This is a genomic window from Silvania confinis, from assembly GCF_025564085.1.
GTDB classification, from domain to species: Bacteria; Pseudomonadota; Gammaproteobacteria; order Enterobacterales; family Enterobacteriaceae; genus Enterobacter; species Enterobacter confinis.
Window position 1 is genome coordinate 114,704 of record NZ_JAMGZJ010000075.1, and the last position, 55,674, is coordinate 170,377.

60 protein-coding genes, 1 tRNA gene and 1 pseudogene (2 of these 62 only partly in view) are annotated in these 55,674 nt (G+C 55.2%); 38 read left to right on the forward strand and 24 right to left on the reverse strand.

Annotation, left to right across the window (positions count from 1 at the left end; all coding sequences use genetic code 11):
* From ytfR to M8013_RS11585, 4 genes are all read left to right on the forward strand, one after another.
* Nucleotides 1–221, forward strand: partial view of a galactofuranose ABC transporter, ATP-binding protein YtfR gene (ytfR, locus tag M8013_RS11570; protein ID WP_271267951.1) — the final stretch only. 1,282 nt of this gene lie to the left of the window's left edge; 221 of the gene's 1,503 nt are visible here — the last part of the coding sequence; the start codon falls outside the window, past its left edge; the stop codon is at nt 219–221.
* A 13-nt stretch (nt 222–234) separates the two neighbouring features.
* The gene (gene ytfT / locus M8013_RS11575) at nt 235–1,257 is read left to right on the forward strand and encodes a galactofuranose ABC transporter, ATP-binding protein YtfT (RefSeq protein WP_272501621.1); all 1,023 of its coding nucleotides are present in this window, start codon (nt 235–237) and stop codon (nt 1,255–1,257) included.
* Nucleotides 1,244–2,242, forward strand: coding sequence for a galactofuranose ABC transporter, permease protein YjfF (gene yjfF, locus M8013_RS11580; protein WP_271267953.1), 999 nt, complete (start codon nt 1,244–1,246; stop codon nt 2,240–2,242). Before ytfT ends, yjfF begins: the two co-directional genes overlap by 14 nt.
* Before the next feature lie 96 nt (nt 2,243–2,338).
* Nucleotides 2,339–3,907: a methyl-accepting chemotaxis protein gene (locus tag M8013_RS11585; RefSeq protein WP_271267954.1), complete on the forward strand. Its 1,569-nt coding sequence runs from the start codon at nt 2,339–2,341 to the stop codon at nt 3,905–3,907.
* Here M8013_RS11585 and M8013_RS11590 read toward each other — a convergent pair.
* Together M8013_RS11590 and fbp are read right to left on the reverse strand one after the other, a co-directional pair.
* Nucleotides 3,882–4,235 carry a LysR family transcriptional regulator gene (locus M8013_RS11590; RefSeq protein WP_271267955.1) on the reverse strand — a complete coding sequence of 118 codons (354 nt, stop codon included), beginning with the start codon at nt 4,233–4,235 and terminating at the stop codon, nt 3,882–3,884. The two genes, M8013_RS11585 and M8013_RS11590, sit on opposite strands and share 26 nt — an antisense overlap.
* A gap of 176 nt (nt 4,236–4,411) precedes the next feature.
* Entirely contained in the window at nt 4,412–5,410 is a 999-nt protein-coding gene (fbp, locus tag M8013_RS11595; protein ID WP_271267956.1) for a class 1 fructose-bisphosphatase, read from the reverse strand.
* A gap of 179 nt (nt 5,411–5,589) precedes the next feature.
* Here fbp and mpl point away from each other — a divergent pair, with 179 nt between their 5' ends.
* Nucleotides 5,590–6,963, forward strand: coding sequence for a UDP-N-acetylmuramate:L-alanyl-gamma-D-glutamyl-meso-diaminopimelate ligase (gene mpl, locus M8013_RS11600; RefSeq protein WP_271267957.1), 1,374 nt, complete (start codon nt 5,590–5,592; stop codon nt 6,961–6,963).
* Between the two features lie 98 nt (nt 6,964–7,061).
* On the opposite strand, the gene yjgA is transcribed toward mpl, so the two are convergent.
* Complete coding sequence (yjgA, locus tag M8013_RS11605) at nt 7,062–7,613, reverse strand: ribosome biogenesis factor YjgA (RefSeq protein WP_271267958.1); 552 nt, start codon at nt 7,611–7,613, stop codon at nt 7,062–7,064.
* Between the two features lie 94 nt (nt 7,614–7,707).
* Here yjgA and pmbA point away from each other — a divergent pair, with 94 nt between their 5' ends.
* From pmbA to M8013_RS11670, 13 genes are all read left to right on the forward strand, one after another.
* The gene (gene pmbA, locus M8013_RS11610) at nt 7,708–9,060 is read left to right on the forward strand and encodes a metalloprotease PmbA (RefSeq protein ID WP_271267959.1); all 1,353 of its coding nucleotides are present in this window, start codon (nt 7,708–7,710) and stop codon (nt 9,058–9,060) included.
* Between the two features lie 54 nt (nt 9,061–9,114).
* A complete protein-coding gene (gene cybC / locus M8013_RS11615; protein WP_271267960.1) occupies nt 9,115–9,501 on the forward strand; it encodes a cytochrome b562 in 387 nt (128 codons plus the stop codon).
* A 311-nt stretch (nt 9,502–9,812) separates the two neighbouring features.
* Entirely contained in the window at nt 9,813–10,151 is a 339-nt protein-coding gene (locus tag M8013_RS11620) for a PRD domain-containing protein (protein WP_271267961.1), read from the forward strand.
* A gap of 10 nt (nt 10,152–10,161) precedes the next feature.
* Nucleotides 10,162–10,524 (forward strand): SFCGS family glycine-rich protein, encoded by a 363-nt coding sequence (locus M8013_RS11625; RefSeq protein WP_271267962.1) that lies wholly within the window; start codon nt 10,162–10,164, stop codon nt 10,522–10,524.
* A 2-nt stretch (nt 10,525–10,526) separates the two neighbouring features.
* Nucleotides 10,527–10,826 (forward strand): DUF4312 family protein, encoded by a 300-nt coding sequence (locus M8013_RS11630; RefSeq protein ID WP_271267963.1) that lies wholly within the window; start codon nt 10,527–10,529, stop codon nt 10,824–10,826.
* 21 nt (nt 10,827–10,847) lie between these two features.
* A complete protein-coding gene (locus M8013_RS11635) occupies nt 10,848–11,624 on the forward strand; it encodes a DUF4311 domain-containing protein (protein WP_271267964.1) in 777 nt (258 codons plus the stop codon).
* Nucleotides 11,625–11,637: 13 nt separating this feature from the next.
* Entirely contained in the window at nt 11,638–12,279 is a 642-nt protein-coding gene (locus tag M8013_RS11640) for a DUF4310 family protein (RefSeq protein WP_271267965.1), read from the forward strand.
* A 42-nt stretch (nt 12,280–12,321) separates the two neighbouring features.
* Complete coding sequence (locus M8013_RS11645; RefSeq protein ID WP_271267966.1) at nt 12,322–13,455, forward strand: amidohydrolase/deacetylase family metallohydrolase; 1,134 nt, start codon at nt 12,322–12,324, stop codon at nt 13,453–13,455.
* Entirely contained in the window at nt 13,439–14,557 is a 1,119-nt protein-coding gene (locus M8013_RS11650; protein WP_271267967.1) for a DgaE family pyridoxal phosphate-dependent ammonia lyase, read from the forward strand. Before M8013_RS11645 ends, M8013_RS11650 begins: the two co-directional genes overlap by 17 nt.
* Nucleotides 14,554–15,294 (forward strand): 2-dehydro-3-deoxy-phosphogluconate aldolase, encoded by a 741-nt coding sequence (gene dagF, locus M8013_RS11655; protein ID WP_271267968.1) that lies wholly within the window; start codon nt 14,554–14,556, stop codon nt 15,292–15,294. Before M8013_RS11650 ends, dagF begins: the two co-directional genes overlap by 4 nt.
* 39 nt (nt 15,295–15,333) lie before the next feature.
* A complete protein-coding gene (locus M8013_RS11660; RefSeq protein ID WP_271267969.1) occupies nt 15,334–17,244 on the forward strand; it encodes a BglG family transcription antiterminator in 1,911 nt (636 codons plus the stop codon).
* Between the two features lie 77 nt (nt 17,245–17,321).
* Nucleotides 17,322–17,564: a type II toxin-antitoxin system RelB/DinJ family antitoxin gene (locus tag M8013_RS11665; protein WP_271267970.1), complete on the forward strand. Its 243-nt coding sequence runs from the start codon at nt 17,322–17,324 to the stop codon at nt 17,562–17,564.
* Entirely contained in the window at nt 17,554–17,838 is a 285-nt protein-coding gene (locus M8013_RS11670) for a type II toxin-antitoxin system RelE family toxin (RefSeq protein WP_271267971.1), read from the forward strand. The genes M8013_RS11665 and M8013_RS11670 overlap by 11 nt, the downstream gene beginning before the upstream one ends.
* Before the next feature lie 3 nt (nt 17,839–17,841).
* Here M8013_RS11670 and nrdG read toward each other — a convergent pair whose 3' ends face one another.
* The 5 genes from nrdG to treR form a co-directional block, all read right to left on the reverse strand.
* The gene (gene nrdG / locus M8013_RS11675) at nt 17,842–18,306 is read right to left on the reverse strand and encodes an anaerobic ribonucleoside-triphosphate reductase-activating protein (protein ID WP_271267972.1); all 465 of its coding nucleotides are present in this window, start codon (nt 18,304–18,306) and stop codon (nt 17,842–17,844) included.
* 323 nt (nt 18,307–18,629) lie between these two features.
* Nucleotides 18,630–20,768 (reverse strand): anaerobic ribonucleoside-triphosphate reductase, encoded by a 2,139-nt coding sequence (nrdD, locus tag M8013_RS11680; protein ID WP_271267973.1) that lies wholly within the window; start codon nt 20,766–20,768, stop codon nt 18,630–18,632.
* Between the two features lie 370 nt (nt 20,769–21,138).
* Nucleotides 21,139–22,794, reverse strand: a complete 1,656-nt coding sequence (gene treC, locus M8013_RS11685; protein ID WP_271267974.1) for an alpha,alpha-phosphotrehalase — start codon at nt 22,792–22,794, stop codon at nt 21,139–21,141.
* A 49-nt stretch (nt 22,795–22,843) separates the two neighbouring features.
* Entirely contained in the window at nt 22,844–24,262 is a 1,419-nt protein-coding gene (treB, locus tag M8013_RS11690; protein WP_271268098.1) for a PTS trehalose transporter subunit IIBC, read from the reverse strand.
* A gap of 126 nt (nt 24,263–24,388) precedes the next feature.
* Nucleotides 24,389–25,336, reverse strand: coding sequence for a trehalose operon repressor TreR (gene treR, locus M8013_RS11695; protein WP_271267975.1), 948 nt, complete (start codon nt 25,334–25,336; stop codon nt 24,389–24,391).
* Nucleotides 25,337–25,723: 387 nt separating this feature from the next.
* On the opposite strand from treR, the gene mgtA reads away from it, so the two are divergent.
* Together mgtA and M8013_RS11705 are read left to right on the forward strand one after the other, a co-directional pair.
* On the forward strand, nt 25,724–28,429 hold the full coding sequence (gene mgtA / locus M8013_RS11700; protein WP_271267976.1) for a magnesium-translocating P-type ATPase: 2,706 nt from the start codon (nt 25,724–25,726) through the stop codon (nt 28,427–28,429).
* Between the two features lie 168 nt (nt 28,430–28,597).
* Complete coding sequence (locus M8013_RS11705; RefSeq protein WP_271267977.1) at nt 28,598–30,982, forward strand: beta-N-acetylhexosaminidase; 2,385 nt, start codon at nt 28,598–28,600, stop codon at nt 30,980–30,982.
* Nucleotides 30,983–31,030: 48 nt separating this feature from the next.
* On the opposite strand, the gene gbpA is transcribed toward M8013_RS11705, so the two are convergent.
* The 5 genes from gbpA to M8013_RS11730 all read right to left on the reverse strand — a co-directional run bounded on the left by gbpA (nt 31,031) and on the right by M8013_RS11730 (nt 34,799).
* Complete coding sequence (gene gbpA, locus M8013_RS11710; protein WP_271267978.1) at nt 31,031–32,485, reverse strand: N-acetylglucosamine-binding protein GbpA; 1,455 nt, start codon at nt 32,483–32,485, stop codon at nt 31,031–31,033.
* A 184-nt stretch (nt 32,486–32,669) separates the two neighbouring features.
* Nucleotides 32,670–33,056, reverse strand: a complete 387-nt coding sequence (gene ridA / locus M8013_RS11715) for a 2-iminobutanoate/2-iminopropanoate deaminase (protein ID WP_271267979.1) — start codon at nt 33,054–33,056, stop codon at nt 32,670–32,672.
* A 197-nt stretch (nt 33,057–33,253) separates the two neighbouring features.
* Nucleotides 33,254–33,715 carry an aspartate carbamoyltransferase regulatory subunit gene (gene pyrI / locus M8013_RS11720; protein ID WP_271267980.1) on the reverse strand — a complete coding sequence of 154 codons (462 nt, stop codon included), beginning with the start codon at nt 33,713–33,715 and terminating at the stop codon, nt 33,254–33,256.
* Between the two features lie 12 nt (nt 33,716–33,727).
* Nucleotides 33,728–34,660, reverse strand: coding sequence for an aspartate carbamoyltransferase (pyrB, locus tag M8013_RS11725; protein WP_271267981.1), 933 nt, complete (start codon nt 34,658–34,660; stop codon nt 33,728–33,730).
* A gap of 34 nt (nt 34,661–34,694) precedes the next feature.
* A complete protein-coding gene (locus tag M8013_RS11730; protein ID WP_271267982.1) occupies nt 34,695–34,799 on the reverse strand; it encodes a pyrBI operon leader peptide in 105 nt (34 codons plus the stop codon).
* Between the two features lie 203 nt (nt 34,800–35,002).
* On the opposite strand from M8013_RS11730, the gene M8013_RS11735 reads away from it, so the two are divergent.
* On the forward strand, nt 35,003–35,458 hold the full coding sequence (locus M8013_RS11735; protein WP_271267983.1) for a YhcH/YjgK/YiaL family protein: 456 nt from the start codon (nt 35,003–35,005) through the stop codon (nt 35,456–35,458).
* Nucleotides 35,459–35,528: 70 nt separating this feature from the next.
* Here M8013_RS11735 and argF read toward each other — a convergent pair whose 3' ends face one another.
* Together argF and argL are read right to left on the reverse strand one after the other, a co-directional pair.
* On the reverse strand, nt 35,529–36,533 hold the full coding sequence (gene argF, locus M8013_RS11740) for an ornithine carbamoyltransferase (protein ID WP_271267984.1): 1,005 nt from the start codon (nt 36,531–36,533) through the stop codon (nt 35,529–35,531).
* Nucleotides 36,503–36,808: a putative translational regulatory protein ArgL gene (argL, locus tag M8013_RS23610; protein ID WP_418939534.1), complete on the reverse strand. Its 306-nt coding sequence runs from the start codon at nt 36,806–36,808 to the stop codon at nt 36,503–36,505. The genes argF and argL overlap by 31 nt, the downstream gene beginning before the upstream one ends.
* On the opposite strand from argL, the gene rraB reads away from it, so the two are divergent.
* From rraB to M8013_RS11785, 9 genes and pseudogenes are all read left to right on the forward strand, one after another.
* Nucleotides 36,698–37,126 carry a ribonuclease E inhibitor RraB gene (gene rraB, locus M8013_RS11745; RefSeq protein ID WP_271267985.1) on the forward strand — a complete coding sequence of 143 codons (429 nt, stop codon included), beginning with the start codon at nt 36,698–36,700 and terminating at the stop codon, nt 37,124–37,126. The genes argL and rraB overlap by 111 nt on opposite strands.
* Before the next feature lie 45 nt (nt 37,127–37,171).
* Nucleotides 37,172–37,930, forward strand: coding sequence for a tRNA isopentenyl-2-thiomethyl-A-37 hydroxylase MiaE (gene miaE / locus M8013_RS11750; protein ID WP_271268099.1), 759 nt, complete (start codon nt 37,172–37,174; stop codon nt 37,928–37,930).
* 22 nt (nt 37,931–37,952) lie between these two features.
* Entirely contained in the window at nt 37,953–38,663 is a 711-nt protein-coding gene (locus tag M8013_RS11755; RefSeq protein WP_271267986.1) for a topoisomerase II, read from the forward strand.
* Between the two features lie 105 nt (nt 38,664–38,768).
* A tRNA-Leu gene (locus M8013_RS11760) sits at nt 38,769–38,853 on the forward strand.
* 230 nt (nt 38,854–39,083) lie between these two features.
* A pseudogene (locus M8013_RS11765) lies at nt 39,084–39,398 on the forward strand (Arm DNA-binding domain-containing protein); the annotation flags it as partial.
* 60 nt (nt 39,399–39,458) lie between these two features.
* Nucleotides 39,459–39,677 (forward strand): ogr/Delta-like zinc finger family protein, encoded by a 219-nt coding sequence (locus M8013_RS11770; protein ID WP_271267987.1) that lies wholly within the window; start codon nt 39,459–39,461, stop codon nt 39,675–39,677.
* Nucleotides 39,678–39,705: 28 nt separating this feature from the next.
* Entirely contained in the window at nt 39,706–40,269 is a 564-nt protein-coding gene (locus M8013_RS11775; protein WP_271267988.1) for a phage polarity suppression protein, read from the forward strand.
* A 342-nt stretch (nt 40,270–40,611) separates the two neighbouring features.
* The gene (locus M8013_RS11780) at nt 40,612–41,523 is read left to right on the forward strand and encodes a serine/threonine protein kinase (protein ID WP_271267989.1); all 912 of its coding nucleotides are present in this window, start codon (nt 40,612–40,614) and stop codon (nt 41,521–41,523) included.
* 3 nt (nt 41,524–41,526) lie between these two features.
* Nucleotides 41,527–42,708 (forward strand): hypothetical protein, encoded by a 1,182-nt coding sequence (locus M8013_RS11785; RefSeq protein WP_271267990.1) that lies wholly within the window; start codon nt 41,527–41,529, stop codon nt 42,706–42,708.
* Here the strand turns inward: M8013_RS11785 and M8013_RS11790 are convergent.
* Complete coding sequence (locus M8013_RS11790; RefSeq protein WP_271267991.1) at nt 42,697–43,410, reverse strand: hypothetical protein; 714 nt, start codon at nt 43,408–43,410, stop codon at nt 42,697–42,699. The genes M8013_RS11785 and M8013_RS11790 overlap by 12 nt on opposite strands.
* Before the next feature lie 96 nt (nt 43,411–43,506).
* Here M8013_RS11790 and M8013_RS11795 point away from each other — a divergent pair, with 96 nt between their 5' ends.
* A complete protein-coding gene (locus tag M8013_RS11795) occupies nt 43,507–44,265 on the forward strand; it encodes a metallophosphoesterase (protein ID WP_271267992.1) in 759 nt (252 codons plus the stop codon).
* Nucleotides 44,266–44,373: 108 nt separating this feature from the next.
* On the opposite strand, the gene M8013_RS11800 is transcribed toward M8013_RS11795, so the two are convergent.
* Nucleotides 44,374–45,246: a phosphorothioated DNA-binding restriction endonuclease gene (locus M8013_RS11800; RefSeq protein ID WP_271267993.1), complete on the reverse strand. Its 873-nt coding sequence runs from the start codon at nt 45,244–45,246 to the stop codon at nt 44,374–44,376.
* Nucleotides 45,247–45,369: 123 nt separating this feature from the next.
* Nucleotides 45,370–45,702, reverse strand: coding sequence for an endoribonuclease SymE (gene symE / locus M8013_RS11805; RefSeq protein ID WP_271267994.1), 333 nt, complete (start codon nt 45,700–45,702; stop codon nt 45,370–45,372).
* 253 nt (nt 45,703–45,955) lie between these two features.
* On the opposite strand from symE, the gene M8013_RS11810 reads away from it, so the two are divergent.
* Nucleotides 45,956–46,288 carry a DUF1493 family protein gene (locus tag M8013_RS11810; RefSeq protein WP_271267995.1) on the forward strand — a complete coding sequence of 111 codons (333 nt, stop codon included), beginning with the start codon at nt 45,956–45,958 and terminating at the stop codon, nt 46,286–46,288.
* An 89-nt stretch (nt 46,289–46,377) separates the two neighbouring features.
* Here the strand turns inward: M8013_RS11810 and M8013_RS11815 are convergent, their stop codons facing one another.
* Nucleotides 46,378–46,755 carry a hypothetical protein gene (locus M8013_RS11815; RefSeq protein WP_271267996.1) on the reverse strand — a complete coding sequence of 126 codons (378 nt, stop codon included), beginning with the start codon at nt 46,753–46,755 and terminating at the stop codon, nt 46,378–46,380.
* Nucleotides 46,756–46,888: 133 nt separating this feature from the next.
* On the opposite strand from M8013_RS11815, the gene M8013_RS11820 reads away from it, so the two are divergent.
* Nucleotides 46,889–47,395 carry a hypothetical protein gene (locus M8013_RS11820; RefSeq protein ID WP_271267997.1) on the forward strand — a complete coding sequence of 169 codons (507 nt, stop codon included), beginning with the start codon at nt 46,889–46,891 and terminating at the stop codon, nt 47,393–47,395.
* Nucleotides 47,396–47,405: 10 nt separating this feature from the next.
* On the opposite strand, the gene M8013_RS11825 is transcribed toward M8013_RS11820, so the two are convergent.
* From M8013_RS11825 to gabT, 4 genes are all read right to left on the reverse strand, one after another.
* Complete coding sequence (locus tag M8013_RS11825; RefSeq protein ID WP_271267998.1) at nt 47,406–47,879, reverse strand: redoxin domain-containing protein; 474 nt, start codon at nt 47,877–47,879, stop codon at nt 47,406–47,408.
* Between the two features lie 46 nt (nt 47,880–47,925).
* Nucleotides 47,926–48,051, reverse strand: coding sequence for a hypothetical protein (locus M8013_RS11830; RefSeq protein ID WP_271267999.1), 126 nt, complete (start codon nt 48,049–48,051; stop codon nt 47,926–47,928).
* Nucleotides 48,044–48,817, reverse strand: coding sequence for a type IV toxin-antitoxin system AbiEi family antitoxin (locus M8013_RS11835; protein WP_271268000.1), 774 nt, complete (start codon nt 48,815–48,817; stop codon nt 48,044–48,046). The genes M8013_RS11830 and M8013_RS11835 overlap by 8 nt, the downstream gene beginning before the upstream one ends.
* A 200-nt stretch (nt 48,818–49,017) precedes the next feature.
* Entirely contained in the window at nt 49,018–50,301 is a 1,284-nt protein-coding gene (gabT, locus tag M8013_RS11840) for a 4-aminobutyrate--2-oxoglutarate transaminase (RefSeq protein WP_271268001.1), read from the reverse strand.
* A gap of 332 nt (nt 50,302–50,633) precedes the next feature.
* Here gabT and M8013_RS11845 point away from each other — a divergent pair, with 332 nt between their 5' ends.
* A complete protein-coding gene (locus M8013_RS11845; RefSeq protein WP_271268002.1) occupies nt 50,634–50,846 on the forward strand; it encodes a hypothetical protein in 213 nt (70 codons plus the stop codon).
* An 11-nt stretch (nt 50,847–50,857) separates the two neighbouring features.
* The gene (locus tag M8013_RS11850) at nt 50,858–51,253 is read left to right on the forward strand and encodes a hypothetical protein (RefSeq protein ID WP_271268003.1); all 396 of its coding nucleotides are present in this window, start codon (nt 50,858–50,860) and stop codon (nt 51,251–51,253) included.
* 56 nt (nt 51,254–51,309) lie between these two features.
* Here M8013_RS11850 and M8013_RS11855 read toward each other — a convergent pair whose 3' ends face one another.
* Nucleotides 51,310–52,317, reverse strand: coding sequence for a LacI family DNA-binding transcriptional regulator (locus tag M8013_RS11855; protein ID WP_271268004.1), 1,008 nt, complete (start codon nt 52,315–52,317; stop codon nt 51,310–51,312).
* 185 nt (nt 52,318–52,502) lie between these two features.
* Here M8013_RS11855 and M8013_RS11860 point away from each other — a divergent pair, with 185 nt between their 5' ends.
* From M8013_RS11860 to M8013_RS11870, 3 genes are all read left to right on the forward strand, one after another.
* The gene (locus M8013_RS11860) at nt 52,503–53,591 is read left to right on the forward strand and encodes a cellulase family glycosylhydrolase (RefSeq protein ID WP_271268005.1); all 1,089 of its coding nucleotides are present in this window, start codon (nt 52,503–52,505) and stop codon (nt 53,589–53,591) included.
* Nucleotides 53,592–53,641: 50 nt separating this feature from the next.
* A complete protein-coding gene (locus M8013_RS11865) occupies nt 53,642–55,033 on the forward strand; it encodes an MFS transporter (RefSeq protein WP_271268100.1) in 1,392 nt (463 codons plus the stop codon).
* Between the two features lie 199 nt (nt 55,034–55,232).
* Nucleotides 55,233–55,674: the start of an MFS transporter gene (locus M8013_RS11870; protein ID WP_418939535.1), read on the forward strand. Its footprint extends 881 nt past the window's final position; the window shows 442 of its 1,323 coding nt (coding positions 1–442); its start codon is at nt 55,233–55,235; its stop codon lies beyond the right edge, outside the window.

Here is a 55,674-nt window from a genome sequence, read left to right on the forward strand (position 1 = left end):
AGCCGACGCGCGGCATCGACGTCGGTGCCCACGCGGAAATTATCCGTCTGATCGAGACCCTGTGCGCCGACGGTCTGGCGCTGCTGGTGATCTCGTCGGAGCTGGAAGAGCTGGTGGGTTATGCCGACCGGGTGATCATCATGCGCGACCGGCAGCAGGTGGCAGAGATCCCGCTGGAAGCCCTGTCCGTTCCGGCCATCATGAATGCCATTGCGGCTTAAGGAGAGCACCGTGATGCCCCGTTCCGTTTCTCAAACCGGCGAGCCGAAGCGCCGCTTCAAATGGCCCACCGGGATGCCGCAAATTATTGCGCTGCTGCTGGTGCTGCTGGTCGATAGCCTCGTTTCGCCGCATTTTTATCAGATAATCCTCCAGGACGGCCGCCTGTTCGGCAGTCCGATTGATATTTTAAACCGCGCCGCGCCGGTGGCGCTGCTGGCGATTGGCATGACGCTGGTGATCGCCACCGGCGGGATCGACCTGTCGGTGGGGGCGGTGATGGCCATTGCGGGAGCGACGGCCGCGTCGATGACCGTGGCCGGACACAGCCTGCCGGTGGTACTGCTGGTGACGCTGGGTACCGGGGTGCTGGCCGGGCTGTGGAACGGCATTCTGGTCGCCATCCTCAAGATCCAGCCGTTCGTCGCCACCCTGATTTTGATGGTGGCCGGGCGCGGGGTCGCACAGCTGATTACCTCCGGGCAGATCGTGACCTTTAACGCCCCGAACCTGGCGTGGATTGGCAGCGGCTCGCTGTTTTTCTTCCCGACGCCGGTGATCATCGTGGTGTTGACCCTGATTGCCTTCTGGCTCTTCACCCGCAAAACCGCCCTCGGGATGTTCATTGAAGCGGTGGGGATCAACATTCGTGCGGCGAAAAACGCCGGGGTCAGTACCCGCCTGATGGTAATGCTGACCTATGTGTTAAGCGGAGTATGCGCCGCGATTGCCGGGATTATCGTCGCGGCGGATATTCGCGGGGCCGATGCCAATAACGCCGGGCTGTGGCTGGAGCTGGATGCCATTCTGGCGGTCGTAATCGGCGGCGGCTCGCTGATGGGCGGGCGCTTTAACCTGCTGCTGTCGGTGATTGGCGCGCTGATTATCCAGGGGATGAATACCGGGATCCTGCTGTCCGGGTTCCCGCCAGAACTCAACCAGGTGGTGAAAGCGGTGGTGGTGCTCTGCGTGCTGATCGTGCAGTCGCCGCGCTTTATCAGTCTGATTAAGGGGATGCGTGGTCATGATAAAACGTAATTTACCGCTGATGATAACCCTGGGCGTGTTCGTGCTGGGCTATCTCTACTGTCTGACGCAGTTCCCCGGCTTTGCCTCGACGCGCGTCATCTGCAACATCCTGACCGATAACGCCTTCCTCGGGATCATCGCCGTCGGCATGACTTTTGTGATCCTCTCCGGCGGGATCGACCTCTCCGTCGGGTCAGTGATCGCCTTTACCGGCGTGTTCCTCGGGAAAGCGATTGGCTTCTGGGGGATCTCTCCGCTGCTGGCCTTCCCGCTGGTGCTGGCGATGGGCTGCGCCTTTGGTGCCTTTATGGGGCTGCTGATCGACGCGCTGAAAATTCCGGCCTTTATTATCACCCTCGCCGGGATGTTCTTCCTGCGCGGCCTCAGCTATCTGGTGTCGGAAGAGTCGATCCCGATTAACCATCCAATCTACGAGACCCTCTCAAGTCTGGCGTGGAAAATCCCCGGCGGCGGTCGTCTGAGTATTCTTGGCCTGATTATGCTGGGCGTAGTGGTGATTGGGATGTTCCTCGCGCACCGTACCCGCTTTGGCAACGAAGTGTATGCGATGGGCGGCAGCGCGACCTCCGCCAACCTGATGGGCATCTCCACCCGCAGCACCACTATCCGCATCTATATGCTCTCCACCGGGCTGGCGACGCTGGCGGGGATCATCTTCTCCATTTATACCCAGGCGGGCTACGCGCTGGCCGGGGTGGGGGTAGAGCTGGATGCGATTGCCTCGGTGGTGATTGGCGGTACGCTGCTGAGCGGCGGCGTCGGAACAGTGCTCGGAACCCTGTTCGGGGTGGCGATCCAGGGGCTGATTCAGACCTACATTAACTTCGACGGCACGCTCAGCTCATGGTGGACCAAGATTGCGATTGGCATTCTGCTGTTCATCTTTATTGCCCTGCAGCGTGGTTTGACGGTGCTCTGGGAGAACCGCCAGAGCTCGCCTGTTACACGCGTGAGCACAACCAGCACAAAGTAGTAACATACTGAATTTGCTAAAGGTCTAATTATTTTCCGGTAGCGGCCGATAATCTTTAATTCTGTCCAGATTTATCTCGCTACCGGAAATTACATCATGCTGAAAACGCTATCGATTCGTACCGGCTTGCTTTCGTTACTGGCCGTTATGACCTTCCTGCTGCTGCTCGTCAGCGGTATCGGTATTTATGCCCTTACCCAAAGCTCCTCCTCACTGGAGCGTATTAACCACCTACAGGGTGAACAACTGGTGCAGCTCAGTTCGGGCTACACCCTGATCCTGCGCGCGCGCAATGAAGCGGGTCAGGCCGTCCGCATGATGGAGGTCGGCCTGCTGGATGACGCGTCGAAATCGGTGAAAAACATCAATAACGAAATCGCGCTGGCGCAAAAAACGCTGCAGGGCGTTTTCGCCAGCGGCGTGAGCAACCCCGAAGGCGAGCAGTTGCTGAAGCAGGTGGCGACAAGCCTGGCGGCCTACAACGAAAAAGGGATAGTGCCGATGCAGAAGGCGCTGAACGAGCAGAGCGCCGATGCCTATTACGACCTGCTGGAGAACAGCCTGGTACCGGTAGCGCGTCAGTTCGATAACGACATGCAGGCTTTCCAGGCCTGGAGCGAAAGCCGTGGCAAAGCCGAAGTGGCGGCAGTGCAGGCGAGTAAACGTCAGGTGATGCTGCTGATTATCGTTGCCGCGCTGCTGACTGCCGGGATTATCGTGCTGGCCTGGCTGGCGCTGCGTCATATGCTGCTCAAGCCTCTTTCCGCTTCGATTGCCCAGCTGGAGCATGTTGCCGCAGGCGATTTGACCCACACCATGGATCCGCCTGCAAGCCAGGAGTTTAACCGCCTGAATGCGGCCATCGAAGCGATGCGCCAGTCGCTGATGGGCTCGGTACTGCGGGTACGCGATGCCAGCTCGCAAATCGACATCGGCAGCCGGGAGCTGACCGCAGGCAACATGCACCTGGCCCAGCGCACGGAATCGAACGCCACCTCGCTGGAGGAGACCGCGGCCAGCATGGAACAGCTCACCGCCACCGTGAAACAGAACGCCGACAACGCCGAGCAGGCGCACCTGCTGGCGAAGACCGTCTCTGATACCGCCGATCGCGGCAGCGAAATGGTGTGCTACGTGATTGAGAAGATGCGCGATATCTCCGGCAGCTCCAGCCGTATCGCCGATATCCTCAGCGTGATCGACGGGATTGCCTTCCAGACCAATATTCTGGCGCTAAACGCCTCGGTGGAAGCCGCTCGCGCGGGTGAGCAGGGACGTGGGTTCGCGGTCGTGGCCGGTGAAGTACGTAATCTTGCCAGCCGCAGCGCCGATGCCGCCAAAGAGATCCGCACCCTGATTAGCGACTCGCAGTCGCACGTCAGCGAGGGCAGCGAGCTGGCGCAGCAGGCGGGTGAAACCATGGATGAGATTGCTACCGAAGTGCTGCGGATGACGAAGCTGATGCGGGAAATTGCCAACGCGTCGCAGGAGCAGAGTCACGGGATTGCGCAGGTAAATATTGCCGTCAATCAGATGGATGAAACGGCGCAGCAAAACGCCGCGCTGGTGCAGCAATCTTCGGCCGCGACGCGCTCGCTGGAAGATCAATCGCGCGAGCTTATCGAGGCGATGTCGTCTTTCAAACTGTCGATGCAGCAGGCGTAGTCTCAGCATATTCCGGCGCCGCAGGCGTCGGAAGGCTTTGCCCATCTACCGGGGTGCTGGCGATATGATCGTGGATCATGCCCAGCAGCTTTTCCATCTCGCCGGTCAACTGCAGTGCATGCGGCGTGGGATCCAGAAACAGTCCCTTTCGCGTGAACAGCGGCTCGTTAAACAGCATACCAAAGCGTTTTAGCGCCAGGCTAACGGCTGGTCTGGACATATTCAGACGTAAAGAGGCTTTGGCCATACTCCCGCACCTGACGACTTCAATAAAGACCGGAATAAGATTGAGATCGATACCCGTGGAGGATCGAGAGAGGTTTTTCATATCTGCTGATTCCCAACTATGAACACTATTTGAACGCCGCCATGATGACGGATTGGACAGGTGGGTTACAGCAGCATTTTTATATAGCGTTATACCGACAACAGTATAAATAAGCGCAGATTATGCCGGTAAAAAAGTAAAAAGGGGCCATAAGGCCCCTGATATAAATCTAAAAATTACGCGTCCGGGAATTCGCGGATCAGACGTTCAACATCATCAACCATATGATCGTTGCCGACGAAGAACGAACGACGCTGGTGCAGGCTTTCCGGCATGATATCCATAATCCGCTCTTTACCGTCGCTGGCTTTACCGCCGGCCTGTTCCGCGAGGAAGGCCATCGGGTTGCACTCGTACAGCAGGCGCAGTTTACCTTCCGGGTGGCTGGCGGTGCTTGGGTAGAGATAGATCCCGCCTTTCAGCAGGTTGCGGTGGAAATCCGCCACCAGAGAACCGATATAGCGCGAGGTATACGGGCGCTGGGTAGCCATATCTTCTTCCTGACAGAATTTAATGTACTTCTTCACACCCGACGGGAATCTAATGTAGTTACCTTCGTTGATGGAGTAAGTGCTGCCCTTCTGCGGATAACGCATGCGCTCCTGGCTCAGGCAGAATACGCCCAGCGACGGGTCGTAGGTAAAGGCATGCACGCCGCAGCCGGTGGTGTACACCAGCATGGTCGAGGAGCCATAAACCACGTAGCCCGCGGCCACCTGCTTGTTACCCTGCTGCAGGAAATCTTCTTCGGTTACCGGCGTACCAACAGGGGTGACGCGACGGTAAATGGAGAAGATAGTGCCGACAGAAACGTTAACGTCGATGTTAGATGAACCATCCAGCGGATCCATCAGAACGACATACTTTGCATGTTCACAGCCTTCAAAGACGACGATTTCATCTTCTTCTTCGGAGGCGATCCCGGCAACGATGTCGCGTGCGCGCAGTGCAGCTTTCAGTTTTTCATTCGCGAACAGATCGAGCTTCTGTTGAACCTCGCCCTGCACGTTTTCAGCACCGCTGGCACCCAGGATATCGACCAGTCCGGCCTTGTTGATATCGCGGTGGATGATCTTGGCGCCCAGTTTTATTGCCGACAACAAAGCAGTGAGCTCACCGGTTGCATGAGAGAACTCGTGCTGCTTTTCGACAATAAATTCACCTAACGTTTTCATAACCCCTTCCCTGCATTCGATGTTGAGTAAAGTTGTTGATGCCCAACAATCTTAACAAACTTTCAAATATTCGCGCAGAGGTGAATCGCGCCAGCAAGATACAGATTTTCCTGAAATGCGTTCCTCTGCCGACGACATGTGCGTAAAATGTGCGCCACATAGAAGAAGGATAGTGACGTATGCGCATTCATATTTTAGGGATTTGTGGCACTTTCATGGGCGGCCTGGCAATGCTGGCGCGCGCTCTGGGTCATGAAGTGACAGGTTCGGACGCCAATGTGTATCCGCCGATGAGCACGCTGCTGGAGAGCCAGGGAATCGATCTCATTCAGGGATACGATGCCAGCCAGCTGGATCCGCAGCCGGATCTGGTGATTATCGGCAACGCGATGACGCGCGGTAATCCCTGCGTAGAAGCGGTACTGGAACGCAATATTCCGTACCAGTCTGGCCCACAGTGGTTACATGATTTTGTGCTGCGCGACCGCTGGGTGCTGGCAGTCGCTGGGACGCACGGTAAAACCACTACTGCGGGGATGGCGACCTGGATCCTCGAAGCCTGCGGCTACAAGCCAGGTTTTGTGATCGGCGGTGTGCCGGGTAATTTCGAGGTCTCGGCACGACTGGGCGACAGCCCGTTCTTTGTCATCGAAGCCGACGAGTACGACTGCGCGTTCTTTGATAAACGCTCCAAGTTTGTCCACTACTGCCCGCGCACGCTGATCCTCAACAACCTTGAGTTCGATCACGCGGATATCTTTGACGACCTGAAAGCGATTCAGAAGCAGTTCCACCATCTGGTGCGCATTGTGCCGGGTCAGGGGCGCATTATCCTGCCGGAAAATGACATTAACCTGAAACAGACGATGGCGATGGGCTGCTGGAGCGAGCAGGAGCTGGTGGGCGAGCAGGGCCACTGGCACGCGAAAAAGCTGACCAACGATGCCTCCCAGTGGGAAGTGCTGCTGGATGGCGAAAAAGTCGGCGAGGTGAAATGGGCGCTGGTGGGTGAACACAACATGCATAACGGTCTGATGGCGATTGCCGCGGCCCGCCATGTGGGCGTACTGCCTGCCGATGCTGCTCAGGCGCTGGATTCGTTCATTAATGCCCGTCGTCGCCTTGAGCTGCGCGGCGAAGCCCATGGCGTGACGGTGTATGACGATTTCGCCCATCACCCGACTGCGATTCTGGCGACGCTGGCCGCCCTGCGCGGTAAAGTGGGCGGCACGGCGCGGATCCTGGCAGTACTGGAACCGCGCTCGAACACCATGAAAATGGGGATCTGCAAAGACGATCTGGCACCCTCGTTAGGCCGTGCGGATGAAGTCTTCCTGCTGCAGCCGCAACATATTCCGTGGCAGGTGGCGGAAGTGGCGGACGCCTGCATTCAGCCCGCGTACTGGCATGCCGATGTCGATACCTTAGCGGAGATGGTGGTGAAAACCGCGCAGCCTGGCGATCACATTCTGGTGATGAGCAACGGCGGGTTTGGTGGCATCCACCAGAAACTGCTGGACGGTCTGGCGAGAAAGGCGGAAGCCGTAGAGTAAAAAAAGCCCGGTAGCGCAACGCTTACCGGGCTTTTTTTGTCGACCGGAGAAGGCGTTTACGCCGCCATCCGGCAAACAGCAGGCACACTACAACACCATTACGCCTCGGCTTCCGCCAGCTCGCGCAGATACTGGAAAATCAGACGTGCAGACTTCGGCGGCTTATTCGTCTCTTTCTCTTTCTGCGCATTACGGATAAGCGATCGCAACTGCTGGCGATCGGCATCCGGCCACAGGTTCAGCACTTCTGCTACGGCGTCATCACCATTATCAATCAGACGATCGCGGATCTGCTCCAGCTTATGGAACAGGGCGACCTGCTGGTTGTGGCGGTTTTTGAGCTTATCCAGCGCCTGGCGGATAGGATCCACGTCGCGCTGGCGCAACATTTTGCCAATCAGCTGCATCTGGCGACGGCGGCCCTCTTTCTTGATGCGTTGTGCCAGTTCGATGGCGGCGCGTAGATCGGGATCGAGCGGGATTTTATCCAGCGCGTTCTTACCCAGTTCTACTATTTCTGCACCAAGCTGTTTTAACTCTTCGGCGTCGCGTTTAATTTCACTTTTACTGACCCAGATGATTTCATCATCTTCGTCTTCGATGTCATCACCGGGAACGTCGTCGAGCCAGTCTTCGGGCTGCTTAGTCATGTCAGGCTCCTTAAAAAAGAGGCTAATGTTACCAGTTTAGACGCGTACTGAGAAACGGTTCTCTGTTAGACTTCAGCTAACTACACCTTACATTATGGCATTTACGATGAAAGTGATCTCACAAGTTGCAGCGCAGCGTAAAGCACTGGAAAACGCCGTCTCCATGGCCCTTGAGCTGGCGTCAGCGAAATCAGACGGGGCAGAAGTCGCCGTCAGTAAAACCACCGGCATCAGCGTAAGCACGCGCTATGGCGAAGTGGAAACCGTTGAATTTAATAGCGATGGCGCCTTAGGGATTACTGTTTATCACCAGAACCGTAAAGGCAGCGCCTCGTCGACGGACTTAAGCCCGGACGCTATCGCGCGTACCGTGCAGGCGGCGCTGGATATCGCCTGTTACACCTCGCCGGACCCGTATGCGGGCGTGGCAGATAAAGAATTGTTGGCCTTTGAGGCCCCGGATCTGGATCTGTTCCATCCGGCAGAAGTCTCGCCTGACGAAGCCATCGAGCTGGCCGCTCGCGCCGAACAGGCCTCGCTGAAGGCCGATAAACGCATCACCAATACCGAAGGCGGCAGTTTTAACAGCCACTACGGCATTAAAGTGTTTGGCAACAGCCACGGTATGTTGCAGGGCTACAGCTCAACCCGCCACTCGCTCTCAAGCTGCGTGATTGCCGAAGAGAACGGCAACATGGAGCGCGATTATGCCTATACCATTGGCCGCGCACTGAGCGACCTGCAGTCGCCGGAGTGGGTGGGTGAAGAGTGTGCCAAACGCACATTGTCCCGTCTCGCGCCGCGAAAACTGTCTACCATGAAAGCACCGGTTATTTTTGCCAATGAAGTGGCGACCGGGCTGTTCGGCCATCTGGTCGGCGCGATTGCGGGCGGTTCTGTGTACCGTAAATCGACCTTCCTGCTCGACGCGCTGGGCACCCAGATCCTGCCGGAATGGCTGACCATTGAAGAGCATCCGCACCTGCTGAAAGGGCTGGCCTCGACGCCGTTCGACAGCGAAGGCGTGCGTACCGAGCGTCGCGACATCATCAAGGACGGCATCCTGACCCAGTGGCTGCTGACCAGCTATTCCGCACGCAAGCTGGGGCTGCAAAGCACCGGTCACGCCGGTGGCATCCACAACTGGCGCATCCCTGGCCGCGGCCTGAGCTTTGAGCAGATGCTGAAAGAGATGGGCACCGGACTGGTGGTGACCGAGCTGATGGGGCAGGGCGTCAGCGGCGTGACCGGCGACTACTCGCGCGGCGCGTCCGGCTTCTGGGTCGAGAACGGCGAAATTCAGTATCCGGTGAGCGAAATTACCATCGCCGGCAACTTAAAAGATATGTGGCGCAATATCGTGACGGTAGGCAACGATATTGAGACCCGCAGCAATATTCAGTGTGGTTCAGTACTGTTGCCGGAGATGAAAATCGCCGGTCAGTAATATTCAAGCGCACTCCGGTGCGCTTTTTTTTCATAATAATAAAGGACGTGAGCAATGCGTAAAAACCTGTTAGCTATCCTCGCGGCGTCTTCGCTGGTGCTGAGTTCGTCAGTGTTTGCTGCCGATCTGGAAGACAACATGGACACCCTCAGCGAGAACCTGAAGGTAGTGCAGAAAACGGATAATGCGGATGAGATGAAATCTGCCTTAACCAAAATGCGGACCGCTGCGCTGGATGCGCAAAAGGATACCCCGCCGAAGCTGGAAGGTAAGGCCGCTGACAGCGCGGAGATGAAAGACTACCGTCACGGTTTTGACGTACTGGTCGGCCAAATTGACGGTGCTGTGAAGCTGGTCAACGAAGGCAAAGTGAAAGAAGCCCAGGCCGCGGCAGATGGATTCGTTGCTACGCGCAACGAAAACCACAAAAAGTTCCGCTAGTCTCACCTGACATCATCAACGGGGGCATCATGCTCCCGTTTTATTTGCTGAAGCGTAATAAGAAAACCTTATCCACATCACATTTCTGTGCCTCCGTTGATCAACGATTCCACTTTACTTGCCCTTCATTTGCCGCCGAATAGCGTGACATCCATCACGTAAAGCCAGCTGATAATACATATTCAGCGCAATTATGTGGCACAGATCACTGGTGCCGCTTTCCTTTCCACTTCGAAGTGGAAAACAACCCGCTACAAACTCTTAACCGCCAGCGTTAGTTTTATTCCAGAGCCATTAACGGGATAAGACCAGTGATTAACGGAGCGGTAATGAACGACGTTGGGGACCAGGCGGCGCAAACTGAAACGCTCGCCGATACCATGCTTGAGCAGGTCTATGCCCTGCTTGCTCGCCACAACATCATTCCCAATGACGTCCAGCAGCAGATGCTGACTTCCCACGTCCGCGCGATGGCGCACCGGTCAGTGACCGGCGAGCCGCTGCCGGAGGTCGAAGCGGACCTGTTTGACGAAATTTCACCTGATTCAATGTCGTTGGCCCGCGAAGTGGTGGCGCAGTTTGGCAATCTTCCTGATGAAGAAGCCTGGCTGCTGTCCGTTCACTTCGAAGTCGCGAAAGACAACCTTTAAGGAGCACAAGATGGAACAGATTACAGTCGTAATTGGCGATCGCCTGGGTAAAGGGCAGAAAGTGGCCGCAGGCGTCGAAAAAGCGGGCGGCCGTGCGGTAGTCGTACCGGGCGTGGCGGCGGATATGAAGCTGGGCGACGTGATGAAGGCCGAAAACGCCACCTTCGGCATCTCCTTCTGCGGCAGCGGCGGTGCAGGTGCTATCACCGCCCAGACCAAGCACGGCTACAAAGCGAAATACGGCATGCGTTCCGTGGAAGAGGGCGTCACCGCCATCAACGAAGGCAACAACGTGCTCGGGTTTGGCTTTATGGATAAAGAAGAGCTGGGCGAGCGTCTGGTGCTGGCGTGGCAGAAGAAGTACGGCGCGTAAGCATGAAAGAACAATTCACCACCACGGTGAGAGTGAGCGGCAAAGGCGAGGCGAAAGCCCGCGCTTTTGCCGACGCCCTGAACCACGTACAGGCGACGGTGATGAAAGCCTCGCCCCATATTCTACTGCGCATAGAGCCACAGGACGTGCAGGTTATTCATGCGCGAGAAGCGGTACGCAAAGAGGCATTTTTGTTTTTCTTTTTGCGCCGGGAAAGACGCACCTACAGCGTGGAGCTGGACGTGACCGTCAACGTGACCGCCATCAACCTCGACCAGGTCGATTTTGTCACGCAACGCTGAAATGACTAAAAGGGCAGACAGATGTTCCTGATAATTTTAATAAAATCGCTCATCATCGGCGGCCTGGTTGGCGTCGGTGTGGGTGCCGGGGCTGCACGCATGTTTCATGCGCCTACCACACAAGGTATGGGCGCGTTTCGTACATTGGGGGAGCTGAACTCCTGTGAAGGGGATCCGGCTTCTCACTTCTCCTTCGGTCTGGGGTTCTTCTTTAACGCCTGGGCCTCGTCCGTTGCGGCGGGGGCATTCACCCAGGACGTGGACCATCGCATTATCCCTAACTGGGGTGCTGCGGCACTGATGCTGAAAAACCGCAACGTCGGCGAGACGCTGCACGATCCACGCAAAATGGCGATTGCCTGCGGCGTGATCGGCATGCTGGTTGTCACCTTCCTTAACCTCACTGCCTCTTCCGTTCCGGCAGCGCTGCAAGTTACCGCTGTTAAGGTGCTGGTTCCGGCGGCGAACCTGCTGGTTAACACCGTCATGCCGGTGATCTTCTGGCTGGCGGCCATTGATGCCGGTAAAAAATCGGGCTTCTGGGCCACCGTCTTTGGCGGCGCTGCGCAGCTGATTATGGGTAACGCCGTACCGGGTCTGGTGCTGGGCATCCTGATCGGTAAAGGCGTGGAAGAGAGCGGCTGGAACCGCGTCACCAAAGTGATGATGGTCGCCATCGTTCTGCTGTTCGTGCTGAGCGGCTTCTTCCGCGGCTTCGACATGAAGATGATCGAATCCTTCCATCTGACCGTGCCGAACTGGCTCGACATGATCCATAACTCGCTCAGCGGCAAGTAACAGGAGCCTCGCAATGGAACAGAATAAAGGTTTTTGGTATGCCGACTGGTCGTTCCCGATCTTCGTTGGCCTGCTCTCTTCCGGCGTGTTCGCCGGGACACACATGTACTACCTGTACGGCATCGGCGCATTTAACGAAGTGGCCTTCGTGGCGATGCTGAAAGCAGGCATTGATACCGGTGCTTACGGCGCGGTGGCGGCGTTCGGCGCCAGTTTCCTGTTTGCCCGTATTATCGAAGGCTCGCTGGTGGGGATCCTCGACATCGGCGGCGCGATCCAGACCGGCGTGGGCCTTGGGGTTCCAGCACTGCTGCTGGGGGCAGGCATCATGTTCCCGGTGACCAACTTTATCGCCTCGCTGGCGACCGGCCTGATTATTGGCCTGGCGATTGGTTACATCATCATCCTGGCGCGTAAGTTCACCATCAATCAGAGCAACTCCACCTACGGGGCTGACGTGATGATGGGCGCGGGTAACGCCTCCGGCCGCTTCCTCGGGCCGTTGATTATCCTCAGCGCCATGACCGCCTCGATTCCAATCGGTATTGGATCGCTGGCCGGCGCGCTGCTGTTCTATATCTGGCAGAAGCCGATCACCGGTGGCGCTATCCTCGGCGCAATGCTTTTAGGCTGGCTGTTCCCGGTCGCCCTTTAATACCCTCGGGCGCTTCGGCGCCCGCTTCAACAGGAGAGCAGTATGTTTGATTTACTCCTGCGCCGTGCGCGCCTCACCGACGATACCCTGACCGATATCGCCATCCAGGACGGGAAGATTGCGGCGGTGGGCGACATCACCGATCCCGCACAGCAGACCGTTGAACTGAACGGCGACACCTACGTCAGCGCAGGCTGGATTGACTCCCACGTCCACTGCTACCCGAACTCCCCGATCTACTTTGATGAGCCGGACAGCGTCGGCATTGCCACGGGCGTCACCAGCGTGGTGGATGCCGGCAGCACCGGAGCCAACGACGTGGATGATTTTTATGCCATTACCCGCCAGGCGGCAACCGAGGTGTATGCCCTGCTGAACATCTCCCGGGTGGGGCTGATTGCCCAGAACGAACTGGCGGACATGAACAATATCGACGCCGACGCGGTGCAGCAGGCGGTGGCCCGTCACCCGGACTTTATCGTCGGCCTGAAAGCGCGGATGAGCAGCAGCGTGGTGGGCGACAACGGCATCACGCCGCTGGAGCGTGGCAAAGCGATGCAAAAAGCCAACGGCGATTTGCCGCTGATGGTGCATATCGGCAACAACCCGCCGAACCTCGATGAGATTGCCGATCTGCTGAGCTCTGGCGACATCATCACCCACTGCTACAACGGTAAACCCAACCGCATTCTGACCCCAACCGGCGAACTGCGGGCGTCGGTCACTCGCGCGCTGAAGCGAGGCGTGCGTTTAGACGTGGGGCACGGTACGGCGAGCTTCAGCTTTGAAGTGGCGAAACGCGCCATCGCGCTGGGTATTCTGCCGCACACCATCAGCTCGGATATCTACTGCCGCAACCGTCTTAACGGTCCGGTGGGCTCACTCGCGAGCGTGATGTCGAAATTCCTCGCCATCGGCATGTCGTTGCCGCAGGTGATTGACTGCGTCACCGCCCACGCCGCCGACGGCCTGCGGCTGGCGCGCAAAGGGCGCATTCAGCCGGGGCTGGATGCCGATCTGACGCTGTTCACGATTAAACGCCAGCCGACGCTGCTGGTGGATGCTGAAAACGACAGCCTGCAGGCTGAACACATTCTGGTGCCGCTGGCCGCCATTCGGGCGGGCAAGGGCTACATGACCGAACAAGGGAGCGCGGAACATGTCTTCGATTTATGAGAAATACGATTTAAAACAGGTTATTAACACCTCCGGGCGTATGACGGCGCTCGGCGTGTCTACCCCGCGCCCGGAAGTGGTGCAGGCGGCGATGGACGGCATGAACCAGTACTTCGAGATGAAAGATCTGGTCAACAAAACCGGGGAATACATTGCCAGGCTGCTGGATGTGGAAGGGGCGACGGTCGTCTCCTGCGCCTCGGCGGGTATTGCCCAGTCGGTGGCGGCGGTGCTGGTGAAAGACAGCGACTGGCTGCTGGAAAACCTGCACGTCACCGCGATTGAGAACAACGAAATCGTACTGCCGAAAGGCCATAACGTTAACTTTGGTGCCCCGGTGGGCTCGATGGTGGCGCTGGGCGGCGGCAAGCTGGTGGAAGCGGGCTACGCCAACGAATGCTCCGCCGATCAGCTGGCGGCGGCGATCACCCCGCGCACGGCGGCGATCCTGTATATCAAATCCCACCACTGCGTGCAGAAAAGCATGCTCAGCGTGGAGCAGGCAGCGGTGGTGGCGCGTAAACACAACCTGCCGTTAATTGTCGATGCGGCAGCCGAAGAAGATCTGCACGTTTACTACCGCTCCGGCGCGGATCTGGTGATCTACAGCGGCGCGAAGGCGATTGAAGGGCCGACCAGCGGGCTGGTGATCGGCAAAACGCAGTACGTTGAGTGGGTGAAGCGCCAGACGGCAGGCATTGGCCGGGCGATGAAAGTGGGCAAAGAGGGCATTCTGGGCCTGACCTGCGCCATCGAACACTACCTGACGGCGACCAAAGAGAGCGGGGCGGAGATGGTGGCGAAGATGACCCCCTTTATCGATGCGCTAAACACGCTGAACGGCGTAACCGCCCGCGTGGTGTGGGACAGCGCCGGGCGTGATATTGCCCGGGCAGAGATCGCTTTCAACGAAGGCGTGACTGGCGTCGGCACCGGCGATCTGGTCAGCCAGCTCAAGCAGGGCGAATACGCCATTTACTTCCGTGGCTATAAGGCCAACGAAGGGATCATCGAAGCGGACGTGCGCAGCGTCAACGCTGACCAACTGAACATTGTCTATCGCCGTATCAGCGAAGTGTTAGGCCAGGAGAAACAGGCATGAAACTGACCCCCAATTTTTACCGCGACCGCGTGTGCCTGAACGTGCTGGCAGGCTCTAAAGCTAACGCCAGCGCCATTTACGAAGCCGCAGAAGGCCATGTGCTGGTGGGCGTACTCTCCAAAAATTACCCGGACGTGGCAAGCGCCGTGGCCGATATGCGCGAGTATGCGGCGCTTATCGACAACGCGCTCTCTGTCGGACTCGGCGCGGGCGATCCGAATCAGTCGGCGATGGTCAGTGAAATCGCCCGCCAGGTGCAGCCTCAGCACGTTAACCAGGTGTTTACCGGCGTGGCGACCAGCCGCGCGCTGCTGGGTCAGAGCGACTCGGTGGTGAACGGTCTGGTGTCACCCACCGGCACGCCGGGTTTAGTGAAAATCTCCACCGGGCCGCTCAGCAGCACGGCACCGGACGGCATTGTGCCGGTCGACACGGCGATCGCCCTGCTGAAAGATTTTGGCGGCAGCTCGATTAAATACTTCCCGATGGGCGGTCTGAAATGCCGTGACGAATACCAGGCGGTGGCCGAGGCCTGCGCCCGTCACGACTTCTGGCTGGAGCCGACCGGCGGCATCGATCTGGAAAACTACGAAGAAATCCTGCACATTGCGCTGGAGGCGGGCGTAAGCAAAATTATTCCGCATATCTATAGTTCAATTATCGACAGCGCCAGCGGCAACACCCGTCCGGAAGACGTGCGCACGCTGCTGGAGATGACCAAAAAATGGGTAAAGTAGGCTTTGCCCCCCACCCCTAAGCCCTGAAAGGATACCGACGTGCGATTTGCGAACCCGCGTTTAGCGCAACTGTTTGAGATGTTGCAAAACGAAACGCTGCCTCAGGACGAGCTGGCGCAACGGTTGTCGGTATCCACGCGTACCGTCAGGGCGGATATCACCGCCCTGAATGCGCTGCTGGCCGATCACGGGGTGCAGTTTATCCTCAGTCGGGGTAACGGCTATCAGCTTAAAATCGACGATGCCAGCCGCTATCAGCTGCTGCAGGACACCCACCCGCGGGCAATACGCATCCCGCGCAGCAGCCCGGAGCGGGTGCATTATCTGGTGGTGCGTTTTCTCACCTCGGCCTTTTCGCTGAAACTGGAAGATCTGGCTGACGAATGGTTTATCAGCCGCGCCACGCTGCAAAGCGACATGGCGGAGGTACGGGAGTGGTTCCATCGCTATCATCTGACCCTGGAAACCCGTCCGCGCCACGGCATGAAGCTGTTTGGCAGTGAGATGGCGATCCGCGCCTGCCTGACCGACCTGCTGTGGAAGCTGGCCCAGCAGGACAGCCTGAATCCGCTGGTCACCGAAGTGGCCCTTAACGCCGGAGTTCCTGAGCAACTGGTTCGGGTGTTGCACGAGACCTGTACCCGCCACCAGATCCGCCTGACCGATGAAGGCGAGTTGTTTTTACGTCTTTACTGCGCGGTGTCGGTGCGGCGTATCAGCGAAGGCTATCCGCTGCCGGAGTTCAGCGCGCAGGAGGTGGCCGAGAACGTGCGCGAGGCCGCGCGGGACATCGCCAGCGCCATCGCCCAACTGGCCGATAAAGCGCTCTCGCCGTCGGAAGAGAACTGGCTGTGCGTCCATATCGCCGCCCGCCAGGTGCAGGAGATCTCGCCGAGTGCGATTAACGCCGATGATGAAGAAGCACTGGTGAACTACATCCTGCGCTACATCAACACCCAATATAACTACAACCTGCTCAGTGATACCCAGCTGCACGCCGATTTACTCACTCATATAAAAACCATGATCACCCGCGTGCGCTACCAGATCATGATCCCTAATCCGCTGCTGGATAACATCAAACAGCACTACCCGATGGCGTGGGACATGACCCTGGCGGCGGTGTCGGGTTGGGGGAAATACACCCCGTATGCGATCAGTGAAAACGAAATTGGTTTCCTGGTGCTGCACATCGGCGTCGGGCTGGAGCGCCATTACAACATTGGATACCAGCGCCAGCCGCGGGTGTTGCTGGTGTGCGACGCCGGGAATGCGATGGTGCGCATGATCGAGGCGGTCCTGCAGCGCAAATACCCCCAGGTGGAAATCAGCCGCACCCTGACCCTGCGGGAATACGAGCTGATGGAGAGCATCAGCGAAGACTTCGTGATCTCCACTGCGCGGATCGCCGAAAAGGCCAAGCCGGTGGTGACAATCGCCCCGTTCCCCACCGAGTATCAGCTGGAGCAGATTGGCAAGCTGGTGCTGGTGGACAGAACCCGTCCGTGGATGCTGGAGAAGTATTTCGACGCCAGCCATTTTCGCATTATCGACAAGCCCATCGATCAGCAGACGCTGTTCCAGCAACTGTGCGCTCAGCTGCAGGAAGAGGGCTTTGTCGGGGCGGAGTTTCTCGATTCGGTGGTCGAGCGTGAAGCTATCGTCAGCACCCTACTGGGCGACGGGATCGCGCTGCCGCACTCCCTTGGCCTGCTGGCGCAAAAAACGGTGGTGTACACCGTCCTCGCGCCGCACGGCATTCAGTGGGGAGATGAAACCGCCCACGTCATCTTCCTGCTGGCGATCAGCAAAAGCGAGTATGAAGAGGCGATGGCAATCTACGATATCTTCGTCACCTTCCTGCGTGAACGGGCGGTGACGCGACTGTGCGGCTGCCGCGACTTTGAGGCATTCAAAACCGTGGCGATGGAGAGTTTGAGCCGTTTTTGAGAGGCGTTATTCAGAATTCGATGTAATGCGAATGTAATGCTAAACTGCATTACATTTTCAACATTGTCGGAGGCATAATGGCCACACTTAACGTCCGTCTGGATGACAAACTCAAAACCGAGGCTTATGCCGTGCTGGAAAAACTGAACATCACCCCAACGGAAGCCGTTCGGCTTCTGTTTCAATATGTCGCTGAAAATGGCCGTATGCCGGTGAAAACCGTCACGGTGAGCGACAGCGAAGATGAATTGCTCAGGACCGTCAGGCAACGGCTGGCGGATCCGCAGCAGGGAATCAAGGTCAGTGTGGATGACTTATGAGCTGGAATTTGATCCGCGTGCGCTGAAAGAATGGCAGAAACTGGGCGACACCGTTAAGGCCCAGTTTAAGAAGAAGCTGGCAATCATACTCTCGAACCCGCGAATAGAATCTGCCAGGCTCCATGATTTACCAGACTGCTATAAAATTAAGCTCAAATCATCCGGCTATCGGCTGGTCTATCAGGTGAGAGACACCGTTGTCACCGTCTTTGTCGTTGCGGTGGGAAAACGCGAAAAATCAGCTGTCTACCGTCAAACAAATCAACGTCTTTAAGATTCAGCGCAGATGATGCACCACCTGGTTGCTGCTGCCGCGCCAGATCAGCATCGGGTCTTTCAGATCCTGCACAAACTTGCCGTCGATCAGCACGTTGATCAGATCCACCACGTCCATTTGTGCCGCATTCAGCTCATCCAGCTTATAGCCGGTCCAGACCCAGATATCTTTGCCCGCGCACTCGGCGCGAATGCGCTGCACCAGCTTTAAAATCTCCGGCACATTTTGCGGATGCAGCGGATCGCCGCCGGACAGGGTGATCCCCTGGCGCTTGACGCGCGTATCGTTGAGATCGTCGATGATCCGCTGTTCCATCTCGGCGGTGAACGGCATCCCCGAGTTCAGCCGCCAGGTGCTTTTGTTGTAGCAGCCGGGGCACTCGTGGATGCACCCGGAGACAAACAGGGTGCAGCGGGTGCCGGGGCCGTTGACGATGTCGACGGGGTAATACTGGTGGAAGTTCATAGCGTTAACCTGATGCCCTCACCCCGGCCCTCTCCCCCAGGGAGAGGGAGAAAACCGGTGCCGGGCTCAACAATGTGCTCGTTCGGTTCCCTCTCCCACAGGGAGAGGGCGAAAACCGGTGCCGGGCTTAACAATGTGCTCGTTCGGTTCCCTCTCCCCCAGGGAGAGGGAGAAAACCGGTGCCGGGCTTAACAATGTGCTCGTTCGGTTCCCTCTCCCACAGGGAGAGGGAGAAAACCGGTGCCGGGCTCAATAATGTGCTCGTTCGGTTCCCTCTCCCTTGAGGGAGAGGGTTAGGGTGAGGGGGAAAATCGATCCGCACGTCAGCCGATCTGCCCATTCCCTAAATGTTTCACGCGGCGCTTCACTTCTTCCTGCTTACCGGCGTTGAACGGACGCGCGTCCGGGCTGCCGAGGTAGCCGCACACCCGGCGGGTCACGGAGACGCGGGCGGCGTCGTGGTTACCGCATTTCGGGCAGGTGAAGCCTTTGCTGGTGCATTCGAACTCACCGGTAAAGCCGCACTCGTAGCACTCATCAATCGGCGTGTTGGTGCCGTAATACGGCACGTGCTGATAGCTGTAATCCCACACGTCTTCCAGCGCTTTCAGGTTGTGCTGAATGTTCGGGTATTCGCCGTAACAGATAAAGCCACCGCTCGCCACCGGCGGGTAGGCCGCTTCGAAATCGATCTTGTCGTACGGATTAACCTTTTTCTCCACGTCGAGGTGGAAGCTGTTGGTGTAGTAGCCTTTATCGGTCACGCCGTCCACCAGGCCAAACTCGGCGGTGTCCAGACGGCAGAAGCGATCGCACAGGTTCTCGCTCGGGGTGCTGTACAGGCTAAAGCCGTAGCCAGTTTCGTCTTTCCAGCGATCCACCGCGTTACGCAGGTGCTGCACAATGGCGATCCCTTTCTGGCGCAGGGTTTCGCTGTCGTAAATATGCTGCTCGCCCGCCAGGGCGTTGATGGTTTCGTGGATCCCGATATAGCCCAGCGAAATAGACGCGCGGCCGTTTTTGAAGATCTCAGACACGTCATCGTCGGCTTTCAGACGCACGCCGCAGGCCCCTTCCATGTACAGGATGGGTGCCACGCGGGCTTTCACCCCTTCGAGGCGGGCGATACGGGTCATCAGCGCTTTACGCGCCAGCACCAGGCGGTCGTCCAGCAATTTCCAGAAGGCTTCTTCGTTGCCTTTGGCTTCCAGCGCGATGCGCGGCAGGTTGAGGCTGATCACGCCGAGGTTGTTACGCCCGTCGTGCACCTGCTCGCCGTTTTCATCTTCATACACGCCGAGGAAGCTGCGGCAGCCCATTGGGGTTTTGAACGAGCCGGTGACTTTCACGACCTGGTCATAGTTGAGGATGTCCGGGTACATGCGCTTACTCGCACACTCCAGCGCCAGCTGCTTGATGTCGTAGTTGTCATCGCCGAACTTGTGGTTCAGGCCGTCGCGGATAGCGAACACCAGCTTCGGGAACACCGCAGTCTTGCGGTTTTTGCCGAGGCCAGAAATACGGTTGCGCAGAATAGACTGCTGGATCAGACGTGATTCCCAGCTGGTGCCCAGCCCAAAACCAAAGGTCACGAATGGCGTCTGACCGTTGGCGGTGTGCAGGGTGTTGACTTCATATTCCAGCGACTGGAACGCGTCGTAGCACTCTTTTTCGGTGCGCGAGCGGGCATAACCGTCCGCGTCCGGGATCTTCCACTCTTCGGCCACGCGGCGATGCTTGCTAAAGCTGGCGGCAACAAACGGGGCCAGCACTTCATCGATACGGTTGATGGTGGTGCCGCCATAGATATGGCTGGCGACCTGGGCAATGATTTGCGCGGTTACGGCGGTGGCGGTGGAGATCGATTTTGGCGGTTCAATCTCGGCGTTACCCATCTTAAAGCCGTGGGTCAGCATGCCTTTCAGGTCGATCAGCATACAGTTGAACATCGGGAAGAACGGCGAGTAGTCGAGATCGTGATAGTGAATATCGCCCCGCTCGTGCGCCTGTACCACGTCGCGCGGCAGCAGATGCTGACGGGCGTAGTGCTTGGCGACGATACCGGCCAGCAGGTCGCGCTGGGTCGGGATCACCTTGCTGTCTTTGTTGGCGTTTTCGTTAAGCAGGGCGGAGTTGGTCTGCTCGACCAGGCCGCGGATCTCCTGATTCAGGCGACCGCGTTTTTCACGCTCGATATCGCGGTCGTGGCGATATTCAATGTAGGCGCGCGCCAGCTGCTTGTACGGGCCGGACATCAGCTGGTTTTCGACCGCGGTCTGGATCTCGTTAATGTCCACTTTGCTGCGGTCGTTCATCTGCTGACTGACCACCTCTGCGACGGTGGCGCAATAATCTGCGTCATCGACTCCCGCTGCTTTAGCTGCACGCAGAATTGCTTCTTTAATGCGCTCTGATTTGAAAGGCACATTACAGCCATCTCGTTTCATCACATGCGGTGTCATGATCACTCCATTTTAAAAACAGGTTATCCACAAAAGGACAGAAACGGGCGCGGCGCGTAACAGCCGACCCGCTCGAGGAATCTTGTTATTGCGACCCGTGTTATCCACAGATGTCAGTCATACCCCTACGGTTATCTTTTAGGAATTGTAGAGGACAAATACAACATCTTGGGTCGGCGTGCATTTTAAGTTCTATATGTAGTGATTTGCATCAAACTTGTTTGCGATTTATTTGATTCAGGACAAAGTAAAAAACGAAGTGTACAGAGGGCGGGCGATCGGTGATTTGTAAATTGTTTCAGGACAGAAACAGGTTGATTTCAGCAAAAAAAGTCTGTGCCGGGCAGCGCCTGCTGCCCGGCATGTGAGATTACGACTGTAGCCACCACACCGCTTCAAACGGGCGCAGGGTCATGGCACCAGGCTGCGGCGACACTTCGGCATAGTTGCTCATTACCACCTGCCAGGTGTCTTCCACGGCTTCAGGCTGCCACGGCTGACAGTCGCGGCTCAGGTTTGCCACCACCATCAGCGTCTGGCCCTGCCACTGGCGGCGATAGCACCACAGCGACGGGTGTTCCGGGAGACAATCCTGATAATCGCCCCAGGTCAGTACCGGCAGGGTTTTACGCAGGCTGATTAAGGCCTGATAGGTGTAAAACACCGAGTCGGGATCGTTGAGGGCCGCGTCGACGTTGACGGACTCCGCGTTGCCACACAGCGCAATCCACGGCTCGCCGGTGCTAAACCCGGCGCCAGGCGAAGCATCCCACTGCATCGGGGTACGACTGTTGTCGCGGGATTTACTCGCGAGGATCGCCAGCAGCTCGTCGGCGTCCCGGCCCTGGGCGCGCAGGGCGGCAAACATATTGTGGCTCTCCACGTCGCGGTAATCGGTGATGCGGGTAAAGTGCGGGTTGGTCATGCCAATCTCTTCACCCTGATAGATGTAAGGTGTGCCCTGCATCCCGTGCAGCACCATCGCCAGCATTTTGGCCGCCGGGACGCGGTATTCGCCCTCGTCGCCAAAGCGCGAGACGATGCGCGGCTGATCGTGGTTACACCAGAACAGCGCGTTCCAGGCCTGGTTGTGCATCCCCTGCTGCCAGTGGCTGAACAGGGCTTTTAACGCCACAAAGTCCGGTTTGGCGCGCGTCCACTTCTCACCAAAGGGGTAATCCACCTTCAGATGGTGGAAGTTAAAGGTCATCGACAGCTCGCGCCCGTCGAGCGCGGCGTACTGCTGGCAGTGCTCCAGGCGGGTGGAGGACATCTCGCCCACCGTCATCAGATTGCGCGGGATAAAGACGTCGCGGCTCATCTCCTGCAGATAGTCGTGAATGCGCGGCCCGTCGGTATAGAAGTGGCGGCCATCACCCAGTAAATCGTCCGGGAAATCCTGATCCTTCGACACCAGGTTGATCACGTCGAGACGCAAGCCGTCCACGCCGCGATCGGCCCAGAACTCGCAGGCTTTTTTCAGCTCAGCGCGCACCTCGGGGTTTTCCCAGTTCAGATCCGCCTGCTCGGGGGCAAACAGGTGCAAATAGTACTGCTCGCTTTCGGCGTGCCAGCGCCAGGCGTTGCCGCCAAACTTGGAGAGCCAGTTATTCGGCAGCTGATCCGGGGTGCCGTCGCGCCAGATGTAAAACTCGCGGTAAGGGCTGGTCGGGTTCAGCGACTCGCGAAACCACGCGTGCTGGGTGGAGGTGTGGTTAAACACCATATCCAGCACGATGCGGATCCCTCGTTTGTGCGCCCCGGCGACCAGCTCGTCAAAATCGTCAAGGGTGCCGTAAGCCGGATCGATGGCGGTGTAGTTCGCCACGTCGTAGCCGTTATCCACCTGCGGGGAGATGTAGAACGGCGTCAGCCAGATGGCGTCGACGCCGAGGGTTTTCAGGTAATCGAGACGCGAGGTCACGCCGCGTAAATCACCGGTACCGCGCCCGGTCGTGTCCTGGAAGCTCTTAGGGTAAATCTGGTAGATGACGCCGTTTTGCCACCACTGCGGAAGGGTATTCATAATGGGTTCCTGCAAATGCGAAGGGGGCGCAACTGCGCCCCGAAGAAGATTAAACAGTCTGTAACGCGCCCTGGCGGAACTTGCGCTGGTAGACAACGGTGGTCAGCGCCATGGGTACAATAATCGCCACGGCCATTGCCATCGCAAACACCTGCCAGTAGGTCGGCTGAATGGAGAGGATGCCCGGCAAACCGCCGACGCCAATGCCGTTGGCCATCACGCCATTCAGCCCGCACAGCAGCCCGGCAAGGCCGGAGCCGATCATCGCGCACAGCATCGGGAAGCGGTACTTCAGGTTGATGCCGTACATCGCCGGTTCGGTGACGCCGAGGAAGGCGGAGATCGCTGCCGGCACCGAGATTTCACGTTCGTTATGCTTGCGGCTGACCAGGATAATGCCGGTCACAGCCGACGCCTGAGCAATGTTCGACAGGGCAATGATCGGCCAGACTGGCGTGCCGCCGAGGCTCTGGATCATCTGCATATCAATCGCCAGGGTAGTCTGGTGCACGCCGGTGATCACCAGCGGGGCATACAGGAAGCCAAACAGCGCCGCACCAATCGGGGCAAAACTGCCGGTCATCAGGTGACGCACGGCGTAAGCCACGCCGTCGCCAATCATGCGGCCAAACGGACCGATCAAGGCGTGGGCGAGGAACACCGCGAGGATCAGCGAGCATACCGGCACCACCACCAGATAGAGGTAATCCGGCACGATGCGTTTCAGACGGGTTTCAATCATCCCCAGCGCCAGGCCTGCCAGCAGGGCCGGGATCACCTGCGCCTGATAGCCGACTTTAGCGATGGTAAACAGGCCGAAGTTCCACACGTCCGGAACCTGCTGCCCAAGTAAGTAAGCGTTCATTAACTGCGGAGAGACCAGCGTGATGCCCAGCACGATACCGAGGATCGGCGTGCCGCCCATTTTGCGCACCGCCGACCAGCAAATGCCCACCGGCAGATAGAAGAAGATCGCCTCACCAATCAGCCACAGGAAGTCATTGATGCTTTGCAGCGCCGGGTACATCTGCGCCAGGGTTTTGCCGTCGCTCATTGGCACATCGCCAATCACGTTACGGAAGCCCAGAATCAGGCCACCGCTGATCAGCGCCGGCAGCAGCGGGAAGAAGATCTCAGCGAAGTGTGAAATGAGCTGTTCATGCCACTTCATGTTCTGGCGCGCGGCCTTTTTGGCCTGCTCTTTATCCGCTGACGAGTGGCCGGTGGTGGTCAGTAGCGCCTTGTAGTAGTCACCGACTTCGGTGCCGATCACCACCTGGAACTGCCCGGCGTTGGTGAAGCAGCCTTTCACCATCGACAGGTCTTCAATGGCTTTAGGGTCGGCCTTCGCCGGGTCGTTTAACACAAAACGCAGGCGGGTAATGCAGTGGCTGACTGTCGCGATGTTTTCGCGTCCGCCAACCAGCACAATCAGCTGGTCGATATCAGTTTGTTTCACTTTACTCATCATGAAGCCTCATGACAGATGGGAGGGGGTTATGAACTGGAGGCAAGCCTACTCTTTCAGCGTAACGCGGAAAATGGGAACGTTCCCGAAATCAGGCGGCGATCACAATAAAGCCTCACAGGGGGCTCAGGACAGGGTGGCGGGGATGATTATCTGACGCGGTTCACTGCGGCCGTTAATCTGCTCGATCAGTTGTGTGGCGGCCTGACGCCCGGAGTCGGCGTAGCCAGGATCGACGGTGATGATTTCCGGGTGCAGGAACTTCATCAGCGGCGTGTTGCCCACGCTGGCCAGCTGCAGGCTGTCGATGCGCTGCTCTTGTAAGTACTTACTTGCGCCAAGCGCCAGGGTATCGGTGGCGCAGACCAGCGCGGTCGTCTGCGGGGTCAGCACGCTGGCGACCTGTTCATAGCCCTGCTTCATGCTCAGGCCGGGTAGCGAGGCCACCACCGGCAGGGCGTGCTGTTTGCAGAAGGCCAGATAGGCATCGTGACGACGCTGGCCAGTGGTGACGTCGCTGTGCGGTACGCCAAGATAACTGATATGCCGGTGGCCGCTGTCGTACAGGTTCTGCATCAGGGTGATAATCGCCCCTTCGTCGTCGTAGCACACGGAGGCAAAGCCTGCGGCATCGCGCGCCAGCAGCACCAGCGAAGACTGCCACGGACCGAGAGTCGCCTCGTCGATGCCGGTAAACCCAAACAGCACCACGCCGTCGATATTGCGCCGCTGCAGCATGCCGAGATGCTCTTCTACCATCTTCCCCGAGAACTTGCTTTCCATCATGATCGGGTCGTAACCCTGCTCGTAAAACACCGGCAGCATGGTCTGAACGGCTAGGTTTTCCGACAGCGAATCCAGACGGGTGACGATAATTGCCACCACTTTGTCGCTCTGGCCGCGCATGGCGCGCGCCGAGCGGGAAGGGGAGAAGCTGTTTTGATCCATCACCGCCTCCACGCGTTCACGGGTGCGCTGGCTGACGCCGCTTTCGTTGTTCAGCACCCGTGACACGGTGGATTTGCCCACGCCGCTTAAGCGCGCGATATCTTTGATGGTAAGGCGGTTCTGCATGCTTGATTCCCTGTGACGCGACGATATGTAACCCGTAAGCCTAAATCGGGCGGGTCGATTAACAATGGGTAAAGTCTGGTTTACGTATGGTTTAGTTGACGAGGCTTATCATATCGTCCGAATCGGCACAAAGGGTACGGCTAAATCCGTTTAATGCGCGCCGACATCCTGATTTTAACTTACCGGAGGCTGTATGGATCCCGATCCCACCCCTCTCCCCCTGTGGAGAACCCGTTCTATCCGGTAAGCCTGCTTTCACTGCCTTGCCGGACGTGTGAGGCAGTGACGTTCTGACGTCCCTGCATAAACTCTATTACCTTTCAGGTATGGCTTTGCCACGCCTGAAGGATCAACTGCACCCGGTCAGACGGGTGCGGGGAACGTATTATGCTGAAAAATATCACCCAACTATTAGCCCGGCTGAACCGCCACCTGCCGCGCCGTCTGGTGCAGCGCGACCCGCTACCGGACGCTAAAAACATCACTGGGGCCGCAATCCCCGCTTCGCTGAGCGAGAACTGCCTGAAAATCGCGGTGATGGACGAACCGCAACTCTGGCACGCCTTTAGTGCCCACCCGGAAGGGCTGAACGCCAGCGAGGTCGAAAAAGCCCGCGAAGCGCACGGCGATAATCAGATCCCGGCCCAGAAGCCCTCCCCGTGGTGGGTACACCTGTGGAGCTGCTATCGCAACCCGTTCAACCTGTTGCTCACCGTGCTGGGGATTATCTCCTACGCCACTGAAGATCTGTTCGCGGCGGCGGTGATTGGCCTGATGGTCGGGATCTCCACCCTGCTTAACTTTATTCAGGAGGCGCGCTCCACCAAAGCCGCCGACGCGCTGAAAGCGATGGTCAGCAACACCGCCACCGTGCTGCGGGTGATCAACGACAAAGGCGAAAGCGGCTGGCTTGAGCTGCCCATCGACCAGCTGGTACCCGGGGATGTGATCAAACTGGCTGCGGGGGATATGATCCCGGCGGACCTGCGCATTCTGCAGGCGCGGGATCTGTTTGTCGCCCAGGCCTCGTTAACCGGTGAATCGCTGCCGGTCGAGAAGGTGGCGCGCAGCCGCGACCCGCAGCAGAGCAACCCGCTTGAGTGCGATACCCTGTGCTATATGGGCACCAACGTAGTGAGCGGCACCGCCCAGGCCATCGTCATCGCCACCGGCGGCGGCACCTGGTTCGGCCAGCTGGCTGGACGGGTCAGCGAGCAGTCCAGCGAACCCAACGCCTTCCAGCAGGGCATTGGCCGGGTCAGCATGCTGCTGATCCGCTTTATGATGGTGATGACGCCGATCGTGCTGCTGATTAACGGCTACACCAAAGGCGACTGGTGGGAAGCGGCGCTGTTTGCCCTTTCTGTGGCGGTGGGGCTGACCCCGGAAATGCTGCCGATGATCGTCACCTCCACGCTGGCGCGCGGGGCGGTGAAGCTGTCGAAACAGAAGGTGATCGTCAAACACCTCGACGCCATCCAGAACTTTGGCGCGATGGACATCCTCTGCACCGATAAAACCGGCACCCTGACGCAGGACAAAATTGTGCTGGAGAACCATACCGATATCGCCGGCAAAACCAGCGATCGGGTGCTGCATACCGCCTGGCTGAACAGCCACTACCAGACCGGGCTGAAAAACCTACTCGATGTGGCGGTGCTGGAAGGGGTAGAAGAAGAATCTGCGCGGACGCTCTCAACCCGCTGGCAAAAAGTGGATGAGATCCCGTTTGATTTCGAGCGCCGCCGCATGTCGGTGGTGGTAAGCGAGCAGGCGGACGTGCATACGCTTATCTGCAAAGGGGCGCTGCAGGAGATGCTCAACGTCTGCACCCTGGTGCGCTACAACGGCGAGATCGTGCCGCTGGACGCCACCATGCTGCGCCGCATTAAGCGCGTCACCGACAACCTCAACCGTCAGGGGCTGCGGGTGGTGGCGGTGGGCAGCAAAGTTCTGCCCGCCCGCACAGGCGATTATCAGCGCATTGACGAATCGGACCTGATCCTCGAAGGCTATATCGCGTTTCTCGATCCGCCGAAAGAGACCACTGCGCCGGCGCTGAAAGCGCTGAAGGCCAGCGGCATTACGGTGAAGATCCTGACCGGCGACAGCGAGCTGGTGGCGGCGAAAGTGTGCCACGACGTGGGGCTGGACGCGGGGGTGGTGGTCACCGGCAGCGAGATTGAACACCTTTCTGACGACCAGTTGGCCCAGCTTGCAAAAAGCACCACCCTGTTTGCGCGCCTGACGCCGATGCACAAAGAGCGCATTGTCACCCTGCTCAAACGTGAAGGCCACGTGGTGGGCTTTATGGGCGACGGCATCAACGATGCGCCGGCGCTACGGGCGGCGGATATTGGCATTTCGGTGGACGGTGCGGTGGATATCGCCCGCGAGGCGGCCGACATCATCCTGCTGGAGAAAAGCCTGATGGTACTGGAGGAGGGGGTGATCGAGGGCCGTCGTACCTTTGCCAACATGCTGAAGTACATCAAGATGACCGCCAGCTCCAACTTCGGTAACGTGTTCAGCGTGCTGGTGGCGAGCGCCTTTCTGCCGTTCCTGCCGATGCTGCCGCTGCATCTGCTGATCCAGAACCTGATGTACGACGTGTCGCAGGTGGCGATCCCGTTCGATAACGTCGATGACGAGCAGATCCAGCAGCCGCAGCGCTGGAACCCGAAAGATCTCGGACGCTTTATGCTGTTCTTCGGGCCGATCAGCTCGATCTTCGACATTCTGACCTTCTGCCTGATGTGGTTCGTGTTCCACGCCAACACCCCGGAACATCAGACCCTGTTCCAGTCCGGCTGGTTTGTGGTGGGGCTGCTGTCACAGACGCTGGTGGTGCATATGATCCGCACCCGCCGCGTGCCGTTCTTCCAGAGCCGTGCCGCCTGGCCGCTGATGGTGATGACCGTGCTGGTGATGGTGCTCGGCATCGCGCTGCCGTTCTCACCGTTGGCGAGCTACCTGCAGCTGCAGGCGCTGCCGCTGAGCTACTTCCCGTGGCTGGTGGCGATCCTCGCCGGGTACATGGCGCTGACGCAGCTGGTGAAAGGGTTTTACAGCCGCCGGTATGGCTGGCAGTAAGGCCAGTTTTCTCCCTCTCCCTTTGGGAGAGGGCCGGGGTGAGGGCAATCGTATTCTTCCCAAATTCAACAACCTGTGATCTCCGTCGCCCGTCGCGCTTGACGCTAATTTGCGCACATGTTAACAGAATGTTTTGCCTTTTTTCGGCCCGTCAAATAAGGAACATTCATGTTACGGTACAGCCTGTTAACCGCCGGGCTTTTGCTCGGCACGTCTGCCATTGCCGCGCCAGCGGGCGATCTGCCGCTGATGCCCTGGCCGACGAGCGTAGAACGCCCGGCTACCCACGGGGCGCTGGTGCTCAGCAAAGACATTTCGGTGCGCGTGAGCGGGGACGATCTGGGCGATGCGGTGAGCCGTTTGCGCCAGCGCATCAGCCTGCAAACCGGCTGGACCCTCCAGCCGCAGGCCGATAATCCCGACAACGCCACCATCACCATTGCTATTGCCCGCAAGGTGGCCCCGCTGCCTAAACCGGACAGCGATGAAAGCTACGCCCTCACCGTCGATGCCCGCGGCGTGAACATCGCCGCCAATACCCGCTTCGGTGCGCTGCGGGCGATGGAAACCCTGCTGCAGCTTGTTCAGAACGGGCCGGAGAACACCTCGCTGCCGTGGGTCAGCATTAAAGATGCCCCGCGCTTCCCGTGGCGCGGCCTGCTGCTCGACTCCGCCCGCCACTTTATCCCGCTTGACGACATCAAACGCCAGATTGACGGCATGGCGGCGGCCAAGCTGAACGTGCTGCACTGGCACTTAACCGACGATCAGGGCTGGCGTTTTGCCTCAAAGCGCTACCCGAAGCTGACCCAACTGGCCAGTGACGGGCAGTTCTACACCCAGGATCAGATGCGCGACGTGGTGCGTTACGCCACCGCGCGTGGCGTTCGCGTGGTGCCCGAGATCGACATGCCGGGCCATGCCTCGGCGATCGCGGTGGCCTATCCGGAGCTGATGAGCGCGCCCGGGCCCTACGAGATGGAGCGCCATTGGGGCGTGCTCAAGCCGGTGATGGATCCCACCAAAGAGGCCACTTATACCTTTGCCAGCGCGATGATCGGCGAACTGGCGGCGATCTTCCCGGATCCGTATCTGCATATCGGTGGCGATGAGGTGGATGACAGCCAGTGGAAAGCCAACCCGGCGATCCAGCAGTTTATGCGCGATAACAAGCTGGCCGACAGCCACGCGCTGCAGGCGTACTTCAACCGCAAGCTGGAGACGATCCTCGAGAAAAATCAGCGCCAGATGGTCGGCTGGGATGAAATTTTCCACCCGGATCTGCCGAAAAGCATCCTGATCCAGTCCTGGCAAGGGCAGGACGCGCTGGGCGAGGTGGCGAAGCAGGGCTACAAAGGCATTCTCTCCACCGGGTTTTATCTCGATCAGCCCCAGTACACCGCCTACCACTACCGCAACGAGATTGTCCCCCAGGGGCTGAACAATGTGGATGTAATTACCGATAGCGACAGCGCCCAGAGCTGGTCCTTTACCCTGCCGCGCCTGAAAGGCAAACCGGTGGACGGCAGCTTCACGCTAGTCAAAGGCGAGGCGGGCTGGCGCGGGTTTATCGATTTCAACGGTAAATCTCGTCGCGCGGTGCAGGACATCGTCTGGCGCAGCGATAATCAGGTGACGTTCAGCGTCGATACCTGGATGGGCGAAACCCGCCCGGTGGTCACGGTGAATGACGACAAGATCGGCGGCTATTTCCTGCTGGGCAACAGCCGTTATCCGGTGACGGGCCAGCGGCTGGAGGCGGTGCCGGAAGGGATCGCCCCGGTGGTACCGGATGCCAGCCAGCAGGCGAATCTGCTGGGCGGCGAGGCGGCCCTGTGGGCGGAAAATGTCGCCGCGCCGGTACTGGATATCAAACTGTGGCCGCGGGCGTTTGCGGTGGCGGAGCGGCTATGGTCGGCGCAGGACGTGACCGATATCGACAACATGTATACCCGTTTGCAGGCGATAGACACTTGGGCGACGGTGTCGGTGGGCCTACAGCAGCACGCCCGCCAGCAGGTGCAGTTCACCCGGCTGGCAAACACCACTGACACCCTGGCGCTGACGATCCTGGCGCAGGCGCTGGAGCCAGCCCAGTATTACACCCGTAACCATCTCAAGTTCCAGGCTGGAAATTATGACCTGTTTGAGCCGTTAAACCGGCTGGCCGATGCGCTGGCTCCGGAGAGCAACACCGTGCGGCAGATGAACCGCTGGGTCGACAGGTTGGTGAGCGATGCCGAAGACAGCGAAAGCGCGGAGTCGCTGCGCCACCTCTTTACCCGCTGGCAGAGCAATACCCCGGACGCGCTGGCGCTGGCTGACAGCAACTATCAGCTGAAAGCGATAAAGCCGGTGATTCAGACGGTGGATAAACTGGCGGCGATTGGCCTGCGGCTGACCGATCTGGTGGCGCGACAGGGTACGCTGGATGATGCGGAGATTGCGTCGATTCAGAACGAGCTGGATAAGGCGGCGCAGATTCAGGATGAAGTGGTGATTGCGGCGGTTTATCCGCTGGAGACGCTGCTGCGCGCGACGCGCAATCCGTAGTGTGTCAAAAACGCCCGGCAAGCTTACGCTGCCGGGCATAACGAACCCTTATTTTTTCAGGGTCCAGGCCATAGTCCAGTGGGAACCGACACCTGGTTCGAACTGGTTTGCGCCTGCGGCGTACTGGATGCAGTAGCCATTGTATGGCGCTTTCTTACACTGGTAGGTTTTGCCATCTTTCGGCTGCAGAACCACGGTACCGGATTTGTAAGAGGCGATGTTCTGCGGGAAGGTGTAGTCGTACTTCGCGGTACCGCCGCTTGCCGCTTCGCCTTCCAGCATCATATCAATCACGTCCTGGGCGAACAGGGTGCCGTCTTTGTTGGTCGCGTAGTATTTCAGCATGTGGTGACCGGCCGTCACGTCAGTCAGGTTGATGGTGACATCCTGGTTGGCGTTATTCATGTCCTGCTTCAGGTAACCTTTCTCTGCACCGGCGTGGTTCATCACGTGAGCTTCGAAATTCACATTGCCCTGGGTGTTGACGTGGAAGGTCACGGTCGCATTGCCGTTGGCAATTTTGCTGAAGTTGACGTTGGTCACGGCGATATCTTCGCTGACCTGAGCCTGCTGCTCTTCATAAGAGATGGCGACAGATTTCAGGGTGCTACCGTCCTTCACATACACGCTGTTCGCGCCGTGAGCCGGGTTCACAACACCGCTTTCGTCTTTCACACCGACACGCACATCGCTGTGTGCCGCGTTGATCGCCTGCGCCAGGTCATAAGACCACTGGCTTGCCTGGCCCTGTGATGCAGAAGCCACGGTCAGTTCGGTACGCAGGGAGGTCACTTCACCGTTCGCATCGAAGAAGCGCGCGATAACTTTGTCGCCTGCATTGATGTTATTACCGGAGATCTGGCCGTCCAGCGTTTTGGTCCACTCAGACACCACTGCCGGAGTTTCGTCATCAGGCGTAACGTTGCCGCCGTTACCGAAATCAACGTCGATTGCCTGGTAGAAGCTGTTGGTGGTATCGGCAATTTCCCAGACCGCGTAAATAACCTGGTAGCCGGTACGCTGTGGCACATTACAATCCATTGCCATACGTTGAACCGGCGCCTGGTTATTACCATTTACGCTACAGAACGGCGTGGATTCAAATTGGTCGCGGGTCAGCGGTTTATTTGGATTCCAGTCTTGCTTGGTAATATACCAACGCCAGTTAACGGTTTTATGCGGCGCAGTATGATACCAGGTAAAGGTATTTTTACCGGCAGTAATCGGGGTTTTGGTCCAGGCGTTCAGGCCCTGACGATCCAACTGAGAATATTGGGAAATACCGGCGCTGGCCAGCTGTCCGTCTGGCGGCAGTGCGCCTTCAGGGAAGCCGGAAGTGCGTTCTACACTCTGGGGTTCATATTGTACGGTACCGCAATCAATATTTTTACCGAGCTTACACATATATGCGCGGCTGGCCGGAGATTCAACATAACCGTGAGCTAAAGCAGATGAAGCAACCGTGAGTGTGGCAAGTGCCAGTGCAATTTTTGACAATTTCATTTTTTATTCCATTAAAGGGGATTAATAACTCTTGGGCGGGAGTAGTGTCTTCCAGAATAAAAAATGAGTCATTTTAAGCTGCGATGAAAAAGAATAATGAAAATGCTTGAAGGTTATTTGAGGCTGTGTATTCGGAAAATAAAAAAGGCAGCGCAGGCTGCCTTTTGCACATCAATATCAAGGATTAGCGACGTACGGCAATCGCTTCGATTTCGATTTTCACGTCTTTTGGCAGACGCGCCACTTCCACGCAGGAGCGCGCCGGGAAGGTAGCATTGTGCTCGGTAAAGAACGCTTCGTAGGCCGCGTTAACGGTGGCGAAGTCGTTGAGATCTTTCACGAATACCGTGGTCTTGACGATGTCGCCCACTTTCAGGCCTGCGGATTCAACGATCGCTTGCACGTTTTCCAGCGACTGGCGCGCCTGAGCGGCGACGTCTTGTGGCACTTCGCCGGTTTTTGGGTTCACCGGGATCTGGCCAGAGGTGATGATCATGCTGCCAAGATCAACGCCCTGAACGTAGGGGCCGATAGCTGCGGGTGCATTTTCCGTCGCGAGTACTTTGGTCATGTTTTCTCCTGAATTACAGCATTATGAATGTTCCCGGCCATTATACACTTCATCATTCACGCTGACTCATCGTTGGCTGCGTCCTCTTACCCCGGTCACATAGTTAACTATGTGACCGGGGATAATCGGACTTGCCGCCTTGATTCAGCGCGAATGATTTTGTGTATCGGAAAGCCGGGAAGGCATTACCACCGGCATTAGTTGGCCAGCACCACATAATGAGAAAACTCTTTTTCGCAGTATTTGCATTTGAGCGCGATGTCATTGGCGCGTTTTTTCACTGCAAAACTGGAGTTCACCGGCTCCGCATGGCTGATGCAGTTGCTGTTCGGACACACCAGCACACCCTCGATACGCGACGGCAGGCCAGGGCGGGATTTGCCCACCACTTCATAGTCGTCAATGCGGTTAACGGTCGCTTCCGGGGCGTACAGGGACAGCTGGTTAACCTGCTCGTCGGTCAGGAAGGTGTTCTCGATTTTAATCAGATCTTTACGCCCCATCTCACCGGACGGCAGGTTCAGACCGATGGTGATGCGCTGATCGGTTTCGGTCAGTTTGAACAGGGTCAGCAGCTTAAAGCCCACCTGCGCAGGGATATGGTCGATTACGGTGCCGCGTTTGATGGCTTCGACCTGGAGTTTGTTATCGTGTGTCATTGTCATTTCCCCTTACAGCGCTAAGTCGCGATTCAGAACCAGTGCCAGCAACGCCTGGCGAGCAAAAATACCGTTCCCCGCCTGCTGGAAGTACCAGGCGTGCGGCGTCTTATCCACGTCGGTGGTGATCTCATCGATACGCGGCAGCGGGTGCAGCACCTTCATGTTGTCGCGCGCGCCCTCGAGGTCGCTGGCGCGCAGGATGAACTGCGCCTTGACGCTGGCATACTCCGACGGATCCAGACGCTCTTTCTGCACCCGGGTCATGTAAAGGATATCCACCTCGGCCATCATCTCTTCGATGCTGGCGTGCAGACTCCACGCGATGCCTTTCTCATCCAGCATATCGAGGATGTACTGCGGCATCGCCAGCGCGTCCGGGGCGATAAAGTAGAAGCGGTTGCCGTTAAACTTCGCCAGCGCCTGGGTCAGGGAGTGGACGGTGCGGCCATACTTCAGGTCGCCGACCATGGCGATGTTCAGGTTCTCCAGCCGGCCCTGGGTTTCCTGAATGGTGAACAAGTCCAGCAGGGTCTGGGTTGGGTGTTGGTTCGCGCCGTCACCGGCGTTCAGCACCGGAATACCGCCCGAGAACTCGGTCGCCAGACGCGCGGCGCCCTCCTGCGGGTGACGCATCACGATGGCGTCGACGTAAGTGCTGATCACTGAGATGGTGTCGGCCAGCGTTTCGCCTTTCTTGCCCAGCGACGTATTGCTGCTGTCGGAGAAACCCACCACGCTGGCGCCCAGGCGGTGGATCGAGGTCTCGAACGACAGACGGGTACGGGTGGAGGCTTCGAAGAAGCAGCTGGCGATCACTTTGTGTTTGAGCAGCTCTGGCTGTGGATTGGCTTTCAGTTTTGCCGCGGTGTCCAGCACCAGTTCCAGCTCTTCACGGCTGAGGTCGTTTATGGAAATGATGTGTTTTTGATAAAGCGGATTCATGTTTATCTCCTGACGCCGGGCAAAAAAAAGCCCCTCAAATGAGGGGCTCTGGGAATAGGGTATGCAATGGGAAGAAAAACGGCAGGCCAGCGTCTGTTTTGAGACGCGTCAGGGCACTCTGTCGAACATGTTTGAGCATGCTTCCTCCTGGCAAATTGTGGCGCATTATACGCCGCCTGAACCGCGGATCAAGCGAATAATGCACACTTTAAGCAACGTAAACGGTTTGCTGTGCATGGTTATGCGTGAGAACAAATCCCGGTCAAAAAGTGGTGGTATGGCAGCACAAATTCTCGTATAAAAGCTGAAAATGAAACGATGTTTTATATTGAGGGTTTAACCATGATCGTTGGCAACATTCACAACTTACAGTCCTGGCTGCCAGAAGAGCTGCGTCAGGCGATTGAACACATTAAAGCGAACGTGACCGATGCCACCGCAACCGGCAAACACGATATCGACGGCAACAATGTGTTCTTCCTGGTCTCTGAAGACATGACCCAGCCGTTCGCCGAGCGCCGCGCCGAGTATCACGCCCGCTACCTGGACATCCAGATTGTATTGAAAGGCCAGGAAGGGATGACTTTCAGCACCCTGCCAAACGGCACGCCGGACACCGACTGGCTGGCGGACAAAGACATTGCGTTCCTGCCGGAAGGCGTGCAGGAAAAAACTGTGGTCTTAAACGAAGGTGACTTTGTGGTGTTCTACCCGGGCGAAGTCCACAAACCGCTGTGCGCCGTGGGCAACCCCGCGCAGGTGCGTAAAGTGGTTGTGAAGATGCTGGTGGCAAGGTAAAGGCACAGTTTATTCCCTCTCCCGGTGGGAGAGGGTCAGGGTTAGGGCACCAGACCGCAGAGGCCCAACCCTACTTCTCTAGCGTCGCCACCATCACCGCTTTAATGGTATGCATCCGGTTTTCTGCCTGATCAAACACCACGCTCGCCGCCGACTCAAAAACCTCGTCCGTCACTTCCATCCCGCCGTGCAGGTCGAACTCTTTCGCCATCTGCTGGCCCAGCGTGGTTTGATCGTCATGGAATGCCGGCAGACAGTGCAGGAACTTCACGTTCGGGTTACCGGTCAGGGCCATCATCTGGCTGTTGACCTGATAACCGCGCAGCAGGGCGATCCGCTCGGCCCACTTCTCTTTGGCTTCGCCCATCGACACCCACACGTCGGTATAGATAAAGTCGGCGTCTTTCACGCCCGCCGCCACATCCTCGGTCAGGGTGATTTTGCCGCCGTTTTTCTCTGCCAGCGCGCTGCACTCGGCCACCAGGCTCTCTTCCGGCCAGCAGGCTTTGGGGGCCACCAGACGCAGATCCAGCCCGGTAAGCGCCGCCGCTTCGAGCATCGAGTTACCCATGTTGTTGCGCGCATCGCCGGTATACACCAGCACCATCTCGTTAAAGGCTTTGCCCGGCAGATGCTCCTGCATGGTGAGCAGGTCGGCCAGAAGCTGGGTCGGGTGGAACTCGTTGGTCAGCCCGTTCCACACCGGCACGCCGGCAAATTGCGCCAGCGTTTCGACAACGTCCTGCCCGTGACCGCGATACTGAATGCCGTCGTACATCCGGCCGAGCACGCGTGCGGTATCTTTAATTGATTCTTTATGCCCAATCTGGCTGCCGCTCGGCCCGAGATAGGTGACGCGTGCGCCCTGGTCAAATGCGGCAACTTCGAAAGAGCATCGGGTGCGGGTTGAGTCTTTTTCGAAGATGAGCGCGATGTTTTTGCCAGTAAGGTGCTGTACTTCTGTACCTTTTTTCTTATCAGCCTTCAGGCGTGCCGACAGCGTCAGCAGGGACATGATTTGTGCAGGGGTAAAATCGAGCAATTTCAGGAAGTGTTTTTTATACAGTTCAGACATTTTATCCTCACATGGCAAAGGCCACTTATTGAATTAAAATTCAATTTATATGTATCAATATGCAGTTGCAACCCCGTTTCACAAATCTTTCTTACAAAGGTGGAGGCAAACACATCCGTGTGTGAAAATAGAAGTATCTGCCGCACTTTAAAGAGGAACGAGCCATGGCAAACCCAGAACTGCTGGAAGAACAGCGCGAAGAGACGCGACTGATTATTGAAGAACTGCTGGAAGACGGCAGCGATCCGGATGCGCTGTACACCATCGAGCATCATTTCTCTGCGGATGATTTCGAAGCGCTGGAAAAGCTGGCGGTCGAAGCCTTTAAAATGGGTTACGAAGTGACCGAGCCAGAAGAGCTGGAAGTGGAAGAGGGCGATACCGTCATCTGCTGCGACATCCTGAGCGAAGGCGCACTGAACGCGGACCTGATCGACAAGCAGGTTGAACAGCTGATGAACCTGGCCGAGAAGTTTGAAGTGGAATACGACGGCTGGGGCACTTACTTCGAAGATCCGAACGGCGAAGAAGGTGACGAAGACGAAGATGGCGAAGATGACATCGACGAAGACGACACCGGCGTGCGTCACTAAGTAAGACTTGCGGCAGCTTCGGCTGCCGCTTTGCAAGGTTCAATGATGGATTACCCGCAGATACTCGCTCCTGTTTTAAACTTCCTCCCGTGCCCGACCCCTCAAGCGTGGATTGATAAAGCCCGCGACCCGGCGAACCTGCCGCTGCTGCTTTCCGACCATATGGTCTGCGAACTCAAAGCCGCCCAGACTGCGCTGTTATTAGTGCGAAAATACGTCGCCGATAAGCGCGGGGCCGAGGCGCTCCTCGACTGGCTCAGACCCTACGAAGACTTCACCTTTCGCGATGGGCCGGAACCTGACTTTATCGCTCTGCATAAGCAGATTAGCAAAAGCGTAATGCCGAAGACCGACGACCCGTGGGGCCAGGCACTTATCGACAGCATGGTGCTGTTAATTAAAGAAGAGTTGCACCATTTCTGGCAGGTGCGCGAGGCGATGCTGGCGCGTAACATCCCGTACGTCAAAATTACCGCCAGCCGCTACGCTAAAGGGATGCTGAAAGCCGTGCGCACCCACGAGCCGCTGACGCTGATTGATAAACTGATCTGCGGGGCCTATATCGAGGCGCGCTCCTGCGAACGCTTCGCCGCGCTGGCGCCGTTCCTCGACGCCTCTCTGCAGACGTTTTACCTGTCGCTGCTGCGCTCCGAAGCCCGGCACTATCAGGACTATCTGCAGCTGGCGCAGCAGGTGAGTGACGACGACATCACCCCGAGGGTGAAGCATTTTGGCGAGGTGGAGGCCGCGCTGATCTTATCCCCGGATGCTGAGTTTCGCTTCCACAGCGGAGTGCCGGTTTAATTAACAATAAGGACAGGGAACGATGAAAAAGGGTGTACGTATCGCCATCGCCGTAGTGGTGGGTATCGCGGCGGCAAGCTGGATCTACCGCGACAAAGAGCCCACCGCTGAACAGCTCGACGCCGCGTTCAGTGATATGCCCAGCTGGCAGGTGATCAAAGAGCAGGAACCTGCGTTTCGCAGCAAGATCCAGGATCAGATGTTGGCGATGAACAAGGCGGGTAAAACCGAGCAGCAGATCATCGACACCATCCAACCGCAGATTTTGAACCTGCAGATGGCGCGCCTGCAAACCGCCCCGGACGCCAACGTGGTGGAGTATATGAAGCTCAATATCGAGCAGATCGCCGCCATGCAGAAGCTGAGCGATGACAACTGCTTCCGCTTTGTGTACCCGGAGGTTAAAGGCGGCGTCAACCCGATGCGCCTGCTGGACAAAGGCCTGACGCAGCGCCGGATGGAGGCAGATGCCAACATGATGCGGGCCTCCGCCGGGCCGAATAAACACACCGTGACACAGGAAGAGATCGCCCGCGCCGAGACCGACGTGGTGCCGATTATCCAGAAGCTGACCCAGAAGTACGGGAATGATATCGAGCTGCTGCAGGCACCAAACAAAGGGCAGGGCAAAGAGAAGCTGAGCTGCGATCTGGTGCAGGATCTGTGGAACAACGTGCTGGCGCTGCCAGAGCCGCAGGCCGCCGGGTTGATTCGCTACTCGGTGTCGGATTAACACGGAAGGTTGTTTTTTCGGCACTTAGCACCGGTTTAGCGCGTCGCCGCTTGCATGGCGGCGCGCGACAGGTATAATCCACAACGTTTCCGCATCCCCTTCAGTGCCGAAGTGGCGAAATCGGTAGACGCAGTTGATTCAAAATCAACCGTAGAAATACGTGCCGGTTCGATTCCGGCCTTCGGCACCAAAAGTATGATTGAGACGTCCGTAACAGTCCGTAAGTTACTAAAATTAAAGCCGAATGGCTTTTTTTTTGGTCCTGATTCGTCCGAGGGCATCCGTTGACATCCAGTACTAATGGGGGTCAGACTGGTAGTCAGCTCGGTTCGATAAAGGATTGACCCCCAATTTATGGCTATCACAGGCGTAGCAGCTCGCACAGCAAAGCCCCGCGAAAAAGAATAAAAACTCACAGACTCCCACGGCTTATATCTCTTAGTTAAACCAACTGGTTCTAAACGCTGGTATCTAAAGTACCGCTTTGAAGGAAAAGAAAGCAGGGTTGCTTTGGGTGCTTATCCTCTTGTATCCCACGCAAAAGCGCGTGAAAAACGTGATGAGATACGCCTCTTGTTAGCTGAAGGGATTAGCTCTAATGCAAAAAAAGAAGAGTTGAGAGAGCAGGAGCAAGCAACGTTAAATACTTTTGAGAAAGTGGCAAAAGACTGGCACTCGAACAATAAGCGCCGGTCTTACCGGCGTGGATATGGAACTGTTACGCAGTCCACTTAAGCGAAACATGCTCGCCCAGAAGCTGGCTGAACATGACGAAACTAAGGCGGGGGCATAAGTATGTTTCACTGTCCGTTCTGCAAAACCGGTGCGCACGCCCGTACCAGTCGTTATCTGTCTGAGAACGTCAAACAGCGCTATTACCAGTGCGTGAATATCGAGTGCTCGGCAACCTTCCGCACGCTTGAATCCGTTGACGGAGTTATCTGCTCACCGCCGACAGAGCCGGTCATCCCTGCGTCCGAACCGGCGGTCACCGTTAACCGTGCTGGCGCTTAAGCATTACCAGTCATCAGGAGAAACTTACGTGACCACACTGACGTTACAGAAAGCCTTTGAGGCCTGTCAGGCAAACAAATCCGCCTGGCTGCAACGCAGGGAAGAACTGACGCAGGCCGAACAGACATACCGCGAACAGCTTGACGGTGACAGTCACAACGGCCGGAGCCTGCAAACTCTTCGCGATATTATTGGGGTAAAGAAATGGGAAATTACTCAGGCTGCCGGTCGCTACATCCGGTCCCATGAGGAGGTGCAGCGTATCAGCATCCGTAACCGGCTGAATGATTTTATGCAGGTGCATGGCGCGGAACTGGCCGCAGCGCTCGCGCCTGAATTAATGGGTTATAAAAGCCAGCATCCTGCCGTCAGAAATTGCGCCATGCAGCACTCGGTCGACTATCTGCGCGAGGTACTAAATGTCTGGCTGGCCGCCGGTGAAAAAATTTATTATTCTACGCAGGATAATGACATTTTAACGGCCATCGGATTCAGGCCTTGCGCGGCTTCGCGTGATGATAATCGTGAAAAATGCACACCCGCACAGAACCTGAATTTCACTCGCCAGCGCGCAGAACTGGCTGCACAGTAGACCGCTCAATAATTCCCGAGAATCCCGCCATTTTCCCGTAAAAAAGCCATGCATCCTAAGGTGCATGATTTTGCATTCGTTTTGCCGACACATAATGCCCCGCCAACGCCAACGCCAACGCCAACGCCAACGCCAGCACTGGCGAGCTCTGAGGCCGTTAATGCACCTGCATTAAGAGCGACCTCTTAAGCGGGCAGGTGTGGCGGGGAGAGCATTGCGCTCGGAGTTGTTAAATAGCTTATAATTTTGAGTCTTACAACTTGGAATGTGTGTTATGCGGTGCTAGTGTCGGTGTGATGGTGTAAGAGATTTGTTTAAACATATACAGTAAGGAACATTGTAATGCTTGCAGATACACCTGAACTCCGTGAGTTCATTAAAATCATCTATCCAAGTTTTGGCTTACACAGTACGGCTAAAGCATCGGGTCAGAGAGTTGTCTATTTCGGTCGTTTTTCTGCACGTCAAGATATTGAACCTCATAATTGTGATTCATGGGGTGATGTTGTTTTGAAAATCAGTGAAGCAACTTCTCGCTCTTCAATTTCATATTTGCAAAAAGAAATTGAGATTTTGAAATCATTAAAAACAGATTGTTTTCCAAAGTTGTTTTTTGATGAGGTGATAACTATTGATCCTGTGACAGAGGAAAATCTGAATCCTATGAGGATTATTAGTATAGAGGAGAAGGTAGATTCGCAAAATTTAACTGACATTATGAAGCTTTATAATAAAGAAGAAAAAGTGGTTTCGTTTCTGATTGAAATGATAAATGCATTACGATTATTATGGGGACACTCACAAGCTCTTGTTCATAGAGATCTAAAACCAGACAACATTTTAGTTAAACGTAATGGCCGTTTAGTCATAATTGATTTGGGAATTCTTAGGCAGGAGGGAGTGAAAGGTGTGACCAATAGTTTTAATGCAATTGGACCATGTACTCCATGTTATGCTAGCCCTGAGCAAGCTACTAACGATAAAAAGAATATATCATTCAAAACTGATATGTTTGCTTTAGGGATTATTTGTTACGAAATGTTGAGTGGTTCTAATCCATTTATTGATGCAAATAGTGAGCAATATTTCGATGATGTTCTAGAACGTGTGTGCTCATATAACCCACCATCCCTAGAAACGCATGGAGCATCAAATGAATTTTCAAGGGTTATTGCAAAAATGATGAGTAAGGAACCTTTTAAAAGATATCGTACAGTTGAATCACTATTAAAAGATTTGGAGGCTTTAGTATAAATTATGACAATTAAATTATTACATCAAATGGGACATAACTCTATCTGGAACAAGGATTCCTTTGAGAAAGATGGTGTTGGAGTTGGATTATGTTATAGTCCAGTGCATGAAGTCGCGAAAAATATAAATGCTGCAAAAAAACAATTAAAAGAAACTTCAATATTTGATCCTCAGTTTTATCTTCCTAGTTCACAAAAGAAAAAATTTCAGTCATATGATTTCTTTCCTAATACTATTCTAGGAGAGAAAGGATTCAATACAATAGATTACACAGCAATATCGAGTGAGTCAGCAAAACGTTGCGTTGATTTTCAAATAAAAAATAATTTTGAAAAAATAGTTATACCTGCAAGATTTTATGAGCAAATCCATCCAAAATATATTGAGCAGCAAAGCGAAAGTTTCGTTATTCCATTTATTAATTATATTAAAAAAATAGGAATTAACACTAAGAAGAAAATAATTCTTACTGTTCCTATAACATCAGGAATGTTGAATGTTGTAGAGTATAAAATTAATATTTTAAATTGGATAACAAGTTTTCCTGAGATTTCAGGGATTTATTTTATTTGTCAGCACGATAGATCATTAAAGCAAATTTCAGATGCAAGTTTTCTAGTTGATTATATGGATACTATAAAATCAACTATAGATGCTGATCTTGAAGTTATTGTTGGTTACACCAATACTGAATCAATTTTATATACATTGTGTGGGGATTTATCTTTAACAGTTGGTGCATTCGAAAATACAAGGATATTTTCCTTAGACAAGTTTATTGTTTCGGATGAAGATAGGAGAGGGCCAAAACCAAGGATTTATATGCCGGAATTGCTTAATTGGGTGAATTTCGAAGAGGCGAAACTACTTAGAAAGCAGAGTCCTGAGTTATGGAACGCAATTTATAAACCAACTAAGTATTCTGAAGATGCTTTTAATGCGACAACGACTATTACCTTCCAAAATCCATTATTATATAAGCATTATTTCTTAACGTTTGCCGAACAAATAAATAATATCTCTAAGCATAGCGGTAATCATCGTGTTGCATATGTTACTTCTATGGTTGATCAGGCAATTGATAACTATAATAACATTAAAAAGGTATTCACACTTGAAAAAAATGGTAGTGATGAACACCTTATTCCATGGAGAAATGCGATAAATCTATTTTCAAAAAGATGATAGTGAAAGACGCTTTTTAGCTAAAAGAGAATTGGCTTTCCAGTAGGCCAATTCTGATTTGTGGCACTCAGGTGTAGGGGAAAATATTTCTTCATAAGTACCATTAACAGAAACTGTTGCTAATCCAATATTGAATTTTTTAAATTCCTCAATATTTAGCTTGGCAGCATTTGCTCTATATTGATCTAATACAACCCATGACTCATTAGAAAAAATCTTGTATCTACTAGCTTGCCATAGAGCTTTTTTCCAATCTCGAAGTTTGGCTTCTATGGCAATAATTGATGAGCACAGAGGTTTTGGTTGTCTTATTTTGATGTAGTTGTTATTTTCTATCCTAATACAATAACCTGCATCAATGAATTTATTTAACGCCTTCTTGGAAGAGTTTTCAGATGTTCCAGAAAGAGACGTCAAATATTCTAAAGAAAAAGCTTTTTTGAAAGGGAGTGCTTTGAGGGTGTAAGCCCAGTCAGAAGGTATTTTACCTAAATCTAATAAGTCGTCGTCTTTGTTTGTCTTAAAAACAACTAAATCTGCAATACCAAATCCGCAATCAAACTCATGCTCAAGGTTAATGTTTCTGCTGTCTTCTTTCACTAAAGACGAGAAAATATCAACCAATGCAAGTTCAGTCACAAATGGCTTTGGCGCAACACTGATTTTTTTTGTGTATCTTGTTGTTTTTAATATGCTTTTCATGGCCTCTAACTATCTGTTTGCAAGTATGTCTTGCATAGTATAGTGTGATTCTAGGTTAGAATCTATATAGTATAGTGATTTTATAAGTTGGATATAATGGGTAATAATTACGGAATTGATAATCACAAAATATTTGCTGCTAATGATAAAGGAAGAGATTTTTTCCTGGGTGATTTGCATGGCTGCATCCAACTGTTAAATAAAATTCTAAAAAAAATTAATTTCAATTTCGAAAAAGATCGTTTGTTTTGTACAGGAGATACTATAGACAGAGGTGATGCTTCTGTAGAATGTTTAAAGTTGTCTCGGAATGAATGGTTTTTTTCTGTATTAGGCAATCACGAAGCTATGCTCTTAGAGTCAAAAGATAACCCTTACAAAAAAGAGGTATGGTTCAGAAACGGAGGCTTGTGGTGGGCTGAAACAAATGAATATGAGAGAGTCCAGTTAGAAGATATTATACTTAGTGAGTTTAGTATTTCTTTGTCAGTAGAAACGGCTATGGGTAATGTTGGCGTTATTCATTCTGGGTATCCATTCCATGAATGGCCCACATTAGATAAGGTGGAGCTAGACAAAGCTCAGCTTAAAAATATTTTGTGGGATCGAGAGATACTTAAAGAGTCTCAGATAATATTTACTAAGGGAGTATCATTAATTATCTCTGGGCATACTCCAACTAAGACTCCAGTATTATTGGGGAATCATTTGTTTATCGATACTGGTTGTGGTCACTATCCCCATGAAAAACTTCAAAAACCTAGGTTGACATTGTGTGAAATAGCATCATCTACGAATCTTATTTTCCACGAGGTTGACTCTAAAAGTTATAACGTTACAGGATTGTTAGTTTAGTTAAAAAAACCTATAGGGGTCATTTTGGTAGTCTTTATTTGGATCTTATAATAAAAAAAACCTTAATTAAAGCGGGTTACAGTGGAAACGCGAGTCCGGCCTTCGCACTCACCCCCTAAACACCTCCCTCCTATGCCACTCCACAAATCCTTCCTTCGGATAATCCACTCTTCCCATTGGCAGCGCTATCTGCTTCCCTTTAAAATCCCAAAACAAACTCCGCACAATCCCCGTCCCATTTACCGCCGGAGAAACCAACACCCGCATATCCTCATCCAGCCCAATCGACCCTTTATCAAACGCCTTATGGTGAATCGCACATAGCGCCAGTCCGTTCGGTATCTCACACGGCCCGCCGTGCTGCTTCCATTTAATATGTGCCGCCTCAAGCGCAACGGGAGAATGATCATGACGCATATTGAATCCACAGATCGCGCATCGGTAGTTATAAGCGCGAAGCACCTGCTGACGGAACTGCGGATCGCGAACCTTGCGGATCTGCCTGATATCAAATCCCATCTCGTCAGCAATTTCTTCCTGGATGCTTTCCGGAAAATGAGCTTCCAGAATCTGCTGCGCCAGCGAACCGATGAGGTTTTTGTTCTTATTCAGCAGCGCATAGTGTTCTTCATCAAACCCGCCTGCGACGCTGTGTTTTACCAGTTCTCCCGCAGGTGGCTGTCTGCTGCTATCAGCTGTCGAACAAAACTCATCATTTTGAAGCTCCCAGAAGCCATCGCCTTTCAGCCGCCAGAACGGCATATCGGGGCGATACTGCGCACGCTGCGGCCCAAAACGCTCCAGCAGGCTATGCAGCTGATCGCGAATTTCAGTACCGTAATCAAACAGGCGAGCATGCCCCTGCTGATAGTTCGCCAGCACATAAAGCAGTAATAACGGCTTATGCGGCGCACGCTGATCGCCTTTACGCCAGATAGTGATGTCGATAATTGCCTGTTCGAGAGTTTTACTGGAAGTCATCGCGTTACGGAAGAAGGTAAATAATTGCGATGATGCTCGTAAAACCTAACCTTATCAACCTACCAGCTTCTCACCACCTACAAAAAAGGCGCCCACCGGCGCCTTACTCATTCAATCGCTAGCTTAAGCCTTTCGAAGCTTCCCGGTGATGACCCCAACAAAATCCATCACCTGATTTTGTTCATGCGCCGAGAGCTTGCTCATCTCACGCATCATCTTCTCAATCTCCGGTTCTTCCTGCCGTGAGGTGAGGATCATGCAGCCCTTCATCACTTTCACGTCTATTTTGGTTCCGGTGCTGAACCCGGCTTCATTCAGCCACAGCCCTTTCATGATAAACGCAGGAATGCGGACGTGATCCTCATAGCGCGTCGCATAACTCACGGTAAAAATGCGGTCGTTAGCTTCAAATACTTCTGGTTGCAGAGATTCTGCAATACAATCGATATCAGTCATAATTGCTATTCCCTATAAATAGTGATTGTGATGAGCGATACGGGCATGTTGGCGCATGCCCGTATCGCGTTAAATTACCCTGTAAATCTAACCAGTAAATATAATTAAGTCCAGATTAATATAAAACGTAATAAGCGCCATTAGACAGCTTTTGAATATGAATGATATAAATGGTTGGCGATGATAATTGCCGTTTTATGTATATTCTCTAATTGCCGGATTGCAACCGCATTTCTACGGGGAATGATAAATTATGGAAGAAGATCTCGAAGCGCGTATCTATGCCCTTGCCAGACGTCATAATGGCGTGTATCTCATCAACAATGAGAAAAAACAAAAGTTACTCAATGCAGAAACAGATCTTGATACTGATATGCGACTCGATGTCTACGAAGCAGAAGAGCTGATGGAAGAATTTTTTAAACTGTTCGAGGTTAATAGAGGTAGCTTTAATATAAAGACCTATTATCCCGATGAGCCTTTCTCCTGGAATCCATTCAAAAAGTCGCTACCTGTTCCTGTGCCAGACTTCACAATCGGCATGATGATTGAATCAGCAAAAGCCGGGAAGTGGTTGTACGACTAAACATAAGCAATGAGCGAAGGGGATTGCACCTCAACTGAGATTTCCCTACTGATCCAATGACCGTGAAAGTAACAGGCACAGGCCAGCACTCACTCTTCATGCCTCAAGTGCTGCTCCCGAACGGCCTCTACCAACACCCGATGTAACTCACCTACCGTCAAATCACGAATGATGGATTTCGGTATGCCGCGTATCCAGTCTACAAATCGACACATTCCAAAGAGGTCTATTCCCTCTCCCGTGAAAAGGTACTCATTTTCTGCGAGCGAGAACCTTTTGCGAAAACTCATTTCATCAGTATCAAATGAGATATTAAATGACTGTTCACAGGCTTCGAAAAGATCGTCTCCATCATCTCCACAGATATGCAGGTCCTCTTCAATGCGTGAATTCCCGTCTATAGGTTTGCGGTAAGGCCCGAAGGATCCCACTATGACCTCAATAACCTGCGCAAGCGTCGGCTCCATAACTGCTTCTCCCTTTAATCCATCAACGCGAAATAAGATTATATTTGGTAATAAGTCAGGCAAGTAATATGGCGCATCTACTATACCGACCTTATCATAGATTTCATATCATCCAGTTGAATCAGGTTTATACATGAAGTTGTTAATAAAAATCGTATTATTCATTTTAATGATGCTATTCGTCGCCTGGACGGTGCCTTACAGCGATCTTATTTTCGCTTTTGTCAGTAAGCACATCACGCTTGATGAATCAGAAAAGATCGCGAAATTTATCCTGGGTGAGCCCGACCCCGAACCCCGCGAATCATTAAGAGATTACCTCAGTCTGTTAATCAATACGCTAATTAGCATGCCTTTACTGAGTGCAATAATTACCGCTTACAACACAATAACCCGCAGAAACCATTTTTCTGAGATACCTGAAGAGTGGGCGTCGTCCACATTGCGACGCTTCGCAAAACTATTCCTTTTCACCTTCCTGTTCTGGGCGTTACTTCGCTTTCTGCCTTACCAGGCAATATTTCCCGCCGATCAAACCCACGCAGATTTCACTATGGCAGCAGCCACGGCCTTTAATCTGATGATCACCGTGTTCTGCTACCGTTTCCTGACAAATAACCTGTATCCGCTCCGCAGATAATCCCCAATCTTCAAACCACCTCACTCAACAACGCCCCAATCTCCGCCCCCAGCGCCAAATCATTCACTTCGCCGAAATGTTGCTGCCGCACGTTCCCCTGCTGGTCGATGATCGTCAGCGTAGGTGTACCGCGCATGCCGTAGGCCAGCATGGTCTGCGGAATGTCGCTGTCCGCAGAGGGTCTGTCCACGCCGACGGGGAAGGGGATGCGGAATTCGGCCAGAAAGACCTCAAGCGCCCGCTGGGTCATTACGTCGTGGTGCTCAAATACCGTGTGCAGCCCGATAACCGCCACTTTGTCCTGCGGGAAGGTGGCGAAAATCCGCGTGGCCTGCGGCAGGCCGTGGGAGACGCAGCCGGGGCACAGCATCTGGAAAGACTCCATCACCACCACTTTGCCGCGCAGCGACTGCAGGGTGATCGGTGCCGGGGTGTTAAACCAATGATCAACAACGAGTTCCGGTGCCTGGGTGTAGCGACTCATAGTATCGACTCCAGCCCGCACCGAAATGCGGGCGATATTGAATAGGTTATGCCTGCGTCGTCTCGTCAAAACAGGCGGCGATAATGTCCAGGCCCTGCTGGATCTGCGCGGGTTCCACGATGAGCGGCACCAGAAGGGCGACCTGGTGGTAGTAGGGGGAGGTTTTATCCATGACTTATTCCCCTCTTAGTAAAATTTTCGGGCACAGTAATCTGGTATTGCGTGTTCAGCTTGCCATTAATAACGATTTGTCGGTTGCCCGATCCCAGGTCGATTTTGCTGGTATCCACGCGTTTGAACCATGCATGTTCATAGAAACTGGCGAAAAACAGATACAGGCGTTTGGTTTGTACGGACTGGCTGAGCATAAGCAACTTCTCCACTTTACGTGGGTTGAGATTGACCAGCCCCTGAAAAAGCTCGGCAGCGTGCTCAAATGAGATTGTCTGAGGTACTGCGCTTAATAGCTCGTAGGCTGCCAGTTCTGGTACGCTGGCGGTTATGCTTTTCCCTTTCACCTCAAGCACAGTTCTGAATTTTTCATCCAATTTAGGGAGCTTCAGAGCCGATACCACCAACCACTCAACGCCGGGAAATTCTTTAAACCACTTGGGTAATATCGCTTTGTTTTCAATGCTAAGCCAGCATTGGCTCTGTTTAAGCTGCAGGTAATGGGAACGGCCCTGCCAGGAGAGACTGCTCAGTCCGGCCAGATGCACCGGCGCTTCAAGCTGATTTTGCAGACACCATAGCGCATCACTCCAGTCTGGTTCTCGTCCTGCGCGCGCATAAACGCCAGCCCGCAGTTTTATTAACCAGCCATTTTGCGCGTATTTAAAGGCCAGAGAAGGCGATATGTTGTTCCGGGTCAGCCACGATTGTAAAACCAGGCTTCCCGGGGAGGTGTTTTGCAACAGCCAGTTTAATTTTGATGTCATAGATTCACTCAGGGTGTAACTATAATAAAAAAAGTAAACTATTTAGTGCGTGAAAAGTCAATGTACGGCTGTGGTGGTCAACAAAAACTGGCCATGGCTTTAGCGTTTTTCCAGAACAATCGTTAGCCGTCGATGGCTGACGACTGTGTAATGAGCGTCATGCTCCTTGTATACGGCCCGGCTTGCACCGGGCGTAAAAATTAACCCTGCGTCGCCTCGTCAAAACAGGCGGCGATAATGTCCAGGCCCTGTTGGATTTGCACGGGTTCCACGGTGAGCGGCACCAGAATGCGCAGCACGTTATAGTACGGCCCGCAGGAGAGCAGGATCAAACCCTTATCCCGCGCCCGGGCGACAATCTGCGCCGTCAGCGCGGCGTTCGGCTTGTGACTGTCGCCATCCTCAAACAGCTCTATGGCGATCATCGCCCCCAGCCCGCGCACGTCGCCAATCTCACGGTGTTTTTCAGCGATCGCCAGCAGGCCTTCGCGCAGGGTGTTGCCCACCGCCTTGGCTTTTTGCAGCAGATCTTCCTGCTCGAAGACCTTGATCACCGCCAGCGAGGCGGCACAGGCAATCGGGCTGCCCGCGTAGGTACCGCCCAGCCCGCCGGGGGCGATGGCGTCCATCACCTCGGCACGTCCGGTCACGCCCGCCAGCGGGAAGCCGCCGGCGATAGATTTGGCGAAGGTGGTGATATCCGCCGCCACGCCCATCTGCTCCATGGCGAAGAAGGTGCCGGTCCGTCCCGCGCCGCTCTGCACTTCATCGGCAATCAGCATGATCCCGTGTTCGTCGCACAGGTCGCGCAGGCGCTGCATAAAGGCGGGTGAGGTGGCGTAGAAACCGCCTTCGCCCTGCACCGGTTCAATCACAATCGCGGCGATATCTTCCGGCGCGGCGTCGTTTTTAAAGATGCGATGGATGCTGGCGATGGCGTCGTCATCGCTGACGCCGTGCAGCGCGCAGGGGAAAAGGGCGCGATAGACATGGCCCGGCATCAGCCCCATGCCCGCCGAGTAAGGGGCCACTTTCCCGGTCAGCGACAGGGTGTAATGGGTGCGGCCGTGATAGGCCCCGGTAAAGGCGATGGTGCCGTTGCGTTTAGTGGCCGCGCGGGCGATTTTCACCGCGTTCTCCACCGCTTCGGAGCCGGTGCTCACCAGCAGGGTCTTTTTCGGGAAATCGCCCGGCACTTTTTGATTGAGGATCTCGCACAGCTCCAGATAGGGCTCGTAGGCCAGCACCTGGAAGCAGGTATGCGACAGTTTTTTTAGCTGCTCTTCTACCGCGCGAACCACCTGCGGGTGCAGATGCCCGGTGTTGAGCACCGCAATGCCCCCGGCAAAATCAAGATATTCCCGGCCTTCCACATCCCACACCCGGCAGTTCTCCGCGCGAGCGGCAAAGATCGGGTGAATCTGTCCCACGCCACGCGGGACGGCATTGCTGCGACGCTGCATTAACTCTTTATTGGTGCTCATTAGCGGTTCTCCGGAATCAGATGTCGTAAAGGCCGGGACTGTGTTTTGAGTTATCAATGATCTTCAAGGCTATCCCTTGCAAAGGGCGGGAATAAAAACAGTCAGCCAGACCCGATCCAGTATCGTTCGCGATAGCGATATCGTCGACTCCATCTTCCGGCTGCGCTCAACGCAGGTGAACCGAATGATATATACAATCTATATGGCTAATTTCCCCGCCTCTCTATATACTTTGCATATAGCCAAAAGTGAGGTCATTGATGCCAATCCCAACACGCACCGCGCCTAAGAAATTCCTTTTCCAGTTGCGGTCACTGGATAACGAGTTCGGAGTGAGCGAGGAAACCTTTATCCGCCTGATGGCTGAGCTATCACTCAACCAGACCGAATTAGTGCATAAGGCATTGCGTAATCTCGCCAAACAGGTGCTACCTGCCTACGAGCAGGACGACGGCCCGCTGAGTGACGCCCAGCACCTCGCCATCAAAAAACAGTCAAGCCTCGATATCTCAGAGGATGATGTGGACTCGCCGTTATTTAAATAAGCAGGATGCTTATGGCCAATAATTACCATCCGTTGCCTGCGCCAGGTGACATTATCTGGTGTAACTTTCCTCAGCATGAGGATCTGGGTAACCCGGGGCCAAAAGCGCGCCCCGGGCTGATTCTGAACGTCTTTGTGGATATCCATGCCGTGCTGATTGTCTACGGCACATCCCGGACGCAGCCCTGTTATAAAGGCGAGTTTGTGATCGACAGTCAGCTTGAAACGGCAGGGTTAAGTTGGCCGACGAAGTTTGACCTTAATCGTCTGCAAAAACTGCCGTTTAACGCGGAGTGGTTTGCGGTTGCGCCGGGCGTGGAAATCACCACGCCCTTGCCGAAAATGGGCGTGATCCCGCCGGTCTTTATGCCTGTAATGCGTGCGGCCTGGGCAAACAGAAGCCTGTAAGAATTGCCCGGCGGCGCTGCGCTTGCGCGGGCCTACAAAACGACAACACCCGTGCGTTAACGCGAGCTCGACGCCCGCACCTTCAGTCTGCCCGCCAGCGTCACGTGCGTGGCGGCATCTTCTTCGTTGCACAAATACTCCACCGCCAGGCGTCCCAGCTCGCTGTACGGCAGCTGAATACTGGTGAGCGACGGGGTGAGTTGCTCGGAAATCTTCTGATCGTCGTAGCCCGCCAGCAGCATGTCGTTGGGGATATTCACGCCGCTGACCGTCAGGGCCTGATAGCAGCCAATCGCCAGCCAGTCGCTGGCGCAAAAGATGGCGTCCGGGCGTTCGTCCAGCTGCAGCAGGGACTCGGTCGCCGTGAACGACTCGTTAAACTGCCAGTTGGTCTGGCGCACCAGGCTGTCGTCGCAGGGCAAGCCCGCCTGCTGCAGCGCGGCCTGGTAGCCGGCCAGCCGCTGGCGGGTGGCCTCCATCCAGCTCTCTCCGGTGATATGGGCGATGCGCGTTGCGCCGCAGGCCAGCAGATGTTTTGTCACCTGAAACGCGTTGGCGTAGTCGTCGGGGATAAACGAGGGCAGCAGGGGCGAGGCGGGATCGCGCTGGTTCAGCAGCACCAGCGGCAGGCGGGTGCAGTCCTGAAAATCACGCATATCCACCAGCGTGGTGACGGGGGAGGCGAGAATAATCCCCACGCAGTTGCGCTTTTCCAGCTGGCGAATAATGTTGAGGGCCAGCGCCACGTCGTCGCCGTAGTCATACACGGTGAGCAGCGTTTCGTTGCGCCATGCCGCTTCCCGCGCCTGGCTGATGGCATCGATAAAGGGATCGTAGCTCTGCAACGAACTGACCAGCAGCGCAATCTCCTCCTGATTACGCGGGGTATGGATGGCGGGCAGGCGATCGTAGCCCAGCTCGGCGGCAACGCCGATCACCCGCTGACGGGTCTCGTCGCTGAGCTTGATGTTACGCGACTGGTTAAGCACCAGCGATACCGTCGCCTGCGACACGCCCGCCGTCCGCGCAATATCGTTCATCGTGACTTTGTTTTTCCGCTTCATCCGTTCTCTCCCTCTGGCGAATTCGCATCATACCCTAACTGCCCCCGGACGCGCCGCCGATCACGTTTCTTCTTGATGCCGCAGCGATCTTTGTGATTGCCGTCGCTTATTTGCGCAGCGCAATTTGCTCATTCATCCATCAACTAATATTTATTAGCTAAATATTATCAGCAAGGAGAACGTTCATGAAAGAACAGTGGAGCAAGCAACAGGCGCAGACGTGGTATCAGCAGCAGGGCTGGCTGTGCGGGTTTAACTATCTGCCGTCAACGGCGGTGAACTGGACCGATATCTGGCAAAAAGAGACCTTCGATGCCGACACCATTGACCGTGAACTGGGCTGGGCCGCCGACGCGGGCTATAACACCCTGCGCATCAACCTGCCGTTTATCGTCTGGGAGGACGATCGCGACGGCCTGATGGCGCGCATCGACCAGTTCCTGACGATTGCCAATAACCGTGGTTTCAGCACCATGCTGACGCTGATGGACGACTGCGGTTTCTCGGGTGATGAACCGTACCTCGGGGCGCAAAAGCCGCCGGTGCCGGGCAAACACAACAGCCAGGCAGCCGCCAGCCCGGGGCGCGAGAAAGTCTGCGATCGCGACTGCTGGCCGCACATTGAGCGCTATATCCGCGACGTTGTTCGCCAGTTCCGCGACGATAAGCGCGTCCTGCTGTGGGATCTGTACAACGAGCCGGGCAACCGCGGCATTTTTGCCACCGGCACCGAAGAGGTGCTGTACGACGAAAAACTGGAAACCCACGCCCACGAGCTGATGAAACTGGCCTTCCAGTGGGTGCGTGAAGAAGACCCCACGCAGCCGCTCACCGTCTGCGCGTGGCGTCTGCCTGCAGAAGAAGAGGGCGAAACCTTCTATCAGCATCCGCTGGACCAGACCGCGCTGGCCCTGTCGGACGTGGTGAGCTATCACGCCTACACCCACACCGGGCGCATGACGGCCATTATCCAGCAGCTGCAGCAGCTTGGCCGGCCGATCTTCTGCACCGAATGGCTGGCGCGCCACGTCGGCGGCACCATTGAAGAGCAGCTGCCGCTGATGTACATGGCGAAAGTCGCGCCTTATCAGTGGGGGCTGGTGCGCGGCAAAACCCAGACCTGGCTACCGTGGCCGGTGGTGATGAAAGAGTCTACTGACTACTGCCGCCTGTGGTTCCACGATGTCTTCGAAGAGAACGGCATCCCGTTCTCGCGCAATGAAATCGCCCTGATCCGCACGCTGCGTAAAATCGCCCCGCAGGCGCAGGCATAATAATAAATACCCGGTGGTCACCACCGGGCAACCAGGTACGCACTATGGCAATGGCAATGACAATGAAAATACCGTCTCGCGAGTTGTGGTCTTATTTTGGCTATGGTTTAGGACAGTGCTTTAGCTTTGGTTTAGTGGGTTCGTTTATTAACTATTTTTACACCGACGTGCTGGGGATCTCGGCGCTGGCGGCAAGTACCATCTTCCTGATTGCCCGCGCCTGGGATGCGATCCACGATCCGCTGTTTGCCAGTATCATGGACACTATTAACAGCCGTTTCGGTAAGTTTCGTCACTTTATGCTGATCGCCCCGCTGTTGATCACCGGCGTCACGCTGCTGGCGTTCTATAAAATCGAAGCGGACATGACCACCAAAATCCTCTACGCCGGGGTGACCTATATCCTGTGGGGCACGTTGTATGCCATCTCGGATATCCCGTTCTGGTCGATGTCATCGGTAATGACCAACGACTCAGGCCAGCGCACCCGTGCGGTGACGGCGGCGATGTTAGGGGTCAATGCCGGGATTGCCTGCGCCAATATCTTCTTCCCGAAGCTGGCGGCGTTCTTCGCCCAGCACAGCAACGACAAAGGCTACTTTATGGCGGCGCTGGTGATGATGCTGGTGGGCCTGCCGCTGATGCTAAACGGCTTTATGCAGATCAAAGAGCGCGTCCCGCCAAGCCCGGAAAAGGTGACGATGCGCGATACCTTCCACAACCTGCGTCAGAATAAGCCGCTGTTTGTCATCCTGATGTCGTTCTTTTTCTGCGTGTTCCACAACGTCGCCAACGGGATTTATATCTACTTCTTTATCTACAACATGGGCGACGGCAGTCTGCAGATGGCGATCGGGATTATGGGGATCGTGGCGGCGGTGGTCTGTCTGATCGCCCCGATGCTGACGCGCAAAATACAGAAGCGAAAGCTGTTTATGATCCTCTGCGGGCTGGATGTCGCGGTGCGGGGGGTGATGTGGTTTGCGGGCTATCAGCACACGGCGCTGCTGTTTATCCTGCTGGGCCTCAGCACTCTGTTTGTGATGATGACCAACATCCTCACCTCGTCGATGATTGCCGACACCATTGAGTATGCCGAGTACCACACCCACAAGCGCTGCGCGGCGATCACCTTCTCCGGGCAGACCTTTACCGGCAAGATGTCGGTGGCGGTGGGCGGCGGGTTAATCGGCGTGTTTCTCACGCTTATTGGCTACGTGCCGCAGGCGCAAACCCAGAGCGACGGCGTGCTTGCCGGGCTGTTCTTCGGGATCTGCCTGCTGCCCGCGATAGGCTCGCTGATCCGCCTTGCGGTGATGTCGCGCTTCACCTTCACGGAAGAGAAGCACGCGGAGATTTGCCGATTGCTGGCGGAGCGCAGGAATGGCTCGGGAGATAAACACGATGAGGAGCGGCTGGATCGCCCGGTGACGGCAAGCTAAGAATACCTGACGCCTGCTCAGCAGGCGTCAGTGTTTTAACCGCTGTTTCACTATGTGAATCATTTCTTTCACAGCTTCTTTGATATCCCTCACGCAACCCGCGCCCTCGCTCGCCAGCCTCCCCGGATTCCTTACACTCAGTTCATTCATACCAAACACATCACACAGATTAACTCCGTGCTTAACCTCGGGAGGTTAAATGGCTAACACCGATTCTGAATACGCCGACGGCTATTCGTCTACAGAGCAGGGCACGCCCGCCCAAAGCCGTACCAAAATGATGCTCTCAGCGGGCATCGGGCATTTTATCGAGTGGTTTGATTTTGGACTGTACGGCACCCTGGCGGCAATTATCGCCACTAACTTTTTCGCCAGTGGCGATCCGGTTATCGGCCTGCTGAAATCCTTCGCGGTCTTCGGATCCGGTTTTCTGATGCGCCCGCTTGGTGGGCTCTTCTTCGGTTCCATGGGTGACAGGCAGGGGCGGCGAAAAGTGTTGGTCACGGTTATCGTCATCACCTCCTGCTCCACCTTCGTGATGGGTATTTTGCCTACCTGGCATCAGGTGGGCGTGCTCGCGCCGGTACTGCTGGTGATCACGCGCCTGGTGCAGGGTTTTGCCGCCGGCGGCGAAAGCTCGG

Excerpts from the sequence above, each read along its gene's own strand:
- ytfT (WP_272501621.1), top strand. The coding sequence starts at position 235 with ATGCCCCGTTCCGTTTCTCAAACCGGCGAGCCGAAGCGCCGCTTCAAA.
- yjfF (WP_271267953.1), top strand. The coding sequence starts at position 1,244 with ATGATAAAACGTAATTTACCGCTGATGATAACCCTGGGCGTGTTCGTG.
- M8013_RS11585 (WP_271267954.1), top strand. The coding sequence starts at position 2,339 with ATGCTGAAAACGCTATCGATTCGTACCGGCTTGCTTTCGTTACTGGCC.
- M8013_RS11590 (WP_271267955.1), bottom strand. The coding sequence starts at position 4,235 with ATGAAAAACCTCTCTCGATCCTCCACGGGTATCGATCTCAATCTTATT.
- fbp (WP_271267956.1), bottom strand. The coding sequence starts at position 5,410 with ATGAAAACGTTAGGTGAATTTATTGTCGAAAAGCAGCACGAGTTCTCT.
- mpl (WP_271267957.1), top strand. The coding sequence starts at position 5,590 with ATGCGCATTCATATTTTAGGGATTTGTGGCACTTTCATGGGCGGCCTG.
- yjgA (WP_271267958.1), bottom strand. The coding sequence starts at position 7,613 with ATGACTAAGCAGCCCGAAGACTGGCTCGACGACGTTCCCGGTGATGAC.
- pmbA (WP_271267959.1), top strand. The coding sequence starts at position 7,708 with ATGGCATTTACGATGAAAGTGATCTCACAAGTTGCAGCGCAGCGTAAA.
- cybC (WP_271267960.1), top strand. The coding sequence starts at position 9,115 with ATGCGTAAAAACCTGTTAGCTATCCTCGCGGCGTCTTCGCTGGTGCTG.
- M8013_RS11625 (WP_271267962.1), top strand. The coding sequence starts at position 10,162 with ATGGAACAGATTACAGTCGTAATTGGCGATCGCCTGGGTAAAGGGCAG.
- M8013_RS11630 (WP_271267963.1), top strand. The coding sequence starts at position 10,527 with ATGAAAGAACAATTCACCACCACGGTGAGAGTGAGCGGCAAAGGCGAG.
- M8013_RS11635 (WP_271267964.1), top strand. The coding sequence starts at position 10,848 with ATGTTCCTGATAATTTTAATAAAATCGCTCATCATCGGCGGCCTGGTT.
- M8013_RS11640 (WP_271267965.1), top strand. The coding sequence starts at position 11,638 with ATGGAACAGAATAAAGGTTTTTGGTATGCCGACTGGTCGTTCCCGATC.
- M8013_RS11645 (WP_271267966.1), top strand. The coding sequence starts at position 12,322 with ATGTTTGATTTACTCCTGCGCCGTGCGCGCCTCACCGACGATACCCTG.
- M8013_RS11650 (WP_271267967.1), top strand. The coding sequence starts at position 13,439 with ATGTCTTCGATTTATGAGAAATACGATTTAAAACAGGTTATTAACACC.
- dagF (WP_271267968.1), top strand. The coding sequence starts at position 14,554 with ATGAAACTGACCCCCAATTTTTACCGCGACCGCGTGTGCCTGAACGTG.
- M8013_RS11665 (WP_271267970.1), top strand. The coding sequence starts at position 17,322 with ATGGCCACACTTAACGTCCGTCTGGATGACAAACTCAAAACCGAGGCT.
- M8013_RS11670 (WP_271267971.1), top strand. The coding sequence starts at position 17,554 with ATGACTTATGAGCTGGAATTTGATCCGCGTGCGCTGAAAGAATGGCAG.
- nrdG (WP_271267972.1), bottom strand. The coding sequence starts at position 18,306 with ATGAACTTCCACCAGTATTACCCCGTCGACATCGTCAACGGCCCCGGC.
- nrdD (WP_271267973.1), bottom strand. The coding sequence starts at position 20,768 with ATGACACCGCATGTGATGAAACGAGATGGCTGTAATGTGCCTTTCAAA.
- treC (WP_271267974.1), bottom strand. The coding sequence starts at position 22,794 with ATGAATACCCTTCCGCAGTGGTGGCAAAACGGCGTCATCTACCAGATT.
- treB (WP_271268098.1), bottom strand. The coding sequence starts at position 24,262 with ATGAGTAAAGTGAAACAAACTGATATCGACCAGCTGATTGTGCTGGTT.
- treR (WP_271267975.1), bottom strand. The coding sequence starts at position 25,336 with ATGCAGAACCGCCTTACCATCAAAGATATCGCGCGCTTAAGCGGCGTG.
- mgtA (WP_271267976.1), top strand. The coding sequence starts at position 25,724 with ATGCTGAAAAATATCACCCAACTATTAGCCCGGCTGAACCGCCACCTG.
- M8013_RS11705 (WP_271267977.1), top strand. The coding sequence starts at position 28,598 with ATGTTACGGTACAGCCTGTTAACCGCCGGGCTTTTGCTCGGCACGTCT.
- gbpA (WP_271267978.1), bottom strand. The coding sequence starts at position 32,485 with ATGAAATTGTCAAAAATTGCACTGGCACTTGCCACACTCACGGTTGCT.
- ridA (WP_271267979.1), bottom strand. The coding sequence starts at position 33,056 with ATGACCAAAGTACTCGCGACGGAAAATGCACCCGCAGCTATCGGCCCC.
- pyrI (WP_271267980.1), bottom strand. The coding sequence starts at position 33,715 with ATGACACACGATAACAAACTCCAGGTCGAAGCCATCAAACGCGGCACC.
- pyrB (WP_271267981.1), bottom strand. The coding sequence starts at position 34,660 with ATGAATCCGCTTTATCAAAAACACATCATTTCCATAAACGACCTCAGC.
- M8013_RS11730 (WP_271267982.1), bottom strand. The coding sequence starts at position 34,799 with ATGCTCAAACATGTTCGACAGAGTGCCCTGACGCGTCTCAAAACAGAC.
- M8013_RS11735 (WP_271267983.1), top strand. The coding sequence starts at position 35,003 with ATGATCGTTGGCAACATTCACAACTTACAGTCCTGGCTGCCAGAAGAG.
- argF (WP_271267984.1), bottom strand. The coding sequence starts at position 36,533 with ATGTCTGAACTGTATAAAAAACACTTCCTGAAATTGCTCGATTTTACC.
- rraB (WP_271267985.1), top strand. The coding sequence starts at position 36,698 with ATGGCAAACCCAGAACTGCTGGAAGAACAGCGCGAAGAGACGCGACTG.
- argL (WP_418939534.1), bottom strand. The coding sequence starts at position 36,808 with ATGATGCTCGATGGTGTACAGCGCATCCGGATCGCTGCCGTCTTCCAG.
- miaE (WP_271268099.1), top strand. The coding sequence starts at position 37,172 with ATGGATTACCCGCAGATACTCGCTCCTGTTTTAAACTTCCTCCCGTGC.
- M8013_RS11755 (WP_271267986.1), top strand. The coding sequence starts at position 37,953 with ATGAAAAAGGGTGTACGTATCGCCATCGCCGTAGTGGTGGGTATCGCG.
- M8013_RS11770 (WP_271267987.1), top strand. The coding sequence starts at position 39,459 with ATGTTTCACTGTCCGTTCTGCAAAACCGGTGCGCACGCCCGTACCAGT.
- M8013_RS11780 (WP_271267989.1), top strand. The coding sequence starts at position 40,612 with ATGCTTGCAGATACACCTGAACTCCGTGAGTTCATTAAAATCATCTAT.
- M8013_RS11785 (WP_271267990.1), top strand. The coding sequence starts at position 41,527 with ATGACAATTAAATTATTACATCAAATGGGACATAACTCTATCTGGAAC.
- M8013_RS11790 (WP_271267991.1), bottom strand. The coding sequence starts at position 43,410 with ATGAAAAGCATATTAAAAACAACAAGATACACAAAAAAAATCAGTGTT.
- M8013_RS11795 (WP_271267992.1), top strand. The coding sequence starts at position 43,507 with ATGGGTAATAATTACGGAATTGATAATCACAAAATATTTGCTGCTAAT.
- M8013_RS11800 (WP_271267993.1), bottom strand. The coding sequence starts at position 45,246 with ATGACTTCCAGTAAAACTCTCGAACAGGCAATTATCGACATCACTATC.
- symE (WP_271267994.1), bottom strand. The coding sequence starts at position 45,702 with ATGACTGATATCGATTGTATTGCAGAATCTCTGCAACCAGAAGTATTT.
- M8013_RS11810 (WP_271267995.1), top strand. The coding sequence starts at position 45,956 with ATGGAAGAAGATCTCGAAGCGCGTATCTATGCCCTTGCCAGACGTCAT.
- M8013_RS11815 (WP_271267996.1), bottom strand. The coding sequence starts at position 46,755 with ATGGAGCCGACGCTTGCGCAGGTTATTGAGGTCATAGTGGGATCCTTC.
- M8013_RS11820 (WP_271267997.1), top strand. The coding sequence starts at position 46,889 with ATGAAGTTGTTAATAAAAATCGTATTATTCATTTTAATGATGCTATTC.
- M8013_RS11825 (WP_271267998.1), bottom strand. The coding sequence starts at position 47,879 with ATGAGTCGCTACACCCAGGCACCGGAACTCGTTGTTGATCATTGGTTT.
- M8013_RS11830 (WP_271267999.1), bottom strand. The coding sequence starts at position 48,051 with ATGGATAAAACCTCCCCCTACTACCACCAGGTCGCCCTTCTGGTGCCG.
- M8013_RS11835 (WP_271268000.1), bottom strand. The coding sequence starts at position 48,817 with ATGACATCAAAATTAAACTGGCTGTTGCAAAACACCTCCCCGGGAAGC.
- gabT (WP_271268001.1), bottom strand. The coding sequence starts at position 50,301 with ATGAGCACCAATAAAGAGTTAATGCAGCGTCGCAGCAATGCCGTCCCG.
- M8013_RS11850 (WP_271268003.1), top strand. The coding sequence starts at position 50,858 with ATGGCCAATAATTACCATCCGTTGCCTGCGCCAGGTGACATTATCTGG.
- M8013_RS11855 (WP_271268004.1), bottom strand. The coding sequence starts at position 52,317 with ATGAAGCGGAAAAACAAAGTCACGATGAACGATATTGCGCGGACGGCG.
- M8013_RS11860 (WP_271268005.1), top strand. The coding sequence starts at position 52,503 with ATGAAAGAACAGTGGAGCAAGCAACAGGCGCAGACGTGGTATCAGCAG.
- M8013_RS11865 (WP_271268100.1), top strand. The coding sequence starts at position 53,642 with ATGGCAATGACAATGAAAATACCGTCTCGCGAGTTGTGGTCTTATTTT.